42 protein-coding genes are annotated in these 57,671 nt (G+C 61.4%); 26 read left to right on the top strand and 16 right to left on the bottom strand.

Translation table 11 applies throughout. The features are described from left to right. Positions 1–78 precede the first annotated feature (78 nt). From EWE75_RS16200 to EWE75_RS16190, 3 genes are all read left to right on the top strand, one after another. On the top strand, positions 79–1,059 hold the full coding sequence (locus tag EWE75_RS16200; protein WP_130159138.1) for a Rieske 2Fe-2S domain-containing protein: 981 nt from the start codon (positions 79–81) through the stop codon (positions 1,057–1,059). A 93-nt stretch (positions 1,060–1,152) separates the two neighbouring features. Then, entirely contained in the window at positions 1,153–2,187 is a 1,035-nt protein-coding gene (locus EWE75_RS16195; RefSeq protein ID WP_130159137.1) for an oxygenase, read from the top strand. Between the two features lie 167 nt (positions 2,188–2,354). Beyond that, positions 2,355–3,188 carry an SDR family NAD(P)-dependent oxidoreductase gene (locus tag EWE75_RS16190; protein WP_130159136.1) on the top strand — a complete coding sequence of 278 codons (834 nt, stop codon included), beginning with the start codon at positions 2,355–2,357 and terminating at the stop codon, positions 3,186–3,188. Between the two features lie 184 nt (positions 3,189–3,372). Here the strand turns inward: EWE75_RS16190 and EWE75_RS16185 are convergent, their stop codons facing one another. Both EWE75_RS16185 and EWE75_RS16180 read right to left on the bottom strand, forming a co-directional pair. Next, entirely contained in the window at positions 3,373–4,521 is a 1,149-nt protein-coding gene (locus EWE75_RS16185) for a phosphotransferase family protein (protein ID WP_130159135.1), read from the bottom strand. Continuing rightward, positions 4,518–5,450, bottom strand: coding sequence for a quinone oxidoreductase family protein (locus EWE75_RS16180; protein WP_130159134.1), 933 nt, complete (start codon positions 5,448–5,450; stop codon positions 4,518–4,520). Before EWE75_RS16180 ends, EWE75_RS16185 begins: the two co-directional genes overlap by 4 nt. A gap of 337 nt (positions 5,451–5,787) precedes the next feature. Between EWE75_RS16180 and EWE75_RS16175 the strand changes: the two genes are divergently transcribed. The 3 genes from EWE75_RS16175 to EWE75_RS16165 all read left to right on the top strand — a co-directional run bounded on the left by EWE75_RS16175 (position 5,788) and on the right by EWE75_RS16165 (position 8,198). Next, on the top strand, positions 5,788–6,588 hold the full coding sequence (locus EWE75_RS16175; RefSeq protein WP_231708399.1) for an SDR family NAD(P)-dependent oxidoreductase: 801 nt from the start codon (positions 5,788–5,790) through the stop codon (positions 6,586–6,588). Between the two features lie 168 nt (positions 6,589–6,756). Further along, positions 6,757–7,509 (top strand): SDR family oxidoreductase, encoded by a 753-nt coding sequence (locus EWE75_RS16170; RefSeq protein ID WP_130159133.1) that lies wholly within the window; start codon positions 6,757–6,759, stop codon positions 7,507–7,509. 128 nt (positions 7,510–7,637) lie between these two features. Continuing rightward, positions 7,638–8,198 carry a VOC family protein gene (locus EWE75_RS16165; RefSeq protein ID WP_130159132.1) on the top strand — a complete coding sequence of 187 codons (561 nt, stop codon included), beginning with the start codon at positions 7,638–7,640 and terminating at the stop codon, positions 8,196–8,198. 483 nt (positions 8,199–8,681) lie between these two features. Here EWE75_RS16165 and EWE75_RS16160 read toward each other — a convergent pair whose 3' ends face one another. From EWE75_RS16160 to EWE75_RS16135, 6 genes are all read right to left on the bottom strand, one after another. Continuing rightward, the gene (locus tag EWE75_RS16160; protein ID WP_231708398.1) at positions 8,682–11,096 is read right to left on the bottom strand and encodes a TonB-dependent receptor; all 2,415 of its coding nucleotides are present in this window, start codon (positions 11,094–11,096) and stop codon (positions 8,682–8,684) included. A 251-nt stretch (positions 11,097–11,347) separates the two neighbouring features. Further along, on the bottom strand, positions 11,348–12,064 hold the full coding sequence (locus tag EWE75_RS16155) for a TetR/AcrR family transcriptional regulator (RefSeq protein ID WP_130159131.1): 717 nt from the start codon (positions 12,062–12,064) through the stop codon (positions 11,348–11,350). Positions 12,065–12,075: 11 nt separating this feature from the next. Beyond that, entirely contained in the window at positions 12,076–13,272 is a 1,197-nt protein-coding gene (locus tag EWE75_RS16150; protein ID WP_165388416.1) for an acyl-CoA dehydrogenase family protein, read from the bottom strand. 105 nt (positions 13,273–13,377) lie between these two features. Next, positions 13,378–14,763, bottom strand: coding sequence for an aromatic ring-hydroxylating dioxygenase subunit alpha (locus EWE75_RS16145; RefSeq protein WP_130159159.1), 1,386 nt, complete (start codon positions 14,761–14,763; stop codon positions 13,378–13,380). Between the two features lie 5 nt (positions 14,764–14,768). Next, positions 14,769–16,316: an AMP-binding protein gene (locus tag EWE75_RS16140; RefSeq protein WP_130159129.1), complete on the bottom strand. Its 1,548-nt coding sequence runs from the start codon at positions 16,314–16,316 to the stop codon at positions 14,769–14,771. Beyond that, positions 16,313–17,554 (bottom strand): thiolase family protein, encoded by a 1,242-nt coding sequence (locus EWE75_RS16135; RefSeq protein WP_130159128.1) that lies wholly within the window; start codon positions 17,552–17,554, stop codon positions 16,313–16,315. Before EWE75_RS16135 ends, EWE75_RS16140 begins: the two co-directional genes overlap by 4 nt. Positions 17,555–17,705: 151 nt before the next feature. Between EWE75_RS16135 and EWE75_RS16130 the strand changes: the two genes are divergently transcribed. From EWE75_RS16130 to EWE75_RS16115, 4 genes are all read left to right on the top strand, one after another. Further along, positions 17,706–18,665: a VOC family protein gene (locus EWE75_RS16130; RefSeq protein ID WP_130159127.1), complete on the top strand. Its 960-nt coding sequence runs from the start codon at positions 17,706–17,708 to the stop codon at positions 18,663–18,665. Between the two features lie 14 nt (positions 18,666–18,679). Further along, the gene (locus EWE75_RS16125; RefSeq protein ID WP_130159126.1) at positions 18,680–19,387 is read left to right on the top strand and encodes a TetR/AcrR family transcriptional regulator; all 708 of its coding nucleotides are present in this window, start codon (positions 18,680–18,682) and stop codon (positions 19,385–19,387) included. An 11-nt stretch (positions 19,388–19,398) separates the two neighbouring features. Beyond that, positions 19,399–20,223 carry an SDR family NAD(P)-dependent oxidoreductase gene (locus EWE75_RS16120; RefSeq protein WP_130159125.1) on the top strand — a complete coding sequence of 275 codons (825 nt, stop codon included), beginning with the start codon at positions 19,399–19,401 and terminating at the stop codon, positions 20,221–20,223. Between the two features lie 281 nt (positions 20,224–20,504). Further along, the gene (locus EWE75_RS16115) at positions 20,505–21,527 is read left to right on the top strand and encodes a LacI family DNA-binding transcriptional regulator (protein ID WP_130159124.1); all 1,023 of its coding nucleotides are present in this window, start codon (positions 20,505–20,507) and stop codon (positions 21,525–21,527) included. Positions 21,528–21,644: 117 nt separating this feature from the next. Here EWE75_RS16115 and EWE75_RS16110 read toward each other — a convergent pair whose 3' ends face one another. Further along, entirely contained in the window at positions 21,645–22,694 is a 1,050-nt protein-coding gene (locus EWE75_RS16110; RefSeq protein WP_130159123.1) for a 2OG-Fe(II) oxygenase, read from the bottom strand. A gap of 422 nt (positions 22,695–23,116) precedes the next feature. Here EWE75_RS16110 and EWE75_RS16105 point away from each other — a divergent pair, with 422 nt between their 5' ends. The 5 genes from EWE75_RS16105 (at position 23,117) to EWE75_RS16085 (ending at position 30,049) form a co-directional block, all read left to right on the top strand. Next, complete coding sequence (locus EWE75_RS16105; RefSeq protein WP_130159158.1) at positions 23,117–26,326, top strand: TonB-dependent receptor; 3,210 nt, start codon at positions 23,117–23,119, stop codon at positions 26,324–26,326. A gap of 134 nt (positions 26,327–26,460) precedes the next feature. Continuing rightward, positions 26,461–27,177 carry a SapC family protein gene (locus tag EWE75_RS16100; RefSeq protein ID WP_130159122.1) on the top strand — a complete coding sequence of 239 codons (717 nt, stop codon included), beginning with the start codon at positions 26,461–26,463 and terminating at the stop codon, positions 27,175–27,177. Further along, positions 27,164–28,216 (top strand): cupin-like domain-containing protein, encoded by a 1,053-nt coding sequence (locus EWE75_RS16095; protein WP_427915791.1) that lies wholly within the window; start codon positions 27,164–27,166, stop codon positions 28,214–28,216. Before EWE75_RS16100 ends, EWE75_RS16095 begins: the two co-directional genes overlap by 14 nt. Positions 28,217–28,298: 82 nt before the next feature. Continuing rightward, on the top strand, positions 28,299–28,547 hold the full coding sequence (locus EWE75_RS26165) for a family 1 glycosylhydrolase (RefSeq protein WP_130159121.1): 249 nt from the start codon (positions 28,299–28,301) through the stop codon (positions 28,545–28,547). Continuing rightward, positions 28,544–30,049, top strand: coding sequence for a tryptophan halogenase family protein (locus EWE75_RS16085; RefSeq protein ID WP_130159120.1), 1,506 nt, complete (start codon positions 28,544–28,546; stop codon positions 30,047–30,049). The genes EWE75_RS26165 and EWE75_RS16085 overlap by 4 nt, the downstream gene beginning before the upstream one ends. A 92-nt stretch (positions 30,050–30,141) precedes the next feature. Here EWE75_RS16085 and EWE75_RS16080 read toward each other — a convergent pair whose 3' ends face one another. The 6 genes from EWE75_RS16080 to EWE75_RS16055 all read right to left on the bottom strand — a co-directional run bounded on the left by EWE75_RS16080 (position 30,142) and on the right by EWE75_RS16055 (position 38,484). Next, positions 30,142–31,200 (bottom strand): LacI family DNA-binding transcriptional regulator, encoded by a 1,059-nt coding sequence (locus EWE75_RS16080; protein ID WP_130159119.1) that lies wholly within the window; start codon positions 31,198–31,200, stop codon positions 30,142–30,144. Between the two features lie 171 nt (positions 31,201–31,371). Further along, entirely contained in the window at positions 31,372–32,814 is a 1,443-nt protein-coding gene (locus tag EWE75_RS16075; protein ID WP_165388415.1) for a sulfatase family protein, read from the bottom strand. Between the two features lie 260 nt (positions 32,815–33,074). Then, positions 33,075–33,995, bottom strand: a complete 921-nt coding sequence (locus EWE75_RS16070) for a formylglycine-generating enzyme family protein (protein WP_130159156.1) — start codon at positions 33,993–33,995, stop codon at positions 33,075–33,077. Between the two features lie 121 nt (positions 33,996–34,116). Continuing rightward, complete coding sequence (locus EWE75_RS16065) at positions 34,117–35,619, bottom strand: sulfatase family protein (protein WP_130159117.1); 1,503 nt, start codon at positions 35,617–35,619, stop codon at positions 34,117–34,119. 52 nt (positions 35,620–35,671) lie between these two features. Then, the gene (locus tag EWE75_RS16060; RefSeq protein WP_231708397.1) at positions 35,672–37,369 is read right to left on the bottom strand and encodes a glycoside hydrolase family 3 protein; all 1,698 of its coding nucleotides are present in this window, start codon (positions 37,367–37,369) and stop codon (positions 35,672–35,674) included. A gap of 119 nt (positions 37,370–37,488) precedes the next feature. Then, the gene (locus EWE75_RS16055) at positions 37,489–38,484 is read right to left on the bottom strand and encodes a LacI family DNA-binding transcriptional regulator (protein WP_206364791.1); all 996 of its coding nucleotides are present in this window, start codon (positions 38,482–38,484) and stop codon (positions 37,489–37,491) included. Between EWE75_RS16055 and EWE75_RS16050 the strand changes: the two genes are divergently transcribed. From EWE75_RS16050 to EWE75_RS16030, 5 genes are all read left to right on the top strand, one after another. Beyond that, on the top strand, positions 38,465–40,165 hold the full coding sequence (locus tag EWE75_RS16050; RefSeq protein ID WP_231708396.1) for a sulfatase family protein: 1,701 nt from the start codon (positions 38,465–38,467) through the stop codon (positions 40,163–40,165). The two genes, EWE75_RS16055 and EWE75_RS16050, sit on opposite strands and share 20 nt — an antisense overlap. Positions 40,166–40,170: 5 nt before the next feature. Beyond that, positions 40,171–41,508 carry a spinster family MFS transporter gene (locus EWE75_RS16045; protein WP_231708395.1) on the top strand — a complete coding sequence of 446 codons (1,338 nt, stop codon included), beginning with the start codon at positions 40,171–40,173 and terminating at the stop codon, positions 41,506–41,508. Positions 41,509–41,614: 106 nt separating this feature from the next. Next, positions 41,615–44,074, top strand: coding sequence for a TonB-dependent receptor (locus EWE75_RS16040; RefSeq protein WP_231708394.1), 2,460 nt, complete (start codon positions 41,615–41,617; stop codon positions 44,072–44,074). Between the two features lie 157 nt (positions 44,075–44,231). Continuing rightward, on the top strand, positions 44,232–45,107 hold the full coding sequence (locus tag EWE75_RS16035) for a gallate dioxygenase (RefSeq protein ID WP_130159115.1): 876 nt from the start codon (positions 44,232–44,234) through the stop codon (positions 45,105–45,107). Beyond that, complete coding sequence (locus EWE75_RS16030; RefSeq protein WP_130159114.1) at positions 45,107–45,475, top strand: protocatechuate 3,4-dioxygenase; 369 nt, start codon at positions 45,107–45,109, stop codon at positions 45,473–45,475. Before EWE75_RS16035 ends, EWE75_RS16030 begins: the two co-directional genes overlap by 1 nt. 166 nt (positions 45,476–45,641) lie before the next feature. Here the strand turns inward: EWE75_RS16030 and EWE75_RS16025 are convergent, their stop codons facing one another. After that, on the bottom strand, positions 45,642–48,509 hold the full coding sequence (locus EWE75_RS16025; protein WP_130159113.1) for a TonB-dependent receptor domain-containing protein: 2,868 nt from the start codon (positions 48,507–48,509) through the stop codon (positions 45,642–45,644). A gap of 571 nt (positions 48,510–49,080) precedes the next feature. Between EWE75_RS16025 and EWE75_RS16020 the strand changes: the two genes are divergently transcribed. The 6 genes from EWE75_RS16020 to EWE75_RS16000 all read left to right on the top strand — a co-directional run bounded on the left by EWE75_RS16020 (position 49,081) and on the right by EWE75_RS16000 (position 57,445). Then, complete coding sequence (locus EWE75_RS16020; RefSeq protein WP_130159112.1) at positions 49,081–51,750, top strand: glycoside hydrolase family 2 TIM barrel-domain containing protein; 2,670 nt, start codon at positions 49,081–49,083, stop codon at positions 51,748–51,750. Beyond that, on the top strand, positions 51,747–52,946 hold the full coding sequence (uxuA, locus tag EWE75_RS16015) for a mannonate dehydratase (protein ID WP_130159111.1): 1,200 nt from the start codon (positions 51,747–51,749) through the stop codon (positions 52,944–52,946). Before EWE75_RS16020 ends, uxuA begins: the two co-directional genes overlap by 4 nt. 40 nt (positions 52,947–52,986) lie before the next feature. Next, on the top strand, positions 52,987–54,618 hold the full coding sequence (locus tag EWE75_RS16010) for a carboxylesterase/lipase family protein (protein ID WP_231708393.1): 1,632 nt from the start codon (positions 52,987–52,989) through the stop codon (positions 54,616–54,618). A gap of 37 nt (positions 54,619–54,655) precedes the next feature. Then, on the top strand, positions 54,656–54,829 hold the full coding sequence (locus tag EWE75_RS25100) for a hypothetical protein (protein ID WP_165388414.1): 174 nt from the start codon (positions 54,656–54,658) through the stop codon (positions 54,827–54,829). A 227-nt stretch (positions 54,830–55,056) separates the two neighbouring features. Further along, on the top strand, positions 55,057–55,674 hold the full coding sequence (locus tag EWE75_RS16005) for an OB-fold-containig protein (protein ID WP_130159110.1): 618 nt from the start codon (positions 55,057–55,059) through the stop codon (positions 55,672–55,674). Positions 55,675–55,708: 34 nt separating this feature from the next. Continuing rightward, positions 55,709–57,445, top strand: a complete 1,737-nt coding sequence (locus EWE75_RS16000) for a flotillin family protein (protein ID WP_130159150.1) — start codon at positions 55,709–55,711, stop codon at positions 57,443–57,445. The last annotated feature ends 226 nt before the right edge of the window (positions 57,446–57,671 follow it).

Raw genomic sequence — 57,671 nt, 5'->3', positions numbered from 1 at the left:
GCGTGTTAAACGACGACAGCATCCAGAACGCAAGGCTGCATAATATTGTGGATCGGCAACATCCGAAAGGCTTAAGGAATGGCGCCAACCTCCTATCCAGACGCTCAGGATGCAGGCTGGCTGGAGGCACTGGCGGAGCAGGCAGATCAGCCGCCGCAGCCGACCGAACCCAGCGACGGCACTCTGTTATGGTGGCCGCTTGCCCTTAGCGAGGCTCTGAAGTCAGACAAGCCGCTCGGAGTCAGCCTGGGGGGCCGGCCGATCGTTCTCTGGCGGGATGCGCAGGGAGAACCCCGGGCGATGATCGACCAATGCCCGCATCGGCGTGTCCCCCTTTCCCTCGGGCGCGTGACGTCGGACGGGTTGCTTCAGTGCGGTTACCACGGCTGGTGCTACGAGGGTAGGACAGGCCGCGTCACGCGCATTCCCAACCTGCTGGAAAAGCAGCGTTTCCCCCTGATCTATCGCGGCGAGAGTTACGGGGTTTATGAGGCGGACGGGTTTATCCGGGTGTGCCTGAATAAGGACGCGCCTCCGCCTCAGGCGGATGCCGACCGCCTTCCCCTTCACGGGACCACTCCGGTCGCGCTTGGACATGCGCATTATGTCGCAATGCTCTTCGACGATCCTTCGCTGCTTTTGGACATCCCCGGCGTGGATATTACCGAATATTTTGATTCTGAACTGACATGGGCGGACGGTGTCGCGCAGATCGACCGGCATTGCGTGCGCCGGTGGCACCTCAAGTCCAGCCGATTGGGAAGCCACTTTCCTTTCCGCCTGCGAGTCCAGACCGCCTTGGCCACGGGAGAGACGAACGTTCAGTTGTTGAGTGATTCCTTGGACGAGCTGTCGAGGATTCACCTGGCGCCCACGCCGGGCGCCCGCGGCACGACGACCGTAAACTGGCGCGCCAAAGCGGGAGGTCGGCCATTCGCCGGCCTGCGACGTTCTGCGCCAGAAATCCGTGTGCGCGGCGATCTCGACGTGGGTCGCATCGCAGCGACCCGCCCGACGGTCTCGGTTCAATTCAGAGGGGAGATGCAGCAGGCGTCCTGAACCCTCCTGCTCAGGTGCCGCTCGACGATGCATCCCGTACGAACGTCGAAGTGATCATAATAAAAAGCAGCCGTAAGGCCCTAGGAGAGTGTCATGATCGGCAATGTAGCTGTAGATGTCGCCGCCAGCGAAGCCGGATCTGGCGTGTCGCAGCCGAAAAATTCGGTCCTGCTCAACACTTGGGTGTGTATTTCGCATCTCCATCTTATAACCAGGAAGCCGATCTCACGACCGGTTAACGCGGCGCGATGCTATCTATGGCGCGACAATTCTGGCTCGATCCACGCGACCGAATATCATCCAGAGGTCGCCGCCGCCGCATCCTTCAGCAACAGTCCCATGACTCACGGCACGGGCCGGTACACCACCATGGAAGCATTCGGTTTTCTCTGGCTGTGGTACGGCTACCCGGAATCCGCCGATGCGGGCCTGTTGCCGGATATTCCTTATATTCCCTTCAAGGGAGGGTTGCCGCGCTACATGCACTCGACCCAGTTGTTTCGCTGCTCGGTGGGCCTGGCCGTGGAAAATCTGCTGGATCTGACGCACGCCGATTTCCTGCACACATATGTCACCGGGGATGATGAGTGCGAAAGCGATGAGGTCCGCGTCGAGTTTACCTCGGAGACCGTGACGATGATCCGGGACCAGAAGCGGAAGAAGACACCCAAGTTCCTGCGACTGATGGGAATAAAGGAAAGCCATATTTCCTTCCAGGGGATCGTGCACGTAATCCTGCGGAGCGGTGTCGCCCACGGCTTTGGCCGGTTCACCCCTGGCTTTGTAAATCCAATATTCGCCGGGCATGTTGGCGAGAACAAAATGCAGACCCGCTTCAACGTCACCATCAATCCATGGGACAGCCCGGCCCTGTACAAGGCAATTTTTCCGCGCACCGCAGCCACGATTGGCGCACAGGATGACGTCATGTTCGGCCCCCAGAATCCGCGCTATCTGGACCCTGCCGCCAAGAAGGATCTTCATTCGCCGTTCGACGGTGCCGGCAACCGCTATCGCGAGCTGTTTGACAAGATCGCGGTGAGGCAACAGGCGGGTGACCTGTCCTATGGGGCAGACGCCAATGTCGGCGGCAGCCTGGCCGAACTTTTCCAGATGAAGCCGCTTTGAACAGAACGGTACAGGGTATGGGAGACTGCAATCCCAGCGGGGCAGATCGCTCGGGGATGGCTTTCCAGCCTCATGAACAGATGGCGTACTGAACCATTCGCGCTGCTGCCAGCATCTCTGGGCGCGTGGCAAAATTTCACAAAAATATCTCAATCAAGGAGAGAATAATGCAGGATTTTTATCGCATGGACGGCAAGGTCGCCCTCGTCATCGGCGGCAGCACCGGGATCGGCGCCAAGACGGCGCAACTTCTTGCCCACCGTGGTGCCAAAGTTGTCGTGGCCGGACTTGGCCAGAGTGATATCGACAAGACCGTGAGCGAGATCGAGGCAGAGGGCGGCACCGCGCTCGGCGTGCTGGTCGATCTTGCGGACGAAAGCGCGGTCGCGGATTGCGTGCAGCGCACGGTCGACACCTTTGGCGCGCTCCACGCTCTGCATGCTAATGCCGCAGCGACCGGCAAGGAGGCCCTCGCCAACGATGTGGTGCTGGCCGATATGGACTTCGCCGCATGGGATTATGTGATGACAATCAACCTGCGAGGCCTCGCGCTGGCAGCGAAGTACAGTATTCCTCCCATGATCAAGGCGGGCGGCGGCTCGATCGTCTTCAGCGGGTCCGGTCGCGGAAGGCAGGGGCATCTCGAATATACCGCCTATGGCGTATCGAAGTCCGGCGTTGAGGGACTTTCACGCTATGTCGCGACCCAATATGGCAAGGACGGCATCCGGTCGAACGTGCTTGAGATCGGTCTTATCATGACCGACGCGGTAAGAGGTAACGTCCCGGAGCAGCTTCGCGACCTGTTCCTGCAACATCATCTGACGCGTGAGTTCGGGCGGCCTGAAGATGTGGCCAGCGCCGCCGCTTTCCTCCTCTCGGACGAGGCGCGGTTTATCACCGGCGTCACCCTCCCCGTCGATGGTGGAATGGGATCCCATGCCTCGGTCTACGCCGATCAACGACGGATGATGAGCGACCTAGCGACAATGGGGGCCTGACCGGCGGGAGACCTTCGCCGGGCTCCCGCCCGGCGGAGCTATCTCGGTAGTTCCTGAAGAATTCTGCACGTCGGATCAGACCGAGTGGGTGCGGGATTCTCCTGGTCGAAGAGCTTCCGCTCGGAATACGCCTCGGTCCGCCGCCCCGATGACCGGGTCATCGTGCAAATTGAGCCGCCGAGATTTACCGTCCGTCGAACAGGGCGGCAGTGAACTCACCAAAATCGGGTCCAATCGCTACAGGGTCCAGTCCCAATTGACGCGCGACCCACGCGCATGATGGACTGTTGAGCCATGAGGTATTTGCGCGAGAAAGCCGTCCCGCTCCGACCAGCCGATCGACGGAACGCATCGTTGCGATCACCATGCGCAAACCACACAGAATCTCGTAATAGGGAAGATCCGAGACCGGACGTCCAAGCGCCTCTTCATAGGTTCGGATCGTCGTGTCGCGATCCGGTAAGCCTTCCAGGCGCGGGACATTGAAGTCTTCACTGAACAAGCGGTCGAAATAGAGCCACCAGGCGAGGTCAATTTCAGCCGGACCGAGGAACGCCCACTCCCAATCGATAATCCCTGAAACGTTATTGTCCGCATCGAACAGCAAGTTCGCAGGGATTGCATCGCCCCACACCAGGTTGACCGGCGGCGCAACGGGTGCATTCGCTCTAAGATAGGCAACAGCGGCCTCCGCCACTGGATGGGACCGCTCGCCAAGAGCCCAATGCAACCATTCCTCGACCCAGGAAAGATATTGCTGCAGACCCGTCGTTCCACGGTTTGGATTATCAAGGAATTCAAGGCCGTTTCGCCAGTCGACGCGATTGACGGCGGCAACCGCGCGGATTGCGCGCTCCCAAACGGCTGCCCGCTCGGGCAAATCGAGCGACGCTACCCAGCCTTCGCGATGATAGTTCGGAAGCTGTGGTACGATGCGACCTGGTAGCTGCTCCATGATGAGAAAGGGTGCGCCAAAGCGATTTTCCTCTTCATCCATGCCGAAAACGCGTGGAACCGGGAGCGACGTTCGCGTCTGCAAGGCGTCCATGATCCGCGCTTGCGTGATCAGGCTGGCGTCGAAATTAACTTCTTGTCCAGGAATCTGGCGCCGAAAAACAAGCCGTTCTTCGACCAGCTTTTGGTCAAGACGGTACGATGCCTTGAACAATATGGTTTCCGCCGAAAAGCCCGCCTTCATCGCCTCTTCCGAGAGGTTCACGGTCATATCCGAGGAGCCAGGGATCAATTCGAGAAGATATTGCTGAAGACTCAGCCGTACATCGTCGCGAGAGGCTGATGCCCGTTCGCTGGTTGCGGTATTCGACAGGCTCATTTCTTCACTCTCACGATGATCTTCCCCGCCACGCCGCCAGCCTCCAACGCCGCCCACGCGCCGCCGACATCTTCAAGATCGAACACCGTTGATTCCACGGTCAAGGGAATGGAGCGCGCAAAGTCGAGCAGGCGTTCGTAAGCCGCCCTGCGCTCATCGACGCTTCGGTGGCTGGTCCCCACGCCAAAATGCGTGCGCTGAAACAGGTCCTTGAGCGAGACGGTCATGGTCTCACCCGCCTGGATACCGATACTCATCATCCGCGCACCCAGGGCGGTGGCGCGCAATGCGGCTTCGGCGGGCGGGCCGTAAAGACAATCCAGCACGACATCGAAGCCGTTGCCGGAGGCATGCTTCAGGGCTGCCGCATCATCGCCCTGCCCCAGTTGAACGATGTCATCGGCGATGCCGCGCTGTTTGAGGCGCTCCAGCGCCGCCAATCCCCGTGCCGCGCCAACCACGCGACCCGCTCCCATCGCGCGGCTCAACTGAAGCGCGATCTGGCCGAGCGGCCCGGAGGCTCCAAGGATCAGGACATTTTCCCCCGGTTGAATGCGCGCCAGCTCGAGTGGCACCAGCGCGCCGGTTCCGGCGATCGCCAAAGCGATCGCGGTGCTATCGTCGATCTCGTCGGGGATCGGCCAGACTTCCTCCTCGGGAACGATCGTGAATTCGCAGACCGCTCCCGACTCGGGTATGGAGTGGCCAAAATAGACCCTTCTGCCATCGGGCAGCCGTCCCACCCCTTCGCCGCCGATCGTATAGGGAACCTCCGGGACCTTATACCGTCCCTGCGCCCGCATCAGATCGCCGTTCTGCAGCCCTGCGGCCAGCACTTCGATGCGACAGGTCCCTTCGGGGACTCCGAATTCCGGCACATCTTGCAAAACCGGCGTCCCGTTTCTTTCCAGCATTCTTGCTGCGCGCATGGGCTCTCGATCCTATTGCGTACCATCGGCGCGAAAAAGTTTGCCGACAGCCGAACGATCCGACCATGGCTGACACGTGCCGACATATTCTGGGCACGACGGATACAGGGCCTGTCTCCACAATGCACCCGCACAGGGTGGACACGACGTAAAGATGGTTTGCTTTACGACGGAACCGCCCGCCTGTTATTCTGAGCATGCATGGCGGAAATCTACGCTTCCACTCGCCAACTCCCGTTCCGACAGGAAGGGGATATCCTCGCATGGGGCGCTTCACCTTGACGCCTCCCAGATCCCAGATCGCTGGCATTCAACCATCCATCGGAAAGCATCGGAAATGAAACGACTTGAAGGAAAAGTGGCGATCGTCACCGGCGGCGCCGGAGGCATTGGCGCCGCAGCCACCGCCAGGTTCGTTTCCGAAGGTGCACATGTTGTCGTGGCCGATATCGACGAAGCGCGCGCCAAGGAGGTTGCGGACCGGCACGGCGACAAGGCCTTTGCCTGCGCGTTCGACGCGGCGGACAATGAATCCGTGCGCGCGCTGATGGATGGCACTGCCGCACGGTTCGGGCGGATCGACGTTCTTTACAACAATCTCGCCCAGCTAAGCGAAGTGGCTGTAACGCAGGACACCACCGTCGTGGACACACCTTTTGAGGTTTGGAACGACTTAATGGCGATAAACGCAGGGAGCTACTTCGCCGCCTGCAAGTTTGCCATTCCCCACATGCTGGCAAATGGCGGCGGTGCAATCATCAACACGGCCACCGGCTGCGCCCTCGCGGGGGACGTGCGGCGGACCAGCTACGGCGCGTCAAAGGCTGCGGTGGTGGCGCTTACGAAATATGTCGCCACGCAATATGGCAAGCAAGGCATCCGCTGCAACACGATTGCCCCGGGCCTGATACTGACCGAAACGCTCAAACGCGCTTCTCCCGAATTGCTCAACCTTATGAGCCGGCATATCCTGACGCCGAGGCTGGGCCAACCTGAAGACATAGCGGCCCTGGCCGCGTTTCTCGCTTCCGACGAGTCCGGCTATATCAATGGCGAACTCATAGCCTGCGACGGTGGCCTGCTTGCCCACCTTCCCCAAACGGCCGAAATCGAGGATCTGATGAACGCGCAGTCTTGAAGATGTGCCGCTTGCGCATTTGAGCGAGCGCTCGCCGCCGCAAGCGTTCGCACACGTATCGACAGGCTGGTGAGCTGGTCCACCCATTCGGCGTGCGCCGTCAAACTGCCCACCAAATTCTGATGCCGGAAGCGCATCAATTCACACCACGACCGCAGGAGACCTCACATGAAGACCGTTCTGATTACCGGCTGCTCAACCGGGTTCGGCTTGGAGATCGCGAAGTATTTCCTCGACCGTGACTGGAGAGTCATCGCCACCATGCGCACGCCGAAGGCCGATATCCTGCCTGCCTCGGACCGCCTGCAGATCCTGGCGCTGGATATCACGGATGCGGAAAGCATCAAGCGCGCCATAGAGGCAGCCGGGCCGATCGACGTCTTGGTGAACAATGCTGGCATGGGGGTCACGAACGCGGTCGAAGCGGTCTCGATGGACATGGCGCGCACCGTCATGGAAACCAATACGCTCGGGACCATCGCGATGGCGCAGGCGGTGATACCGCAGATGCGGGAGCGAATGGCCGGGACCATTATCAATCTCTCTTCCAGCACAACGCTTGAGACGTATCCCCTGATTTCAGTTTATGTGGCCAGCAAGGCCGCAGTGAACGCCTTCACCGAGTGTCTTGCCGTGGAACTCGAGCCGTTCAATATCGCGGTCCGCTTAGTGTTGCCGGGCTATTCAACGGACACGCCCTTCCATTCGCGACAGCAGTTGGTGAACGGCGGCCTGCCGGAAGCCTACCACGAAATCGCGCAGAAGATGTTCGGCGCCGCGCAGTACGTTACAGAATTCACCCGGCCGCTCGATGTCGCCGAAGCGGTGTGGCGTGCGGCAACCGATCCTAGCTGTCCGCCTCGGATCGCGGCTGGTGCCGACGCGGAGACGCTGCTGAAACGCGAACAGCAGGCCCACTGAGGCCAGGACGTTATGCTCAGCGGGGCCGACTTGGGCAATCCCCTTACGGTACGTCAGGATCGTAAGGTTTACCCATTGTCGTTCCCCGATAGGATCGGGTGAAAATGTCAATTGGGAGCGAACGGCCAATGTCGACCCTGTTTGAAGGCATGACGAAAATTTGCTTCGTCACACATGACGTTGATAAGGCGGTCCAGCATTGGGCCGAGGGCGTAAAGGCTGGGCCTTTCTACGTCATGGCCAGCGCCGCCGATTTCTTCGGTGAACGAAGCTTTCGTGGAGCTCCTGCCAGGGACGACTTCAAGGCGGCGCTGGGCTTCTCTGGCAACACTTTGATCGAATTCGTCGAACCGACCAACGACGAACCCTCTGTTTTCCAGGAAATACTAAAAACCAGGGGGGACATGGCATTTCATCACATATATCCCAATCTCCGCCCGCTGAGCGACGCCGAGTATGACGCGATGCACAAGCGCTACCTGGAACTAGGCTACGTCGCGGCGCTCGAAAGCACTTTGCCGGGTGGCGGTCGCTGTACCCATTTCGATGCTTGCGAACACATTGGCGTGTATGTCGAGTTGATGCAGTGCTCGCCTGAGGTCTATGTCGGCTTCGAAAAAATGCGCGCGGCGCATGCCAACTGGGACGGTGACCGGCCCCGCCGTGAGCCCGCCGAGCTGTTCCAATGATCGAGTAAAGCAGTTGGTGGGCATGACGACGTCCACTTTGCTTATCAAAATGAAGAATCTCGGCGGATTCAACAGTTTGCCCAGAGACCCGTATCGGATTTAGGTTCTTACGGGCAATCGCAAGCCCCGCCGGACGTCTACTTTGACGCCAATGTACGGCCGGTAGGGGCGCACATAGCGGTCTCTGTGCTATGCTGCGCAGGCGTTTCCAACGCTATCGACCCGACCGCGCGCTCTTGAATCGGCGGCACCGTTTCCCACGATCTCTGAGAGCCCGCCAGCCATCCGGCTCACGTCTGCTCGATCATGCCCCCGTCACCCGCGCGTGTGATATTGCCGGAAGTGCGCTCGTTCCAAGCGCAAGAAACGGACCTTCAGCGTTGCCCATCATTTCCCGCCTTCCGGCTCTTGTCCAATTTTCTGCCTTTTGAATTGGCTGGAGCATACGCTGCTCCAGCCAATTCAGGCATGTTTATCGAACGATCAGAAATGATAGCGACCGGTCACCCCCCATGTCCTGGGAGGGCCCAGATACACCGACGAAGTTGGGAAGAACTTCAAAAGCACCAACGTACCGGAGGCATAAAACTCGTTGGTCAGGTTTTTGACGAAGACACCCACATCGAGCCCGCTACCGCTAATGTTTTTCCAATCGAGCCTCGCATTGGCGAGGTTATAGCCCGGCATCTTTTCGCCCCCCTGCCCGCCGAAGTCGGCGGTCATGAACACATCCCCGTTCAGAACGAGGTCGCCATTGAGGGGATGAACGGGCAGCGTCCAGCTACTCGAAAACGTCCCGGAGAATGACGGCGCAAACCTGTTCACATCCTGCGCGCTGAAAATAGCCGCAGGGAAATTCGCAGGAAGGGTGACACCATCAACCGATACGTGGGTGTAGGCTCCGTTGAACGAAACGTTGAAATTCGGAGTCGGCGATATCGAGAATTCCGCCTCAACCCCCCAGATCGTTTCGTCAGCGGCATTGATGCCCACCGAGCCCTTGTTTGGAGCGTCGGGTACACCCAGCCCCGGAGGGGCGGAAAGCAGTGTCTGCGTATTCAGGAACTGGAGAGCGTTCTTATATTTTGTGTAGAAGGCCGCCATATTCCAACGGCCTCGCGCGCCGCCAAGTTCGAACGTCAACTTCGAGCCCAGCTCAAAGTCCTGAAGCTTCTCCACTCCGGTTTTCTGGAACGGCCGCAGATCGAAACATGTACCTCCGGGCACAGGTGTGCCGGCGCAGGTTGTGTACCATGTCTCAAAACGCGGTGTGTTCACATTTGCAGCGCGAAATCCGCGGCGATGTTGGGCATATAGCAACCAATCAGGCGTGACCTTATAATCAAGACCAACCGTATAAGACGGCTGATGGCTATTATTATCGATGGTTCCGACGCCATCATTTGGATCGTTGCGTGCGGCCACCGCACGGCATTCTTCATCGGTTGCCCAACGGACAACTCCCGGTACATTGCCACCACATGCCGAGGATTTGTCCCAACTGTAACGGCCACCGACGTTCAGGGTCAATTTATCTGTGATCTTGAATCCGACCTGACCATATACTGCCGTATTCTTATTTTGAACTTGCGACGTAACTGCTGGCGCTGGGACGCCTCCGATAGAGAAGGCGGTGAACAGCGCACCACCCCGACCATGCGGCTTGTCGTTGTTGTAGTAAAAACCCGCAATGAAGTTGAAACGGTCAAAGGTACCGAGGATCTGTGTTTCATTTGTGAGATATTGACGATCAGAACCGGAAATACCATTAAACAGTGTGAAAGGAATAGACGCACCGCCCGGACCAGCCGGGACGGTTAGACCTCCAACGGCTCCCGTATTTCCGCCTTCAAGAGATTGAATCTCTCTATATCCGAAGATGTTGCGAAGGGTAAATTTGCCCATATTATAAGACGTGTCGTTGATGATCGACTTCGACTGGGTGTATGACGTCGAACCATTGAGGCCATCGTCATAGGAGCCGCGCGGATTCCTGCGCTGGTTTGCAAGCTGCAATTGAACCTGCGTGTCGAGGGCACCCCCAAGTCCGGGACCAAAAATCGCGGCAAACGGAAAGTTCTGACGCAACAGGTAAGGCCCGGAAGCAAGCTGATCAGTCTTGTGATACTCAGCGATCGTCGTGCTTTTCAGATTGTCGATCGGCTGCAGCAGAAGCGTAACCCGTGCGCTATTCTGGTGGATATTGTCGTAACCAGGCCCGGAATCGAAGGTAAAGTTGCGCGGATCCTGCCGGCGGATCTGACCGGCAACGCGCAGCGCCACCTTGCCGTCCACGATCGGGATGTTGATCGCTCCCTCAAATTCGCGATAATCGAAGCGCCCATAGGTAGCTTGTGCGTAACCGCCAAACTTGTAGTCGGGTGCCTTGGAACTGACCAGAACAGCGCCGCCTAGGGTGTTCTTCCCGAACAACGTGCCCTGCGGACCCTTCAGAACCTGAATCGACGCAATGTCGTAGGTCGGGAGGTTCGAGCCGTCTGGCGGCAAGGCCATGTTATTGACATAGATCACGACGCCGGGCGTTCCTTCGCCCAGCGGAATCTGGCCGATTCCGCGCAGCGACAGGGTCGCGTTGCCCGCGCCGCCTTCGTTGCTGAAGGTCAAGCCAGGCGTAAGCACATTGATGCTGCGAAGGTCTTGCACGGTGCTGCGCTCAAGCGCCCCGGCCGACAAAGCCGTCACCGAAACGGGGACATCCTGAAGGCGTTCGTCCCGGCGACGGGCCGTAACGATAATGTCTTCAGTCTTGGCGGTATCCACCTTCAGCTCGGTTCGACTGGCTTGCGCGTTGGCGGGATTTTCCTGCGCCATTGCGGGGCACGCGAGGGACATCGCGGTTCCGCACAACATAACCGTCCGGGTGACATTCATCTTCATGTTTTCCTCCCCTTCGTCAGCCTTTTCATTGGTGGGCAGCTGACGTAGTGATTTTAGTCCACCGGGGGAGATAAGCTTGCCTGGCAGGCCGGCGAACCTACCGCTCGGCAGGGCTCTATAACCCAACGAATTTGCGCGTGCGGGAGGTTAGGCGATCGGCGTTGGCGGGCAATCCCGTGCAAGCCGTGCAAAGGCAGCCCGCTGCATCTGTGCAGCCTTCCCCCCATCCCGGTTTTAATGATTTTGGTCGTTCACGGCCGATCCGCCGACGTCTCACTTCCTGACCCGATCGGAGGCTGCACCGCATTTCGTTTGGCAATATCCGACAGTCGCTCGATGCCTCCGAGCATGAACGCTGTGAAATGCGCAACGATAGGGCTTTCCGCCAGGTCGCCGGCCCTAAGCGACGGAAACGCCCTTTGGATGGCTTGGTGATCGGCCATGTGCAACATGACACTTACGGAAAGATAGGCCAGGCAGGCGTCCGTGGCGGCGGGATCGTTCTCCGGTAGCTCCATGAATTCGGCAACCAAGCCGCGAATGACGCGGAGCTTGGGGACGAGGTCGGCTTCGCGCAGCAGATCCAGGTGATCGGATTTCCCGAGCGCCTCACGCATCAAGACCTTCATCGGCCAGGCGGTCAGCCCCGCGCTGTCCAGCGCAGTTTCCAGGAGGAGCTGGAACAATCTTATCAACCGCGATTCCGCTGTACCGGTGCTGCTGACCAGTTCGAGGACAGGGTCGAGGCCGACCATGCGGGCATGGGCTTCCTCGACGACCGCCGCGTGCAACCCTTCGATGCCGCCGAAATAATAGTTGATTGCGGCGGCGTTCACTCCCGCCCGTTCGCAGATGTCGCGCCCACTCGCGCCCTCAAAGCCCAAAGCCGCAAAGACCTCTCCGGCCGTCTCGAGAAGCAATTGTCGGGCTGGGTTGTCTTTTTTTGGGCGGTCGCGGGCTTTTGACACCAGTTGGCTTCTCAATACAGGCCGGGCGGAATGACGTTCGGCGTGATGCCCAGCAGAGAGCGTCCGTACACCTCGTATCCTAGCTGGGGCAAGAACGCGATGTGCCGCGACCCGACACCGATGTCGCGCCAGAAACGCTGCAGGTCATTCTTGGTCATAAAAGCCGCGCTGCCGGCGATATGCATCATCTTCTCGACCGAAGCACTGATCAACTCGAACGCCGCCGCATGCTCGCCCTTTAGCCTGGCCCGTTCCTCGAGGCTCAATGCGGCGCGGTCGATAGCCGTAGCGTCCAGAAGCGCGGTTGCGCCAAGGATAGTTTGGCGCGCGACGGAAATCTTAGCCGCAGCCGCACCAATCTCCATTTGGACAACCTGCGAACTCGCCGCCGGATTATGCGTCGTGGTCACGACAGGCTTGACCGCCACCTGCGCTTTCAGCAACTCCAGCATAGCCTCGGCGGCGCCGACAAACATTCCTGCCGACGTGGTACGGATCAGCGTCGTAACGGGCCAGTAATCCGATGGAGCGCCGAAATGGCGACGGTCGGGATCCTTATACTCGAACGATTTTTCGACCGGCACGAATCGGTGCTTGGGCACGAAAACGTCTTTGGCCACCGACGTATCGGATCCCGTTCCCTGCAGGCCCGCCGTATACCAGGTGTTCTCGATCTCGAAATCGGAACGCTTGAGGTAAACCATGTTGCCGTGCTTCAGACTTCCGTCTTCGCATCGAAGCGCGACGCCATACTGACCCCAATTTGCCTGCCGGCTGCCCGAACTGTAAGGCCAGGCCCCGTTGACGATGTACCCGCCATCGACTGGAACGGCGACACCTGGCGGGGTCGCGCCGCTTGAAATCCGGGGGATGCCTGGCCCAAAAAGCTCCTCTTGAATTTCATCGGATGTGAGGCTGGCAATCCAGCCGGTGCCGTTGAGAATTTGCACAACCCAAGCAGCAGACATATCCGCACGGCCAATTTCGCGCATAATCTCGAACATTGCCGTCGTGGACATCCCCAATCCACGCCAACGGCGGGGGACCATGATCCCCCAAAGTTTGAGGTCGTCAATGATCGCAACCACCTTCTCCGTGGGCGTTCGGCCGCGCTCACCAAGCGGCGCTTGCTCTCGAATGATGGGCGCTGCCTCGCGCAAGCGCTGCAGGATGTGGGGGAGCTGCTCATCGCCGAACCCGTAATCCATATCGGTCTCCGACCGCTTTAACATCGTAACCATCTCAATCGCTCCTGTAGGAAGGCAACCGGCCAGCGGCCCTCCATTCTTCACGCGCATGCAAACGTCCGCCCATCAGGAAGCGAGCGCATTCTTGTAGGCGACCCACCAGTTCCATTGCGTGTCGTCCTTGGTGAAACCGTCATAGACATGGCCGGGACCAGGCCAGTCCGCCGGCTTGGTGTGCTCACCGGTAATGGCCTGGTACTTCAGCGTGCCGCGGGACCCCATGACGCCTTTCGAAGACTGCGTTATCACGGACCATGTTTCGGTATCATCCTGCTCGATGACGCCTGAGGAGCCGACAGCCTGAACACCAACAGCGCGCATCCGGCGCTTCATGTCTTCCGGCGCATCCTTTTCCGCAAAAAGCCAGGTGTAGAGTTCCATCTCGTCGGGACCGAGAGGCTGGAACAGATGCATGCCGAGCAATCCGACAAATTCGCCGTTCACATCGGGAGCAAAGAGAAAGACGAAGCTTGCGTTGGGAAACAACCCCCCTGCCTGCAACGGCGATCGCGCAAGCACTTCGATCTGCCCCTCGTCCAGGTGGCGGTAAATTTGGGGAATCATTTCCCGCGTCAAGCCCGGCGGGGGCAGCCGATCGAGGCGCTCTTCGACGGAACATTTGTCGATATCGGTGCCCATAACCGCAGAAAATGTCATTTCTGGCGGGATGCAGCGTCCACCGTGCCCCTGATCGGTACTGATATTCTGGCCATACATCGCGGGCGCATTGTCGTAGATGGAATCCCCCGACCCACCCATTTGACCGGCCTCCATGAGCGAACGGTGAAGCGTCAGCGTGTGGAATCCATCGCCGGTGGACTGCTCCCCGGCGGTTTTCCAGTTGCCCCGGATCCGCACCCGTTGCGGTGGCCCGAGCACTTCCAGGCCGTTGTCCGTTCGGGCGACCAGCGTATCCATGTAATACTTCATATCGCCCAGGAAGTCGTCAAACGGCTCAGGATTTTCGTTCCATGTGGCGAAGATGAAGCCGTTATAGATGTGGACCTTGGCATTTTTCAGACCAAGCTCAGATTTCGGGGTCATCTTACCGTGCATTTGCTCTCGCTCGACGGGGGCGCCGAAGAAGCTTCCGTCCGACCTGAATGCCCAGCCATGATAGATGCAGCGGTGCAGCGCGGAATTTCCCGAATCGACGCCGCACACACGCATGCCACGGTGCGGGCAGACGTTGAGAAATACGTGAACATCGCCCGATGCAGCGCGCGAAACAATCACGGCATCGTTGCCGATTTTGCGCGTGACGAAATCGCCCGCTTTCGGGATTTCGGTGTCATGCCCAAGAAAGATCCACGTCTTCTGGAAGATCGTTTCCATCTCCATTTCATAGACTTGCGGATCGCTCATTACGCGCATAGAAACTTCTCTAGTCTCTTCGCGAACGAGCTCATTCGCAATTTGCTTTGCCGAATCCGGTGTTTTTTGAAAAATCATCGTGCTCATCCTGCGAAGTTATTATGCGTTTCTGACAACAACAAAGATACTACTTCCCTTTTTAATATCTTCCCATACGCGCTTTTTGGCAGTTCATTTAAAAAGAAATATTTCTTTGGCCTTTTGAACCGCGCGATACTTTCGAGACAAAGGGCGTCCAATTCCTTGAGCTTGATGGTCAGGCCATCCCTCGGAACCACCGCCGCAGCGATAATCTCTCCCCATTCGGCGTCCGGCAGGCCGACCACCGAGACTTCCCCGACATCGGGATGGGAAAGAAGCACTTCTTCCACTTCGCGCGGATAGACGTTCAACCCGCCGCTGATGATGACTTCCTTGGCGCGGTCGATCAGCGACAGCAGCCCATTTTCATCGAAAACGCCGATATCACCGGTGTGCAGCCATCCGCCCACTAGCGTGCTGGCGGTAGCTTCCGGCATGTTCCAATAGCTGCTCATCACCACGTCGCCGCGCACGACGACCATGCCCGGTTTTCCGGCGAGCGCTCTTTCCCCGTTGTCGTCCAGAATTGCGACTTCGACGCCGGAACGCACCCAGCCGGCACTTGCCATCAATCTGCCCAGCGCCTCTCCGCTCGCGGAGCCGTAGGCATGCGCCGGAACACCGCTGATCGTCATCGGAGACTCGCCCTGGCCATATATCTGCGCCAGACGCGGGCCGAGCACGGCAAGCGCCCGCGCCAGATCTTCGACATACATCGGAGCGCCACCGAAGAAGATCGTCTCGATTCCGCTTGCGACGGCAAGGCTGGCGGAAGCGCAGGCAACCAGGCGGTTGAGGAACGTGGGCGCCGAAAACAGATAGGCGTTGCGCCAATGGCTCGTCAGCCCAAGCACCCCTTCGGCGCTACGATCATCCGGTCCCGGGATGACATGGAGCGCGCCGCCAGCGGTAAAGGGAATCGCAAGCAATCCAGACGCGTGCGAGAGCGGCGCATGGTGGACGATACAAGCGCCATCTGATGGCGTGCCATAGTCACACAGTTGCGCCGTAGCCATTGCCCGCAACGCGCCGTGGCTCAACGTCGCGCCCTTGGGCTTCCCGGTCGTCCCGCTCGTATAGAAGATCCAGGCCGGATCCTGAGACTGCTTCTCCGCCGGCATCTGGTCGGTCGGCTCCACGTAGAGAGCCTGGAATCCCGCGCTCTCGACGTCGATGACCGCCCTGAGCGTATCGACCTTACCGAGCAACGTTGCCAGCCCGCCAACGTGATCGGCATCGCTGAAGCAGATGACCGCTCCGCTATCGGCGACGCAATGCTCGACCTCGCGAACCTGAAGGGCCGAGTTCACCGGCACGATGATCAGCCCGCGGTGCAGAGCCGCAAAGATCAACACGAGATAATCGGGAAGGTTCTTCATCGCCACGACGATGCGATCGCCGGGCTCGGCAATCTGGCCGAGGCCCTCCGAAAGCATCGTCACGCGGCGCCACAGACCGGAATAGTCCAGCAGTAGCTCCCGCCCGTGCGCCAACGCCGGAGCCGATGGCGTGATCGACGCGCTTCGCGACAGCAGCAGCGCGACGTTCACGATTGCGGCCTTTCGAGCACGGTGATGCAGACCGCCGCCTCTTCGACCGCCCGGAAGCCGCCGCCATTTTCGGCGATCGCGAGTCTTGCGCCTTCGACCTGGCGGCTGCCCGCTTCACCGCGAAGGTGCGTTACCAGTTCGAAAATCTGCGCGGCCCCCGTTGCGCCGATCGGGTGCCCCTTCGACACCAGACCGCCCGAGGGGTTCACGGGAATACGCCCCCCGATCCGCGTAGCGCCGCTTTCCGCCAGTTGCCCGCCTTCCCCGAAATCGCAGAACATGAGGTTCTCGGTCTGGAGGATCTCGGCAAACGACGTTGCGTCGTGAACTTCGGCGAGCGAAATATCCTTGGGATCGACGCCGGCCTGCTCATAGGCTGCAACAGCCGCGAGGTGGGAGACGTGCTGGCGATAGTCGCCAACCGGGCGATCGCGGCCGCTGCGCACGACGCTGGCAAGGACTCGCACCGCTCGGTTGGCGCCGAAACGCCGAAGCGCGCGCGGCGAACACACCAGAAGCGCCGCCGCGCCATCACTCACCGGAGAGCACATCGGAACGGTGAGCGGCCATGCGACCGGCCGACCGCCAAGAACCTCGTCCAGGCTGAATGCGTCGCGAAACTGCGACAGCGGGTTGAACACCGAATGCCCATGATTCTTGGAGGCGGCAGTGGCGATCTGCTCCACCGTCGTGCCGAACGTCTCCATGTGCCAGCGGGCGATGCCAGCATAGATTTCCATGAAAATGCTCTGCGCCTTCGGCAACCCACGCGCCGACTCGGGGATGACGCCGCGCCCCATCCCCGACATTAGCGCGCCGTTTTTCTCCGCGTTTGCCACATCCCAGCAGCCATCGAAGACCGCCGCGATCCGCTCCCGCTCCGGCACGAACATCTTTTCAGCGCCGACCACGAGCGCGACGTCGACTGCCCCATGCGCTACTTGTGACACGGCCAGCGACAGCGCGGTGGAGGAAGACGCGCACGCATTCTCGACGTTGATGATCGGCATTCCCTCGATCCCCGCGGCGGCAAGCGCGGTCTGTCCGCGCACGGCATGCTGGCCTTCGATCGCGCCCTGCCCGACATTCCCGAAAAAAACGACCTCGATATCAGACCGAGAGGCACCGGCATCGGCAAGCGCTGCCGCCACGGCCTCCGCCGTAAGCGATCGCAGCGTTCGGTCGGTATGACGGCCGAACGGCGTCATACCTACGCCAGCGACAAATGCCTCTCCCATCCGGGTCTCCCGTTCTCAAATTTGCCGGCACACGACCGTATCAAACAAATGTTTCGAACAGGGGTTTACACCAACGGTTTGGAACGGCAACATACTCGGCATTACAACGTGTCAGTACAGATGACGCGGCCATAGGATGAGGATAGGGCAGATGCTCGAACGAAGCTCCGATGGGGCGAGTGCGCTGGCGGCTTCACGCGTCGTCGCCGGGATCCATTCCCTGGACCATTTCGCGTACGATGTGCCCGACTTGAATGAGGCAGCCCAGTTTTACACGGATTTCGGTCTCGACGTGAAGCGGGTCGGCGACCACGGCCTGGAACTCTACACGTTCGGCAATCCGCATTGCTGGGCCAAGTTGACCCAGGGCCCTCACAAAAAGCTGCGCTATCTCTCCTTCGGCGCCTTCGAACGAGACCTCCCCCATTTCGAGAAGCGTGTTGACGAGGCGAACGTCGAACGCTGCGCGCCGCTGACACAGGATGGCGGCATATGGTTTCTTTCGCCCGACGGGCTCCCGCTGCAAATCAAGGCCTGCGAAAAGTCCTCACCGGCTGCAAAGACCGAGTTCAGCGCCACCAGTTCACCCCCTGGCAAAGCCGGTGCCGTTAGGAAGGCGATAGCGCCCGTGGCGAAACCGCGGCGTCTTGCGCACATCATGCTCTTCACCGCCAATATATCTGGCGCGATTGATTTCTACAGCCAGATCCTTGGCTTGCGCCTGTCCGATCGGTCAGGCGACATCGTCGCTTTCATGCACGGTATCCACGGCTCGGACCATCATCTTATCGCGCTCGCCGCGTCCGATCGTTCCGGGCTGCATCATTCGAGTTGGGACATGCCGACGTTCCACGACGTTGGGCTGGCCTCCCAACTGATGATCGAAAAGGGCCATTCGGCAGGTTGGGGATTGGGCCGCCACCTCCTCGGGGCGAATTATTTCTACTATGTGCGCGACCCCTGGATGAGTTTCGCGGAATATTCCGCCGATATCGATTTCATCCCTGCAGGCGCCGAGTGGCCGGCCGCCGATTATACGCCAGACGACGCCTTCTCGTTCTGGGGACCGCCACCGCCGCCGCAGTTCGCAGCGAATTTTGAACCGTTCTAAGGCCGGAGTGAGCCATGCTCGATGCAACCATCACAGCGCCGCTTCCTAATTCCGCTGAGCGACCGCCCAAGAGACCGAAATCGCTCGCCACCGGCGCGTCGAAACGGGCGCAATGCAGTCAGGCCTTGGAGAGAATCATCGAGGCATCTCGCCTTGAGTTCATAGCCATTGGCCCGGCAGCGGCAAAAATCGACACGATCGCCGCGCGTGCGAACTTAACACGGCAATCAGTCTATTATTATTACAAGAACAAAGAAGAAATATTCTACGACATCGTTATTCGTGAAACCGAGATGTTGGTAGAACAATTTGACCATTTGGATCTTGAAGGCGAAAAGCCGGACGCAGCAATCTATAAACTCCTTCTCGGCCTGGGAGAAAATGCAGATCAGGCACCAATCTTGTCCGCATTCATGGTCAGCCAGGCTTGCTTGCCTGGCTCTGACAAGAAGGCCAAGGCAATTTTCACGAAAATGATCCATAAAATTGTAGGCAGAGTGCAAATCCTGCTCGACCTCGGTGCCGAACAAGGCACGATACGGCAGGGAGTAGATGCCGCGAATTTCTTCGCTGCCGCCTGCATGATTACGTCTGGAGCGAAAAACAACAGACAGTCCTTGCAGATGATCTGTGATATTGACGTGAATGACGAGGACAGGATGACCTCGTGGCAGTTTTTTGCCGTTGATATTCTGATGCGGTCGATCAGAACGAATAATTAGGAGACTGGCTGATGGGACTTTTGGAAGGCAAGGTCGCCATCGTGACCGGCGCCGGCTCCGGCGTTGGCCGGGGCATCGCCCGACGCTTCTCGCGGGAGGGGGCATCGGTCATCATCAACGATATTGACGGCCCGGCTGCGGAACTGTGTGCGGATCAAATCCGGTCTGAATGGGGAGGCATGGCCCACCCCATCCTTGCCGATGTTTCCGATCAAGCAGCGGTCCAGCGTCTGATGGCGGAAACCGAAGCCACATTTGGCGGCGTCGACATCATCGTCAACAACGCATACCGTTCATCGGCCTATGTCAGGTTCGAGGACAAATCTTTGGAGGAACTGCAACAGGTCCTCGACGTCAATCTGAAGGGCACCTGGTTGATGATGCGGGAGGCGCTGCCCTATCTCCGCCGTCGCGACGGGGGCCGCGTCATCAACTTCTATTCGATCGATGCCGATGCAGGCGCATGGCTGCGGTCCGACTATATCGCGAGCAAGGCTGCGATCCAGGCACTGACGCGCGCTGTCGCGATCGAATGGGCGCGTTATAACATTCTGGTCAACTGCGTGGCACCCGTGGCCAAGGGCGCGGGCTTTCATCAGATGGTCGACCAGATACCGGACTTCGAAACTGCTGCGGCTGAAATGAACCCAAGTGGTCGCGTAGGAGATCCTGAAGAGGATATCGCGCCGGTAGCGGTGTTCCTCGCGTCGGACATGGCAAAATATGTCACCGGAGAAACCATCCACGTCGACGGCGGACTCCACATCACGCGATATAGGTCCGAACCAGCCGTGCTGCCGACACAAGATACTGCGTTTCGTCCCGGCGCCGCCTGAACCCGGAGCGTTTGAGCGCACATGCAAACCCGTTCGCCGGACCACGCCTATGAGGCAACGGAGGGGTGTGCCGATCGGAATATGTCAGCATCAATTTCGCGTTTTACAGCGGCGACTGTTGATTTCCTCCGAGGGCCGACCCGGGAGGCGCACAATTTTCACTGAGAAGTGGCCCATGTTCTGACCTCCCCCATTCGACTCTGCGTTGTCAACGTTATCAGGGACCCTAGCGCGCTTCTGCGCTTTCTGGTCTAGTTGGCAGAACTCAGGTCGGGACGGTGATGAAGCGAACAACGATTGTGGACGTCGGTCGCCTCGCTGGGGTGTCGACCAAGACGGTTTCTCGCGTTCTCAACGGCGGCCCCAATGTCAGCGTCGACGTCCAGCGGCGCGTGCGCGCAGCCGCCGAAGAGCTCGATTATCATCCAAATGTCTTCGCCCAAGCGCTGGTGCGGCGGCGTTCGCATATGATCGGGCTCGTCTATGAAAATCCAAGTCCCAGCTATGTAGTGGAGCTGCAGAGAGGCGTGCTTGAGCGCCTTACAGGCGAACGTTACCGACTGGTGGTCATCCCGGTCCGTTCGGTTCAGGAAAATGCTGCGGAGGTCGTTCGATTGCTGCGATCGGCTGCGCTCGATGGTGTGGTATTGGCGCCCCCGGCATCGGACAACCCCGTGATCCTGCGCCAGTTGAAGGAAGCGGGGATCTTCTGTGCGCGCATCGCGCCGACCCGGATGATTGATTCTGCACCGAGCAACCTCGTCGATGACGTCACTGCCGCGCGGGAGATTGCCGCTTACGTGATCGCGATGGGGCATTGTGAGATTGCGATAATTCGTGGCGATGCGACCCATCCGTCAAGCGAAGCGCGGATGTTGGGCTATACTCAAGCCTTCCATCAGGCAGGGATTGCGTTGAAATTCGATCAGATCGAACCCGGCTTATTCACTTATGAGAGTGGCCTCGCCGCAGGACGCGCAATTCTGAACCGGCCCAATCGCCCGACCGCCATTCTTGCCCAGAACGACGACATGGCGGTTGGCGCGATGATGGCGGCTCGGGAGCTTGGCATGCAGATACCCGAGCAGCTTTCCGTCGTCGGGTTTGACGATTCCGAGGTTTCGAGAATCATTTGGCCCCGCCTTACGACGGTGCGCCAGCCGGTGTTCGCAATGGCCGTAGCTGCCACTGATATGGTGATAGCCCAGCTTGAAGGGCGCGATCCGCTCGGCGAGGTTGTGCATTCTCATGAGCTGATGATCCGTGAGTCCGCCGCGCCGCCGCCCGGCCTGCGGGGCACCTGAAGCGACTGCCGACGAACGCTCACGCTATGCGGCGCGGACGCACCCGAACGTCTACCGTCTCGTGATCTTCCGGGAGGCTGCGACAGAGCGGCGTTTCGCCGCAAGTGTCACAGCCATTCAATCACAGCGAGGCGCGGAGCCATAGAGGAACGGCAGCGTGGCATACCGCCGTCCAGCGGTCATGCGGGTTACTTCGTGTAGCAGCGAGCAGGAGAAAGCGATCGCACCGCCAAGCGGAGCACGATACCGACGTGCCCCAAATTCAGGGAAGCGGAGCTCGCCGCCATCATAGTCGTCCGTGAGGTTGATCGTCACCGCGATCCGCCGATGCGCCGTGGCGCGAGTGGTATTGTCCCGGTGAGGCGCGAAATGCGCACTGTCCTCAGTATCATAGCAAGAAACGATGTAGCGCTCGATCTCCGTCGGTCGGTACTGGAAGCAGCGCTCGATCATCGGGACCAGCCGCGACATCACGGATTCCCGAAGCCGTGCCTGCACCGCTGCTGCTTGGATCATGTGATCGCGTCGACGCTTGATGTCGTGGTGGTGCACCTCCACCGTTCGATCGCCGACCTGCCGCATGACGCCGGTCTCTTGGCCGCCGTGACGTTTGTGGAGATCGACGAGTTCGGCGGCGAACTGGAGATCGAGGACGTTCGGCAGGATCAGCACCGGGGCGCTTATCTCGATCGCTGGGGCGTCGAGCTGTCGACGCAAGGCGGCCATCGCGTCCGTGCCAAATCGCAGCGAAAAAAGGCCGGTGACCCGCAGCGTCGGGTCGAGCAGAAGCCAGTACGGGTTGAACGTCACGCGTTGGGCATCTGGCTGAATTGCGCCGTAGAGTGCGCTGACCCGCCGGTCTGCGTCGATGAAGATCTGCATGCCGGAGCGTTGCAAGGCGGCGATCCGCCCGGAGACCAAGTCGTGCGGGTCGATCGTGACACCGAGGACTACGGCGCGGCGATCCTTCAAAAGGTCAGCGTTCGCTTCCACCAATCGCAAAGCAGCATCGGCAGCGGGATTTGCTGCGGAGCCGAAAAACAGCAGTAGCACATGCCGCCCGCCCGCCTTGTCGAAATCAGCGCCGGTCGCCTGCCCGAGCATGGGCGCGGTAAACCACGGCGCGGGTTCGCCGAGCGACAGCGGAGGTGAAAATGCATCGGACATTGCGGAGGCGACCCTGGAGCAAAGCCCGAGCCTAGACGAAATGATCCTCAGGTCCAGCCAGCGGGGCCACAGCCAGACGGACCGCCCAGATGCGAACTCGTAGCTGTGCCCGCGATGATTCCGGGTCGTGATGCAATTCTTCGCCGTGGCTCAAAAACCGGACACGGCGTCTTCGGGCCTCCGCGCCCCGCGCGACCTTTGGACTGTCAGGCTGTGTATCGCCGATGACGATAGCGGGTCCGATGTGGCAAATTAACAGCACAATGCTCCCAATCGTTTTTTATCACCGCGAAAGCATCAGCGACCCTGAAAGTCCGGTTGACAACGTAAGCCAATTTGATATCGCTACCAAGTCGACGAGCGGTCAAAAAGGGACGGCAGTCGCACAGCGACGCAGGGGTCGCGATCAGGAGGGGTATGTCATGAAGGATTCTGTCCGTTCGAGTTCGCTCGCGCGCACCACATCGACCATCGCACTCGCTATCGGGCTGATGCTGCCTGCAGGCGCCCTAGCGCAGACCGCGCCGACCGGCCCAGGCGCCGAGGCGACCAACGCTCAACCCGCTGCGACGGATATGGCCAGCACGCAGGCTCAGGCCAGCCCACCGTCTGCGGCGACGGCTGATGACATCGTTGTCACCGGCATTCGCGCCTCGCTTGAGCGATCGATCTCGATCAAGCGCAATTCCACGGGCATCGTCGATGCGATCTCGTCCGAAGATATCGGCAAATTCCCCGATACCAATCTTGCCGAATCCCTCCAGCGCGTCACCGGCGTTTCCATCAACCGTCGTAACGGTGAAGGCGCTCAGGTCACTGTTCGAGGATTTGGCCCGGACTATAACATGGTCACCCTGAATGGTCGGCAGCTTGCTGCGTCGGATCAAACCTCGGTCGGCGGAGAGAATGACTTCACGCGCAGCACCGGCCGCTCGTTCGACTTCTCCAACCTGGCCTCGGAAGGCGTGCGTACGCTGGAGGTCTATAAGACCGGTCGCGCCGCCATACCCTCGGGCGGTATTGGCGCTGCCATCAATGTCGTCACGCGCCGCCCGCTCGACGCGCGCGAAAGCGGGTTCAACGGTTCGATCGGCGGCAAGGTCGATTACGACACGAGCGCAGATGATTGCATCAAGTGCGGCAGCCATGCGACGCCGAATCTTTCCGGGCTGTTGAGCTGGTCCAACCCCGCGCAGACCTTCGGTGTGTCGCTGTTCGGCAGCTATCAAGTGCGTCATTTCTCTGCGATGAGCGCGTCGGTCAACGGATGGAACATCAGTTCGCTCGCCGACCTGCTTTCACCATCGGGCAGCCACGTCAGCGCCTCGACCAAGGTGCAGAACGCGCCGAGCGATCTTAACGCGCTGGTCGCGCGCCCAGACGACGCGCGCTACCATTTTGCCGAGGATAGCAACCAGCGGATCAATTTAAATGGTACGCTGCAATTCAAGCCCACCGATACGCTGACGCTGACCGCCGATGGCCTGTTCGCCCAAAACCGCGCCTCCGAACGCCGGTCCGATGAGGCCAACTGGTTCCAGGCGGCGCCGTTCGACGTGATCGGCTTCGATAAGGGCTACCAGGGCGTCTATACCGCGACGTACCTGCACGAAACCAATGGTGGCCAGAAGGACTCGGGTGCCGAGCAGCAATATCGCGCTCAGAAGAACGTGCTGAAAGATTTCGGCGGCAACATAAAGTGGGACGTGACTGATCACTTCACCCTGACGGCCGACGGTCATATCGGGTCATCCGACAGCACGCCCGACAATCCGAATGGCATGAGTTCGACGCTCGCGTCGATTAGCATCCCGACCCTCAATCAGCATAGCTGGGACTATTCCGGCAACGGTTTCCCCGTCCAGACCGTGCAGTTCCTCGATCCTCCGGGCGGCAAGGGCAATGGCAACGGCATTCTCGACGTGGGCGATCTCGGCAGCCAGGTCGGCCGCCAGATCGCGACCTCGTTGCGCCAGCGCATCAAGGAAGGTCGACTCGACGCCGGCTGGGATCTTGGTGGCGGCAGCCGCTTCGACTTCGGTGGCGATTACCGCGCCACCGATACGCGCTCGCAACAGACGGTCTATAACCAGACGCTCGGCGACTGGGGGAATTCCTTTCCTCGTGACGTTCAGGCGATCGCACCAGGTCAGGTGAATCAGTTCTGCCTCGTCTGCCAGTTCACCCATTTCGATCCGAAGGCCAGCGGCGACGATCTCGTCGCCTTCCGCACCGAAGATGCGACAAAACTGTATAACGCGCTCAGTAGCTATTACGCGGCGCATGGCCAGCCGGTCGCGATTAACGGATATAGTAACGACCGCATCAAGGAAGACATTTGGGCAATTTACGGTCAGTTCACCTGGAAGGGCGAGATTGCCGGACACAATGCAAGCATGGTCGCCGGTGCGCGTTACGAACATACGACGGTCAATTCGAGCGGAATCACCTATGCGCCGGCGGATATCCGGTGGCAGTCGGACAATGATTTCACGCAGGACCTGATTTTCGATACGAAGTATCTGCAAACGACGTCCGGTACGGGTAAGTACAGCAACCTACTTCCATCGCTGGATTTTCAGCTTGAGATCAAGCAGAACTTGATCGGTCGTTTTTCGTTCAGCAAGACGATTGCCCGGCCGACGTACAACAACCTGTTTACCTCGGCGAGCGTAACGAACCCGAACGATGCCACATTCGTGGGGGGGCAGGCCGGTGGCAGCCAGGGCAACCCTGGCTTGCTGCCACTTTCCTCGGACAATTTCGACGTTTCGCTGGAATGGTATTTCAAGCCTGACAGCTACATCTCGGTCGGCTTCTTCGATAAGCGCGTGCAGAATTTCATCGGCACGTCGGTGGTGAAGAAGTCGCTTTATGGTCTCCGCGATCCAACATCGGGCACGGGCGGCCGTTCGGGAACCGCGAATACGCAGTTGCAATCCATCGGTGCGGACGTCAACGACACCAATTTGTTCGTCTACACCGCTTTGCTCGACAAGTATCAGGGCAGCACGGCAGCCGCGACGCAGGAGTTTCAACAGAATTACAACGTTGCTAATCGCCAGTTGAATTTGGATTACGTTAACCTGGTCAACAACACCTATGATGTCGTCGCCAATTCCAACGATCCGTTCTTCCAATTCAACGTCAGCCAACCGACGAACAACAAGTCCGCGGAAATTTATGGCGTCGAACTTGCTGGACAGTATTTCTTTGGCGGTACGGGTATCGGCGTCGCAGCCCAGTACACGTTAGTCCGGGGAAATATCGCGGTCGATGTCGCTGCGCCGATCAATGCCGATCAGTTCGCGCTCGTCGGTTTGTCGGATACCGCCAACGCAACGCTAATCTATAATAAATACGGCATTTCGGCCCGGTTGTCTTACAATTGGCGCGACAAGTTCCTTTCGGCGGTGAATGCCGACGGGTTCCACAGTCCGCGGTTTACAGCGCCGCACAGCCAGGTCGATTTCAACGTCAGCTATGACATCACACCGCACATCGCGGTATCGGTCGAGGGTATCAACATCTTCGAGGACGGGCTGAAGGTCTACGGCCGTTCACCGAACGAGATCTTCTTCATGCAGGAGGGGACGGCGCGGTATCTCGCGGGCGCCCGCTTCAAGTTCTGACGGATCGCATCGGGCGATAAAGGGGGAGAGAGGAGCCGTCCGGTAGGCCGGCTCTTCTCTTTACCCGTTTTCGCCGCCACGATATCAACCTCGGGTCGAGTCGACCAAACTTTGAAACACGCGTGGATAGCAGAATGACCAATCGTGTTTTGCTTAACAATGTCGATCATGCAGCGCTGACGATCATGCCGCAGTTCGGCGACGCATTCGGCCATCGGACGAATTCGGTCCGCGTCTTCCCGACCGAATATACCGAAGTGGCGCGCGAATATCCGATCCTTTTCCGCAGGGATGAAGAGACCAATCAGATGTTCGCGCTCGTGCTGCTCGGGCTCGATCGCGATGAGAACCTGTTTCTCAGCGGGGAAGGCTGGAATGCGCGCTACATCCCGGCGGTTTATGCACGCGGACCGTTCTCGATTGGCGTCCAGCCCGAGAGCGACGGACGGCCAGCCGATGCCTTGATCCATGTCGATCTGGATGATCCGCGCGTTGGCAGCGGCGGGTATCCGGTGTTCCTGCCTAAGGGTGGTAACGCGCCTATCCTTGAGCGCGTCTCGGACGTACTCCGCACCATCACGACGGGGATCGAAATCGAGCCCGCTATGTTTGCGGCGTTCACGGCCGAGAACCTCATCCAACCGGTGCAGTTGAAGATCGAAATTGACGCCACGCGCCGATACGATCTCGTCGGTTTCCTGACGATCGACGCCACGGCACTCGCTTCGCTCGATGGCGAAGCGCTGGGTCGTCTCCACCGCGCGGGTTTCCTTGGCCCGGCGTTCGCCGTTGCCGCGTCGCTCGGCAATATCAACGCGCTGATCGAGATGAAGAACCGTGCGGGCGCCTGATGCTGACGCCGCAGTAACGCTGGACCGCGTACCCGAGATCACTGGCATCGACTCGGACGCGATCCCGTTTGAACACATCGTGGCGGAAAACCGGCCCGTCGTGCTGAAAGGCGTCGTGCGAGACTGGCCGTTGACCCGAGCAGGCGCGCGTGGACCCGGCGCGGCGATTACGTATCTGCTTGGCTTCTATGCCGGCGCGCCGGTCGCGGGGTACACTGCTGCGCCGGAACTCGGAGGTCGGTATTTTTATGACGACAGCGCCACGCATCTGAACTTCGCACGAGAGCGCGTACAACTGGATGAATATTTGAACCGCGTGCTCGCGCACCTCGATGATCCGGGCGCGCCGAGCTTCTATGTCGGCTCGACCGACCTCGACACCTATCTGCCTGGGTTCCGCGGCGAGAACGATTTGGCCCTCGACCCTTTGACCCGTGCCGGGCAATACCCGTTGGTCAGCATCTGGCTCGGCAACCGAACGGTTGCCACGGCGCATTACGACCAATCGAACAACATCGCCTGCTGCCTCGTCGGGCGGCGGCGCTTCACGCTGTTCCCGCCCTCGCAAGTGAGCAACCTCTACCCCGGCCCCCTCGAGCCGACCCCGGGCGGTCAGGTGCTGAGCATGGTCGATTTCCGTGCGCCCGATCTGGCGCGCTTCCCCCGTTTCGCCGATGCGCTCGCGGTTGCGCAGGTTGCCGAATTGGAGCCCGGCGACGCGCTGTTCTATCCGGCGTTGTGGTGGCACCATGTCGAAGCGCTCGATGCGTTCAACGCCATGGTCAACTATTGGTGGAACGATGCGCCAGCGCATGCGGATTCACCGATGACGACACTGCTTCACGCCATGCTGTCGCTCCGCGAACGCCCGCTCGTCGAGAAGCAGGCCTGGCGTGAGATTTTCGATCATTACATATTTGGTCCCGCAGACCGACCGATCGCACACTTGCCCGAGCCGGCTCGCGGCGCACTTGCGCCTCTGGATGAGACGGCGGCGCGCCGGCTTCGCGCGCAGGTGCTGCAACGCCTGAACCGTTAAAGACAGATCGCGACCCGTTCGGCTGCGTTGGATTGACAAGGTTGTCATAGACATCGCGTCATCGAGGTTGGGGAGAGATACTATGGATCGCCGTAAAGTCATCGCGTCCGGGTGTGTTACGGGTGGCAGGTTTTCGCACACGCCCAATCGCGTCGCCAATGGCGATACCGGCGACATCGCTTACGACAGCTATCACCGCTATCGCGAGGACGTCGGGATGCGGCAGCAACCGGGCGTGAACGGGCCGATGGCGACACCAGGCGCTTCGGGCTGCACCATGTCGATGTCGCAACGCGCTGGTTTAAAGCTGAAATGGAAAATGGTGGCATGAGCGATATTCCCCATAATCACCGCGTGAAGCGGGTCGTCGTCGCCGGCGGCGGCACTGCTGGCTGGGTGACGGCGACCGCCCTCGTGCGTCACCTCGGCGCGTTGATCGATGTGACCTTGGTCGAATCCGACGAGATCTCGACCGTCGGCGTCGGCGAATCCACCGTACCGACCTTTCGTAGCTTCCACGAATTTATGGGCATCAACGAGCCGCGCTTCATGGCCGCGACGCAGGCTACGTTCAAACTCGGTATCGAGTTCAAAAATTGGGCCCGGATCGGAGACCGTTACATCCATCCGTTCGGTACGGTCGGCAAGACGGTGAGCTGGATGGCGGATTTTCACCACTTCTGGCTACATGCCCGCGCCAACGGCTATGGCGGCGAACTCGGTGAATATTGCTTGGAGTGGGTCGCGGGCGAGGCCAATCGCATGTCGCACAAGGTCGCGCCGGGGATTGGTTATGCCTATCATGTCGATGCGACGCGATATGCGCGGTTTTTACGCGGTCTTGCCGAACCCGCAGGGGTCAAGCGGATCGAGGGAAAGATCCGCAACGTCGAGATCGATCCGTCGACTGGCGATATCGCGGCACTCGTGCTCGAATCGGAAGAGCGGATAGAAGGTGACCTCTTCATCGACTGCACCGGCTTCCGCTCGCTGCTGTTGGGCCAGGCGCTCGGCGTGGAGTTCGAAGACTGGAGCCAGTGGGTCACTACCAACAGCGCGGTCGCGGTCCAATCGGTCTCTGCGCCAACGTCCCAACCTTATACGTCGGCGATCGCGCACGAGGCGGGGTGGCGCTGGAAGATTCCGCTACAACATCGCGACGGTAACGGCTTGGTGTTCTGCAGCGAATTCATGTCCGACGACGAAGCGCGCGCGAAATTGCTTGCCGAAATCGAGGGCGAGCCGACGGTCGAGCCGTGGTTGCTGCGTTTCAAGACGGGGATGCGGGTGAAAACCTGGCACCGCAATTGCGTCGGCCTGGGGCTCGCCAACGGCTTTATTGAGCCGCTGGAATCGACCAGTATTCATCTGATGATGGCGGGCGTGACGCGGCTTATCCAGGATTTTCCGTTCATGGGGTGCCACGACGGGCTGACCAACCATTTCAACGAAAAGTCGCGACGCGAATTCGAGTGTATCCGTGACTTCATCATCCTGCATTATCATGTCACCGAACGCGACGATTCACCGTTCTGGCGGCGGTGCAGAGATATGGATATTCCCGATTCGCTTGCCGAACGCCTCCGGCTGTGGCGCGAGGACGCGCGCGCGTATCAGCTTCCCTACGACCTCTTCCGTGTCGACAGTTGGACGACCGTGCTGACAGGGCAGCGGCTTTGGCCGGCGGGCTATCATGCGATCGCGGAAAGCATGGCGCCGGGCGAACTCCGCAAGGCACTCGACCGCATGCGCAGTGAAGTGGCCGCCAAAGCGCTCACGATGCCGACGCATCCCGAATTTCTCAGGAGCTACTGCCCGGCCGATTTGCTCTAGCGCCCGGGCGCGGCCGGTGGAGCTCAGCCCTGCGCGGGTGTCGCTCGGCATGGTCGCCGACGATGTGCTGGCATGCCGGGCATGAGCGCGGTTCAGCAGTTGCGCGGCGGCGCGTCAGATTGGCGGCGGATCAGCGCATAGCCAATCTGGACGTGCGGTTCGGCAATGTCGCCGCGGGTTGCGCTCTTGTCGAGGCGGAGTGCCTCGACGAGCAGCTCGACCGCCCTTCGTGCCATGTCGGTGACGGGCTGGCGGATCGTGGTTAGCTCGGGCCAGATCGTCGCCGCGAGCGCCGAATCGTCGAAGCCGACCACGGTGAGATCGCGCGGCACGTCGAGATCGCGGCGGTGCGCGACCGCGATCGCGGCCGCCGCCATATCGTCGTTCGCCGCGAAGATCGCGCTCGGCGGTTCGGGCAGATCGAGCAGCCGCTCGGTCGCGTCGAGTCCCGAGCGATAGGTGAACAGCCCGTCGGCAATCAGCGCTTCGCTGGCGGGCAAACCCAGATCGGCGAGTGCGGCGCGATACCCTTCGAGCCGGTCGGCGCTCGCGGTCTGGTTGGGCGCGCCAGTGATGAAGCCGATCCGGCGATGCCCGAGGTCGCCGAGATGCCGCGTCATGTCATAAGCTGCATGGCGATCGTCGATGCTGACCGACAGCGCCCAGCCCGGCGCACGCCCGGTCGAGATTGCCATCACCGGAATGCCGCGCTCATGCAGCGCCTCGAGCATCAGCGCAGAATCGCATAAGGGCGGTGGCAGGATGATCCCGTCGATCCGCCCGCGCGTAAGATGCTCGATCGCCGCGATCTCGGTGCCGGGCTCGCATTTTTCGATGACGATCTGGACCGCCTGGCGGCTTGCCTGGTCGAGGCAGCCGACGAGGAATTCGCTGAAATAGAAGAAGCTCGGATTGGTGTGGAGCACGCCGATCCGCATGTCCTCGCCCCCCGCCAGCATCCGTGCTGCGGTATTGGGGGCGTAGTTGAGAGCGGCGATTGCCGCCTCGACGCGGTCGCGCGTCCCCGGGCGGATGCCGCCCTTGTCGTTGATGACGCGCGATACCGTCATGGGGGAGACCCCCGCGTGTGCCGCCACGTCTTTGATGGTGGGGACATTGTGCTGGCGGCGTGAACTACGGGATTCCTTCATTCGGGTCCTTTCGGCATCGAAACTCCTCAATTCGGCATAAGGATCGCCGGATGTTCCTCTCAGGATGTTTGGGGCCGATCGCCCACACCCCGTTCAACACCATAATTCCGAGGGATCGCAACCGAACCGATCTACGGCTCGAAACGCTGGCCCTTTACGGCATCCAGACCCCTATTCGTTGCCGCCCGGATGATAATCACACCCGGCGATGATGGACGATTGCGCAGGCTTTATGGAAGGGTGGCCGGCGCACCAGGGGAAGCGTGTTGGATCTAGCGCACCGTCGTGAATTGATGCCAGCACGTTCTGGAATTGCTTTTTCCGTCTCGCGGCTTCGGCTTTTAGCGTGACGCCCTTAACCTCGGTCTCGACGCCCGAGAGAGGATTCATCGAAACAAATTTTCCATCGCCGTAAAGTTTCCAGTGCGCGTCAAAGACGAAGCGCGCCGGTTCGAACAGCCAGGCAGGAGAGTAATGTTCGAAAATCCAGTCGCGCCCAGTTGTTCTCTGACCCAACATAACCGGCAACTGGCTAACGCCATCCGTTGACTTCGGATCGAGAGGAGCGCCCGCGATCTCCGCAAAGGTGGGGAGTATGTCTTCAAACCCGACAAGAGCCTGTGAAACAGTATCTGCGGGTATCCGTCCTGGCGCCCAGGCGACCATCGGAACGTGAGTGCCATTGATTGTCGGCGACCCTTTGCCGCCGTGTATCGAATAGCCATTTCGCGTCGTAGTGATTTGGCGGTTCGTACCGTTATCACCGGTGAAAATCACAACTGTGTTCTTGTCGAGGCCGTCTTTATGCAACGCCTCCATGACGGCGCCGACTTCCTTATCCATATAGCTGACCATGCCAGCGAAGCGCGCTTTGGGCCCCTGTGCTGTCATGCTGTCGGGCGTTGGCACGAAAGGACTGTGCACAAGCACCATCGAATAATACAGAAAGAACGGGCGATCTTTGTTTTTGTGAATGAAGTCGATTGCGTAATCGACATCTCGGTCGGGGCCAAATCCCTCTTCGCTGATTGTCGTCATGTTCGGCGAAACGCGCGTCGGTCCCCAATACCGCGATCCTTTGGCATCGAGCGCCTTGAGTTGCCAAAGAGAGTAATCATCGAAGCCAGCCTGCTCGGGCGTAATACCAACACGCCCGTCGAAGCCATTGCCCATTAATTGCCATTTGCCCACCATGCCGGTGGCATAGCCTGCATTGTGCAATACGTTTGCGAAAGTCCGTTGACCCGGAGCGAGGTAGCCGAAAGCCTGATAATTGTGCCGGTTGTCTAACCCAGTCATCAGTCTCACACGAGAGGGCGAGCAGAGCGGCATCGCATGTGCATTTTCGAACCGCATTCCCTCGCGGGCCAACCGATCGACGTTGGGCGTAAAATACTCCCCGCCGTAAGCGTTGATACCCTCGACGCCGAAATCATCGGCGAGGATCATGATGATATTGGGAGGCCGCTGCGACGGCGCTGCCGGGACGGGCGGCGCGATTGTCTGCCGTGCCGTTGCGGGCAGCGGCACCGCGACGTTCAGCAGGGCTGCCGCTCCCATAAGTAAAGAACGGCAGAATATTCGCAACCGTCGAGGCGATGTTGGCGCAAGCATAGACATCCTCTATAGTGTAGTTTAGCGCAATTAATTCTGGAGTTCGTAAATATCGCGCCAGAACGCCCTTGTTTAAACATCACGTCTATCGGAGTTGCCCTCCGCTGAAATCCGTTACCCCAGATATCTAATGTAAAACTTGCGACGTCAGTTTCTTGAAGTGATTGCATATGCGACAGCGTCTCTGCGCGTTGCAGAAGCCGGTCCCCAGCATGGCGCAAGACGCAATGCCGAGATCGTCGCGTTGTCCGACCGTTCCATTACCCATTTGGCACGCGAACGATGCACCGGAACCCGACATGGCTGGTGCTGGTGTCAATCGGTTCGGGGTGCCGCGCCGCCGGGCGATAGCGCTGGCAATAATTGGGCGCGCAAAGATGCGACCCACCCTTGAGCACCTTGCGCGGGATGCGTGCGGGCGAGCCGGCCTCGAAGCTGTCGTGCTTGCGCGCGCCGCGCGGATTGGCGGGGATGCAGCAACTGCCCTTCGCCTTGCGCTCGCTCTTGTGCGGGGCATACCAGTCGCTCGTCCATTCCCAGACGTTGCCGATCATGTCGTACAGCCCAAAGCCGTTCGGGTCGAAGCTACGCACCGGCGAGGTACGTTCCCAGCCATCGGGCAGCAGGTTCTGGAACGGGAACAGTCCGTGCCAGGTATTGGCCATCAGCTTGCCGCCGGGCGACAGTTCGTCACCCCAGGCGAATTCCACGCCCGCCAGCCCGCCGCGCGCCGCGCATTCCCACTCGGCTTCGGTTGGCAGCGCCTTGCCGAGCCAGGCCGCGTAAGCCTCTGCGTCGCTGTAGGCGATATGGACGACCGGGTGATCCTCGAGTCCGTCGATCGAACTGTCGGGGCCGGCGGGGTGGCGCCAGTCGGCGCCGAATTCGAAGCGCCACCATTGCGACGGATCGCTGGTATCGACCGGGTGCGGCGTCTTGTGGAACACCGCCGATCCGGCGCGTGCCATCTCGATCGGCATTCCGGGATAGTCGCGGGGATCGGGCGCGATCTCGGCAAAGGTCACATGCCCGGTCGCCGCGACGAAGCGCGCGAACTGCGCGTTCGTAACCGGCGTCTCGTCGATCAGATAGGGATCGACACGAACGCGCCGCGCGGGGGCCTCCTCGGGATAGAAGTGATCGGATCCCATGACGAACACGCCCCCGGCGATCGCCCGCATGCCGGCGGTATCCACCGCGCGGTCGCGTGCTTCGCTACGGGTCCTGGCGAAACGGCTGTGCTGCAACGGTGCGATCCTCTCGAGCGACGCCGCGCTGCGGCGACCGGCTTATGCATAAGCGTCAGTAGACGCTGGCGTCCTTTAAATTGGTCGGCGCCGGGTCATAGACGGCTTTCTGATGCGCCGGCCGGCTCGCGCTCCAGCGATACGAATCCCGCGTTTCGCGGCGCAGCGCGACGAGACGCGCCTGCAACTGCTTGGTCAGCGCCTCCTGCCCCGGTTTGCCATAGAGATTGTGGTCCTCGCTCGGATCGGCCTGCAAATCGTACAGCTCATATTCCTCGGGCTCGAGGAAATAATGGATGTATTTGTAACGCTCGGTGCGGACGCCGCGATGCGGGCGAACGTCCTCGAACCCCGGATATTCGAAATATTCGTACAGCCAGTCCTTGCGCCAATCGGCGACTTTGCGGCCTTGCGCCAGTGGCATCATGCTGCGCCCCTGCATCGTCGCCGGCGCGCGGAGCCCGGCGATCTCGAGCAGGGTCTGCGCGGCATCGACGTTGAGCACCATCTCCTCGCGCACGGTTCCGGCGCGGATCATCCGCGGGTAGCGGATCATCATCGGAATGCGGATCGACGGCTCGTACATCAGCCGCTTGTCGTAGAAGGTGTGCTCGCCGAGGAAAAATCCGTGATCGGAACTGAGCATGATCGCGGTGTCGTCGAGCGCGTTGCGCTTTTCGAGCGCGCCCATCACCCGCCCGACATCCTCGTCGTTCGACTGGACCCCGGCATAGTGGTTTTTGACCAGCTCCTCGAGCGTGCGCGGATCGTCGGTGAATACGGCGGTGGTGCCGATCCGGTTCTGCGCCTGCGCCACTGCGCGCGGCTTGCCGGCGTAGCCGGTCAGATCCTCGTCGAAATTGTGCGGGATGGGTATCGGCACGCCGTTGAAATCGTTGAGCATCCGGCGCGGCCGATAGAAAGGCGCATGCGGCGCGTAGAACCACAAGAGCAGGCAGAACGGCTTGTCGCCGCTACGCTCGTTGACCCATTCGACCGCCTTGTCGGTCAGCAGATCATCGACATAGCCGTCATAGGTCTTTTCAGGCGCATAGCTGCCGTTGCGCCCCTCGACGATGCGGGGGTGGAGATAGTCCGCCTGGCCCTTGAAGCCGAAATAATAATCCCAGTCATGGTCCATCAACGCGCCACCGACATGGCTCTTGCCGATGAACGCGGTTTCATAGCCTGCCGCGCGCAATTCGTCGGTGAACAGGCGGTAGTCGCCGGGAATGCGATTGGCGTCGTTGGTGACCGCTCCTGTGGTGTGCGAATAGGCACCCGAGAGGAACGTCGCGCGCGATGGCAGGCACAGTGCGTTGGTGCAGAAGGCGTTGCGGAACCACGCCCCCTCGCGCGCGATCCGGTCCATGTTGGGGGTCTTGAGCAGCGGATGACCGGCAAATCCGAATTCATCGTATCGAAGCCCCTCGCCCAGGAACATGACGATGTTCGGCTTGCGGTTCGCGCCCGTGCGACCGGCCGCCATCGCGCCGCCCGCCACCGCCGTTGCCAATCCGCCGAGCACTGCCCGTCGCGTCGCCGAAAAGTCTTTCATCGCCGCCCCGCTCGTTTCGCTTCGGTATCGCTGTTGCGGGAAACCCGTTGCGTCACCACCGCAACTGTTCCTGCCCGCAGAACGGATCGACCGGACTTCGACCGGTGAACGGAGCCTCGCCAACAAGGCGTTTGACCAGTTCACGCTGGTTGATGGCTAGCGAGCAATAGGCGTTGACATAGGTTTCCATGTTCGGCGCGTCGTAAAGATAATATGGCTGGCCAAACGAGACGAGGAGCGTTGGAATCTCTCGATTGAACTGCATCATCGCCTTGCGCGACCCGCCGTGGAGCTTCGAGAAATCGAGATGGATCTGGCCAAGACTGGGCGTGGCTTCCTGCCCAACCGCGTAGATGAGCAGGTCGGTGTCGTCCCGCGTTGGCGGCGCATCGGCGTCGAAGGCGCGGACTTCGAAACCGCGCGCGCGCAGTTCCTGTTCTAAGGGTTCGAAACTGCGCGGTGGCGCGCCGGAGACGAAGCTCCAACCCGGGTCTGCAAGGATCACTACGCGGCGGTGACGACCCAGGTCGAGCGGCAGCAGCGCGGCCGTGTCCTTGACGAGGGTAAGTCCCTCTCCTGCCGCCCGGGTCGCTACGCCGGTTGCGGTATCGGTCTGCAGCATCGCGCGCACTTCGTCGGTTGGTCGCACCCGCTCGGAAGGCGAACGCCGGTGCAGGCCGAGCCGTGCCTTGAGCGACAACATCCGTGTCACCGCTTCGTCGAGCCGGGTTTCGGACAGCCGCCCCTCGCGTACGCCCTTCAGCATCAACGCCATGTCGCTGGCCGGATCACGGCTGAACAAGAACACGTCGCAGCCATTCTGGATCACTGCGGGCACCGCCTCCGCACGGTCCATCCAACTCGTCAGCCCGCCCATCACCGTAGCATCGGAGACGATCAAGCCGCGAAATCCGAGCTGATCGCGCAGCAAACGCTGATTGAGCAAATGGGACACCGAAGCCGGCGCGAACGCCTCGCGTCCCGCGTCGGGGAGCAGGGATCGCACGAACCCCGGCAACGCGATGTGCGCTGACATGATCGTCATCACACCGTCATCGATCAGCGTGCGAAAGATCCGCCCAAAGCTCTGCTCCCACTCGATCGGGCCGAGTGGATTGACCGAGGTGACCAGATGCTGGTCACGGTCATCGATCCCATCGCCAGGCCAGTGTTTAGCCGTCGCCGCAATGCCGTGCTGCTGCAGGGTACGAACGTAGGCGCGCGCGTGACTGAGCACTCGGTCAGCGTCAGCGCCGAAGGAGCGGGTGCCTACAATCGCGCTGCGGAACGCCCGATTAAGATCAACCACCGGGGCGAAGGACCAATTATAGCCAAGCGCAACGCTTTCCCGCGCAATGACCGCCGCGACCGCTTCGGTAAGGGCCAGATCGTCGCACGCGGCGAGACCAAGCTGGTTTGGGACGGGCGTCGTGAATTGATAGCTGATCGCGCCGCCTTCGATGTCGCCGGTGATGATCGGGGGCACCTCAGAGCTTTCCAACGCTATCCGCGTTTGGGTGAGCGCTGCATCGAGGTCGCCCGTTGGAAAACGATGGATGCCGCCCGGTCGCACGGCAAGCAATTCGGCGGTCTCGGCCGCGCTGTCTTCCCGGCTCGACAAGACGAAAAGCTGCGCGATGCGTGCCTCGGTGTCGAGCGAATTGCGGGTACGCTCAACCCAGTCGCGGTCTTCTGGCGCAAGGGCGAGCGGATCGGCAGATCCGTGCAACAGGTCCGTCATTGCGGTCATTTTCCTCCCCGACGCAAGGCTCAGGAAGACGCTTACACGCTCATGCGTCGCCATCGCCGTGTAGCGCTATACCGCACTAAACGGCGCTGGCAATACCCGCCTTCCGTCAAATCCAGGGTTCATCGGACCGGGGCGATACGCCGCGAACGTGCCGCGCTCGGTGCGGCCACCGAACCGCGGTGAACCAGTTGATGCGGAAGGTAGATAGGGTCAAGCGACCGGATCGATGGCGCGCGCAGACGTTCGATCAGTTCGATCGTCGCGCGTTCGGCGATCGCTGATCCCGACTGGCGCACCGTGGTGAGTGTGGGCCAGATTTTGATGGCGATCGGGCTATCGTCGAAACCCACCACGGACAGATCCTCCGGGACACGGAACCCCATGCGGTGCGCGACTGACACCACGGCGGCAGCCATGTCGTCCGTACTGGCGAAAATCGCTGATGGGCGGTCGGTTCGGTTCAGCAAGATCGCCGCTGCAGCCAATCCCGACTCGAACGTCATTGTGCCATCGACGACCAGGGTCGGGTCGATCACGATACCGGCGGCGGCCAGTGCATCACTATAGCCTTCATAACGGCTTGCACGCACAAGGTGCTCGGGCGACGCGCGAATGAAGGCAATGCGCCGATGACCCATCGCAAGCAGATGGTCCGTCATCTCGCGCGCTGCGGCAACGTTGTCGATCATCACCGACGGTACTCCGACAACCTCGGCGCCGGGCGCCATCGCCATCAGCGGGACGTCAAAAGCGTCCCGGCCCAGCTCGTCGAGCATTTCGCAAACAGGCGCACCGAGGAGGATGCCGTTCGCACCGCTGCGGATCAGCGCTTTTAGCTCATTCCTGATGATGTCGAGGTCCAATGTCTCGTACGGACGGATCAGTAACTGTGCGCCCTTGCGCGTCGTACCCGACAAGGCTCCGACCAGGAGCGCGCTGAGAAAAGCGTTTTCGATATTATGGTATAGAAAACCCACGCGGATCGACGCGGCGCTGGCGAGTGCCTGCGCAGCGAAATTGGGAACGTAACCCAGTTCGTCGATCGCCTTCATCACCGCGGCTCGCGTGGATTCGAGGACCCGCTTGCGATTGTTGATGATGTTCGAAACCGTCATTGGAGACACCCCGGCGCGTTCGGCCACCATTCCCATGGTAATTGCCTGGCTGGACCGGCGGGACGATCGCCCCTCACTCATAATACTTTCTCTCCCACCACCATACCGTGCGGCGTCGCCGAACGCTTTACAAGCCGCTAAAACGTTCGAGAAAAGATGCACGCTGCTGTGTGTCGATCGCGAACGCAGCCGACAACCGCAACCGCGTCCGTTCGTAAAGGCCAGGCGAATATTGACACGACTGGCACATTGCGAGAATAGCGCTACACCGACGATCGATCGGAAAGGGAGCGGCATGTCTGAAGCAAAGTTTTCGCGAGGTTGGCTGCGCCGCGACGTTGTGAGCGCCGCGCTTGGCACTGCCGCCTTGGGGATCTCGTCGGCTGCGGCGTCCAAGCCTCGTCGCCCTTCCAATATTGTTCTCATTGTCTGCGATGACCTGGGCTACGGCGACATCGGCGCGACGGGTGGCCGCACCATACGGACACCGAATATCGATCGGCTGGCTGGCGAAGGAACCGTTTTCACGGATTATTATGCTGCAGCGAACCTCTGCACACCGTCCCGCGCGGGGCTCTTAACTGGCCGCTACCCAGTGCGCACCGGCCTTGGCTACCAAGTCATTCTGGTCGATGACGATCGTGGGCTGCCGCAATCGGAAGTGACGATCGCCGAGGCACTGAAGCCCGCAGGCTATGTTTCGGGGTTGTTCGGCAAATGGCATCTCGGGCATCGCGGCCCTGCCTGGCCCCCAACCAATCATGGCTTCGACCGGTTTTTCGGAATTCCGTACAGCCACGATATGACGCCGCTCAGTCTCTTCTCGGTCGATGCCGGCGGGCCGATACGCTCTGAACCAGCCGACCTGCCGCAGCTTCAGCAGCGCTTTTATGCGGAGGCAGAGCGGTTTATCACTGCCAACGCCGCCAAGCCCTTTTTCGTTGAACTCGCGCTGAGCGCCCCGCATCTTCCCGAGCATCCCCATGCCCCGTTCAGCGGCACGTCCCCGGCGGGCGATTATGGCGATGTGGTCGGTGAGATCGACTCTATCGTTGGCCGCCTGCTCGATCGCCTGAAACAGCTCGGTCTCGACCGCGACACGATGGTGCTGTTCACGTCGGACAATGGCCCATGGTTCGAGGGCTCCGCCGGCGGGCTCCGCCAGCGCAAGGGCGGCGGCGGCTATGACGGTGGCTACCGCGTTCCGCTGATCGTCCGCCAGCCTGGGGTCGTGCCAGCCAATCACCGTAGCAACACCATGACGATGGCAATCGACTTCCTGCCAACCTTCTGCGCGATGGCGGGCGTGGCGCCGCCAGCGGGCGTCACTCTGGACGGCCGCGACATTATGCCCGTGTTGCGCGGCGCGACGATGGTGTCGCCACACGACGAGCTGGTCCTGTTCGACAACGAGGAACCTGTGGCGATCCGTACCCAGCGCTGGAAATTCGTAGCTTCTGATTATTATCGAGGGCGGCGCTTTCCGACCGACCCGCTGTACCCGCAGCTCTACGATGTCGCCGCCGATCCGAGCGAGAGCTACAGCCTAGCCTCACGCTATCCCGAGGTGCTCGCTGACATGCGCTCGCGGCTGCAACGGGCGAAGGCAACCTTTGCGCCGTTTAAGTCCAAGACGATCCCGCCGGTGTTTGCCCGCTCCGCCGCTATGCATCAGGATTAAGCGACGTGGAACAGAGCCAGCCTGGGCCATCGATCGAACCCACCGCATGGCCCTCTGCCCGGGCGGCCTGGAGCGTCGCTGGATTATTGTTTTTGGCCAATACGATGGCGTTCGTCGACCGCCAGGCGCTGGCCTTGCTCGTGCAGCCGATCAAACGCGACCTGCACGTCAGCGACACCGCGATGAGCATGCTTTACGGTCTGAGTTTCACGCTGTTCTACGTGCTGGTCGGTATTCCCATCGCGCGCCTCGCGGATCGCTCCAATCGCCGCACGATCATCGCCGCCTCCGTGTTCGTTTGGAGCATCGCCACCGCAACCTGTGGCATGGCGCGCTCCTATGGGGCCTTGTTCGCGGCGCGCGTCGGCGTTGGTGCGGGCGAGGCAGGTCTGTCGCCTGCCGCCTATTCGCTGCTTGCCGATTATTTTCCGCGCGAAAAGCTCCCCACGGCGATGGGCGTCTATGTGATGGGCACATATGTCGGCGGAGCGTTGGCGTTGATCATCGGGGGGCTGCTCTCAACCGTTGTCCCGCCTAGCGCGATGGTCGTCGTGCCGCTCGTGGGCGCCGTGAAGGGATGGCAGTTGGTGTTTTTGGCGCTCGGCGTTCCAGGCGTGCTTCTTGCCGCAGCCATGCGCCTGATCAAGGAACCTGCGCGGCGCGGCAGCCCATTGGAAACCCGCGTGGCACCGCTATCGGCGTTCTTCGCACATGTCGGCCTGCGGAAGCGCGCGTATCTTGGCATCGGCCTCGGCTTCGCGCTGATGATATTCGTCGGTAACGGCACGGGCGCTTGGATCCCGGCATTCTTCGAGCGTCGCTTCGGCTGGAGTACGGCAGACATCGGGCATCGCTATGGGCTGATCGTCTTCTTCTGCGGCACTGCCGGCGCGCTGGCTGGCGGCGTGGCGGCAAGCTGGTTGCAGCGCCGCAGCGTCAAGCATGGAAATCTGGTGGCGGCGATATTTGGCTTCTCCGCGCTGATACCGGTGACCATCGCCTTCCCGCTCGTCGGCAATCCGTATGTAGCGCTCGCGCTGATCGGAGCGATGAACTTCTTCGCAGGCTTCAATTTCGGGGGCGGCCTCGCCAGTTTGCAGGATCTGACGCCGAACCGGATGCGCGCATTGTTGTCGGCGGGCTACATGCTGACGGTGAACCTCATCGGGGGCGTGCTTGGTCCGATGGCCGTCGCGCTGATAACCGACCACGTCTTCCATGATCCAGCCAAGCTACATCTCGCGATCGCGATGTCTTGCGCTGTGGCCTCGCCACTCGCGCTGATCTGCCTGCTGATTGGCGTTCGTGGTGTGCGTGCGACTGAGACACTCGGGGACGCGTAAGGTCTCGATACAAATAAACGAATTGCAGTTGACAATATAAACACGAGCTTGCAGGTCTAGTGCAGCGCTAAACCGGCATAGTTCGGGGCTTTTGGAGGAGGATACCGTGAAGGGTTACAAGTCGATCTGGCTCGCCGGAGCTGCCGCAGGTACGTTCGTCATGACGGCGGGAATCGCTCAGGCGCAGGTCGCCGGGCAAGCGGCCACGACCAGCAATCCCGCGCCCGAGTCGAGCGATCCGTCGATGCAATCCGCGTCGCCCGGCCGAGCAAATGTCGCCCAAGCCGACGGCATCGCTGATATCGTCGTCACGGCACAGAAGCGCACCGAGCGTCTGCAGGACGTGCCGCTTGCGGTGACCGCCGTCGGCGGCGACGCACTTGCCGCGCGCCAGATCAATAGCACGAGCACTCTCACCCAGGCGGTGCCCTCGTTGACGTTCAATCAGGGCGCCACCCCGACCAACACGAGCATCCGTATCCGCGGCGTCGGCACCCAGTTGTTTGGCCTCGGCACCCAATCGTCGGTGGCGACGGTGATCGATGGTGTTCCGCAGGCGCGTCAGGCGCAGGGTTTCACCAGCTTCGCTGACATCGAACGGATCGAGGTGCTACGCGGCCCCCAGGGCACGTTGTTCGGCGCAAACGCGAGCGCCGGTGTCGTCAGCGTCGTTACCGCTCGACCGAGCGGGACGCTCGAGGGGCGCGGCGACGTCACGATCGCCGAGCATAACGAATATCGCGCGAAGGGCACGGTCTCCGGGCCGTTGACTGAGACTTTGCGTGCGCGTCTCACCGGCTTTTACAACGACGCTCAAGGAACGACATACAACGTTACGACGGGTCGCTTCGTTAACGGTGAGAAGAACTGGGGTGTGCGCGGAAAGCTCGAATGGCAGCCGACGTCCAATCTGACGCTGTTGGGAACCGTGGACTATCGGCGCGACACGTCGCTCTGCTGCGCCTCGACGCTGCTGTCGGCGGTGACCCCCGCAGTGATCCAGCTTTCCGCTCCGGTGGTTGCCTCCTATCACAATCGCCAGATAACCGAGAATGAGGAGACAACCGTCCGCGGGAGTCAACAGAGCTATACGCTACAAGGAGACCTTGATCTGGGTGGGGCGACGATAACCTCAATTTCTGCATATCAGCGGTATACGCTGGACGTGAACCAGCCGATCGACCGTATAAATTCCAATCCCGTCCCCTTCGTCGGCCGGGGCGCGCCATATTCGGCATACGATCTCAATGAGGGAATCGTTAAACTTGGCCAATTCTCACAGGAATTGCGGGTTGGCTCGAACGGCAATCGCAATCTCACCTATGTCGCAGGTGTCTTTTACGCGCATCTCAACCTTGAGCGACCGTTCGAACGCCGCCGCGCGATGTGCCCCGCGACCGCCGGCATCATCGGGCAACCCTGCCCCGTAACTCCGATATTCCAGTCGTCGCAGAGCGACTCGACTCTTATAACAGATAGCATTGCCGCTTTCGGGCAGCTCGAATATCGCGTTGCGGGTGGGTTTAAGCTGATCGGCGGCCTGCGCGTGCAGAACGAACGCGGCACCAACACCGGATACCAGCGGACTCCATCCGCGAACTTCCCCGGCACCGCCACGCTTCCCGGCCAGTTCAACGCAAGCGGCTCGAAGAGCGCCAACGATACCGCCGTAACGGGGAAGGCCGGCGCGCAATATGAGTTCAGCCGCAACCTGCAGACCTATGCGACCTATACCCGGGGCTACAAAGGCGTCGGCTATAACACGGAGACCACTACCGACTTCGCGAACCAGACCATTCTGGCGCCCGAGCATGTCAACGCCTATGAAGTCGGTTTGAAAGCGCGCACCGCTGACGGCAAGTTCACCCTGAACGCGGCGGCGTTTCTGGCCGATTACACCAATTTGCAAGTGCAAGCCAATCGATCTGACCCCGTTACGGGAACGAGCAGTTTCATCACCACCAATGCCGGTTCATCCCGCACCAAGGGTATCGAGCTGGAAGCCAATATCCGTCCGAGCCGCAGTTTCTCGGTCGCAGCCGCCTTCACCCTCGCCGATTCGCGGATCAACATCGATGGCCTGAATTGCCCGCTGCAGTTTCAGGCCGCCGCGGCTGTCATGACCGGGAAACCGATAAATATGTGCTATCGCACCGCGGCGGGTGCGACGCCGATCCAGAACCTGCGCAACGCCCAGTTGCCGTCCTCGCCCGAATATCGCGTGGTCGTCTCCCCTCGCCTCGACCAGAACATCGGATCGACCGGCTATGCCGCGTTCGCGCAAGTCGATATGAGCTTCCAGAGCAAGCAGCAGATGGCGCTGGAACAGGATCCGTTACTGATCCAGAAAGCCTATGCGCTGGTCAACGCCAGCATCGGCTTCCATCCGATCGATAACCGCTTCACCGCAACGCTGTTCGTCAAAAACGTGTTCAACACACATTACTTCACCTCGCTCGGTCACAATTCGCTGCTGGCGACGGCGGCCAACCCCAACGACGTTGTCGGCACATATAACAAGGATGCCGACCGCTACATTGGCGGATCGATCGGCTTCCGGTTCTGAGACGGTGGCGCGAACGCGTGTGCCGCGTTCGCGCCACCTACGTCGAATCGAGGGCTGCGACGGACGTTGGCGAACTGAGGGTTTCGCCGCAGTGCGGCGGTCAAACGGACCGAGCGCGGCGCGCCCTCGCCTCCCTTAACCGCAAAAGGAGTGGATCATGGCACGCATCATCGGCGGAATCGGCACCTCGCACGTCCCGACGATCGGGGTCGCCTATGATAAGGGGCGGCAGGCGGACCCAGCCTGGGCGCCCTTGTTCGACGGCTACAAGCCCGTCGCGAAGTGGCTCGCGGAAAAGCAGCCCCACGTGCTGCTGTTCTTCTACAACGACCATGCGACGACGATGTTCTTCGATCTCTACCCGACCTTCGCGCTCGGCGTGGGCGAACGCTTCCCCGTCGCCGATGAGGGCGCCGGACTGCGCGGCCTCCCCGACATTCGCGGCGACGTCGATTTTCAGGCGCATATCGGCGAGGCGCTGGTCAATGACGAGTTCGACATGGCGTTCTTCCAGAACAAGCCGATCGACCACGGCATTGCTTCGCCGCTGCCGTTGCTCTGGCCGCATGTCCCCGACTGGCCCGGCACGGTCGTGCCGATCGCGATCAACGTGCTGCAATATCCGCTGCCGACCGCGCGCCGCTGCTTCCGGCTCGGCCAAGCGGTGCGCCGCGCGGTCGAGAGCTACCCGCTCGATCTCAAGGTTGTCGTGGTAGGCACCGGCGGGCTCTCGCACCAGATCCACGGCGAGCGCACCGGCTTCAACAATACCGAGTGGGATCACCAATTCCTCGAGACCTTTCGCGACGATCCCGAAGCGCTGACCGGTCTGCGCCACGCCGACTGGGTCCGCCTGGGCGGCGCCGAGAGCGTCGAGCAGATCATGTGGCTGGCGATGCGCGGCGCGCTCGCACCCAGGCTGACCGAGATCCACCGCAACTATTACCTCGCCACCACCACCGCGATGACCGTCGTCGCGTACGAGGAAAGCGTTGCCGAGGCCGTCGCCACGCCCGAAGACGCGCTCGTCTGATGTTCACGCAGAACCCCCAGACCGTCGGCATCGCCGAACTGACCGGCACCTATGTGTTCGATTTGCGGACGTGCAACCGCACGCTCGCCTTCAACCGCTTCTTCTGGAACATGATCCGTCCCGAGGCGCGTGAGGCGTTCTGGACCGACGAGGAAGCCGCGATGCAGGCGGCGGGCCTCAATCCCGATGAAAAGGCATTGGTCCGCGCGCGCGACTGGCTCGGCATCGTCCAATACGGCGTCAATTTCTTCGTGCTCGAGAAATGGGCGCGCGTCGTCAAGACCACCAATCTCGAAGTCTACGCGATCATGCGCGGCGAGAGCTTCGAGGACTTCATGAACACGCGGCAGGTGCCCTGTTCGCGCTGAGTCGAACACTGCCCCAAGGGCAGGACTTGCCCTGAAGCGACCCCGGATTTGAATATTTTATGTAATCATTCCAAAAGATTATCTGCAATAAAACAGCCTCCTGCATTCAAATCGATCCATAGTTCGGTCGGATGTCCGCCATCCGACCGAAATAGGCTGCGTATCGTTAAAAGCCGAACCGTACCCCGATGCGATAGGCGCGACCGAGCAGATCGTAATAGGCGTTGTTGTTGATCGCGGGCAGCGGCGGGGCCTTGTCGAACGCGTTGTTGAGGACGAAATACACTTCGCTGCGCACTTTCTCGGAGCCGATGTTGAGGCTGGCGCCGAAGTTGACATACGTCACCGCCGGAATCACGTTGTTGCTGATGCTGTTGAACAGCGCCGGGCTGTAGCCGCTCTGGTCCGGGCCGATCAGCGCGTTGTTCTGGTGACTTTTGCTGATGTGGCGGATCTGCGCGTTCAGATCGAGCCGGCCAACCTTGTAATCGATGTTGCCGTTGACCTGCCAACTCGGCAACCCAGCCGAGCCACCGAACAGCGCACCGGTCTGCCCGGCGCGATTGACCCCGTTCGGATACAGCAACGACACGTCGAGCGACGAGCGGTATTCGATGACGTGCGTGGCCTGCGCCGTCAGTGCCAGCCGACCGGGCAGCTTGGCGCTGATCTCATCGAGCGGCTGCACATAGGAGGCGGCGATATCGAGGCCCTTGGTGCGGAACTCCGCGAAGTTCGCATTGGCGCCGTTCACGCTCAGGATGGCGCCGTTCACCAGATCGGCGTTCGCGAAGCTGATGAGCTGGCAATAGGGATTGCTCGCCGATGCGGCGCCGGTGCCGATGCAATTCTGGATGATCGTCGCCGGCGAGGTCGCGCCGATCGCGTTCGAGACCCTGATCCGGTAGAAATCGACCGATGCCTGGAAGCGGCTCAGGAAGCGCGGCTGGAAAACCACGCCAGCGGTGAAGGTATGCCCGATTTCAGGCGTCAGCTTCGCAGAGCCGCCGGTGATCGCGCTGTACGCATAGGCGGCCTGGTTGGCGAAAGCCGGACGAACGTCGGTCGCGGCGCCGTTGGTGAGCGGTGACGGCACTGATGCGACCGACGGAGTGAACAGTTCCGGCAGGGAGGGCGCGCGGATGTCACGCGACAGCGTCGAGCGGAACAGGATATCCTGAATCGGCTTCCAGGTAAGGCCGACCTTCCAGGTGCCGACCGACCCCGACGTGGTGTAGTTGGTATAACGCGCGGCACCGTTGAATTCGAGCGACTTGGTGAAGGATGCGTCCTTCAGGAGAGGGATGATGACCTCACCGTACACTTCCTTGACGGTCTGGCCGACGTGGGGCGAGTTCCGCGCCACGCGCGCGGCGAACAGCCCGGCCTGGCTGGTCGCATCGACGCTCGTCTCGAGCGTTTCGCGGCGGATCTCGACGCCCGCGCCGACCGTGACCGGGCCGGCCCAGAGCGATACCGGCTCGCCGCTGATGTTCGCCGATCCTTCGAGCAGCGTGCTGACCGTCTGTGCGCGGGAAGTACCGAACGCATAAGCATATGCCGCAGGCGAATAGCTCGCCTGGCCGAGGATGTTGATCGGCACGCAGCCATTGGCTGGCGTCGCCAGCGTCGAGCGGCAGGCGATCGACCCGATCGGCAGCCCGGAGGCGCCGACATTGGCGGCGGTGACGCGAACCGCATCGACCGCGTTGTTGAAATTGCCGGTGATGGCGGAGTTGGAGGTGAGCTGAACGCTCTTGTTGCGGCCGTAATTGCCGCTCACGTCCCATCGCCAACCGCTGCCGAAGGAGCCTTTCAGGCCTCCCGCGAAGCGCGTCGTCTCATTGGTGGTATCGAGGTTGGGCGGACCGAAATCATTGCCGAGATAGCCGATGCTCAACCCGCCCGCCGGCACCAGCGCGAGCTGCCCCGGCGTCAGCGCCTGTTGGAGATAGGCGTTGTCGCGGCGAATTGTGATGAAGGGTCCGGTGCCGCCGGTCGCGGCACGGATCTGCGCGCTGACATTGTGCGTGTAGACGTTCGAGTACAGGCCTTGCGCCCACACCGACACATGATCGCTGAAGTCATAGGTTACGTGACCGAGCAGATTGTAGCGCTCGGACGGCCCACGCAGCACCTGATATGGGCTGACGTTGCTACCACCGATCATCTGCGTCGCGATCTGGCCCTGATACGCGCCGGCGTCGAACGGCGCTGTGGTGGTCGCGCCATTCGGCCCGACCACGAATTGCAGATTGCGCAAAGCGACCGGATTGGTCGCGACCGTCGGGGTGATGAGTCCGCCAGTGGTGAGCGTGCCGAACGTCACGTTGTTCGCCACCAGATTGGCCGGAAGCCCGGCGGCACGGTTGGCCGGGAGCGACACCAGCGCAGCGTTCTGCCGGCCCCATGCGCGCTTGTCATTGAACAGGTCGGTGCCGTCGTTGTGCTGATACTCGCCGCCGACGACGATATGCCCCCTGCCGTCCGCGAAGCCGGTGCCGGCGGCGATCGAATCGTAAAATTCGCGCGCATCGTTGTAGCGGGTCGCGCCATATTGCGCGTTCGCCTTGATCCCTTGCAGCTTCGTGTTGAGCTGGAGGTTGACCACGCCAGCGACCGCGTCCGACCCGTAAGCGGCCGAGGCGCCGCCGGTAACGACATCGACCTGCTTGATCAACGCGGTGGGGATGATGTTGAGATCGGGAACGCCGGCGACCGTCTGGCCCGGCACGGTGACGCCGGGCAAGCGGAGACGATCGAGCAGCACGAGCGTGCGGACCGGCGTCAGGCCGCGCAGATCGACGTTGTTGGCGCCGACGTTGCCGATGCCACCCGATTCCGGCGCGGCGGTGCGGCGGAAGGACGGCACTTCATTGAGCACGTCGGCGACGTTGACGGCAGCGCGCTGTTCGAGCGTGGCGGCACCGACCACAACCGTCGGCGTTGGTGCGTTGAACCCCGCCCTGCCGATGCGGGAGGCGGTGACCACGATGTCAGCGACGTTCGCGTCATCGGGCGCGGCGGTTTGCATGACCGGACCGTCAGGGCCCCGAGGCGCTTGCGCCGCATCCGTGGGGGCCTGGCCGTCGGCGTTTGGAACGGGTGCGGCGGTTCCGCCAGCGGTCTGCGCCAGCGCAGGACTGACCAGACCGATGCCGGCCACGGAACACAACAGAAACAATCCTCGCTTCACACACCGTCTCCCTCATTACTGGTTTGACCAGCTTTATTGAATTGGACACTCTCAGAGGTGATTAGTCAAATCACTCTCACGAGTGTCTTATCATTTGTTTTTTGTATGGCTTGATAGCCGATCCGGGCGTTCAAGCCCGGCCACCTGCCCCGCCCTCCGTGTCATCCTCGCCTTTATCTGTACAGTTACGACGCCGTGCGACGCGCTTCGGGTGTCTTTTTATCTTTTCCCTAGGAATATTTTGCGCTTACTCGTATGCAGATGCATCGGTGACAGGCTGCGAGCGGATTCCCGTGCGCCACGACGGCAAAATCGGCACGTCAGAAAAATATTGAACTGGCCAATTATTTGCTATTGGCCTAATCAATCTCAGAACGTGCTGCGAAAGCATGGACAAGAGGAGAGCTGCGTGAGGCTATTATGGGCGTCTGCATCATGTGCCGCGTTATGTTGGAGTGTCGCCGCAACCGGCCAGACGCCCGACGCGCGACCGACCGTTCAGCTCAGCGATGGCTGGCGCTTCAAACAGGATGACGGGCTGCGTGGCGTCGAATCGCAAAGCTTTCGCGATGCCGACTGGGCCGTCGTCAGCGTGCCGCACACCTGGAACCGGGTCGGCTATTATCTTCCCGATCCGGCAACGCACCTCAACCAGCGCGAGACGATCAACAAGGCTCTGGGGATCGGCTGGTATCGTCTCGCCTTCACACCCTCGGCGGACCTGCGCGGCAAGCGCACCTGGCTGGAGTTCGACGCGGCCAGCCGCGTTGCGACGGTCTGGCTCAACGGCACGTTGCTCGGCACGCATCAGGGCGGGTTCTCACGATTTCGGTTGGACGCCACCGATGCGCTCCGCCCCGGCGAGCGCAATCTTCTGGTCGTCAAGACCGACAACACCAAGCCCGCCCCCGGCACCACCACCGCCGACACGCTACCGCTGAACGGCGACTTCTTCGTTCATGGCGGACTGTACCGCCCGGTGCGGCTCATCGCCACGGACCCGGTTCATGTCGACATGCTCGATGCCGGTGGCCCCGGCGTGTACGCGACGACGCAGGCGATCGACGGCGCGCACGCCACCGTCGGCGTCGAGGTCAAGCTGCGCAACGACGGCAGCGCCAAGGCGCCGGTACGGATCGTCACGCGGTTGATCGACGCCGCCGGCAACGTTGCCGCAGACGCCACGCAAACGCTCTCGCTCGCCGCGAAAGACGGGGGCAATGCGCGGCAGTCGCTCGCCGTGCCCAACGCGCATCTGTGGCAGGGCACCGCTGATCCGTATTTGTATCGTCTGTTGGTGGAAGTGCTCTCGGCGGACGGCCGGGTGCTCGACCGGGTCGATCAGGCCTTTGGTATCCGGCAAATGCGCTTCGACCCGGCGCGCGGGCTGTTCCTGAACGGCAAGCCCTACCCGTTGCATGGTGTCGGCTATCATCAGGACCGCGAGGGCAAAGGCTGGGCGATCGACGCGGCGGACACCGAACAGGACGTCGCGATCCTGCGGGAAATGGGCGCCAACACGATCCGCCTGACGCATTATCAGCATGGTCAACCGATCCACGATCTCGCCGATCGCTACGGCCTGATCGTGTGGGACGAAATCCCGCTCGTTTCGCAATGGACGCTGGGCGGTGCCAAGCAGGCATCGCCCGGCTTGCTCGCCAATGCGCGCCAGCAACTCACCGAGGAAATTCGCCAGAACGGCAATCACGCTTCGGTGGCGAACTGGGGAATCGCCAATGAGGTGGATTTCGGCAATTCGCTTCCGGCTTTCCTTGCCGGCGCGACCGGAACGCCGCCTGACCCCATGCCGCTCCTGCGCGATCTCAACACGCTGGAGCATCAGCTCGACCCGAGCCGGCCGAGCAGCCTTGCGACATGCTGCGAAGGCCGGCTGTTCGCAGCCGGCGTCGACGTACCTGTCACCGCCCCCGCCGCCGATCTGGGCGGCGCGAACCGCTATTTCGGCTGGTATTACGGCAGCCCGAGCGATCTCGGCCCGGCGCTGGACGCGCTTCATGCCAAACGGCCGGATCAGCCGCTCGCCGTGACGGAGTTCGGCGGCGGCGGCGCGACGACCGTTCACACCGACAACGTGCTGGGCGGCCCGGTCGATTCGCGTGGACGGATGCAGCCCGAGGAGGTCGAGAGCTGGATTCACGAAGGCAATTGGGCGGTGCTGGCGAGCAAACCCTATCTGTGGGCAAGCTGGCTGTGGGCCGGTTTCGATTTCGCCAGCACCGTCCGGCAGGAAGGCGACGCGACGGACATCAATACCAAGGGTCTGGTGACGTTCGACCGCAAGGTCCGCAAGGACGCCTATTATTTCTACAAGGCGAACTGGTCGGCAACGCCAACGGTCCATGTGACGGGCCGCCGCTATGTCGATCGCGCTTACGCGACCACCGAGGTGCGCGTGTACAGCAACGCGCCGAGCACCGAATTGCGCGTCAACGGCAGGTCGATCGGCACGCTGGCGGCATGTCCGCAGAAGATCTGCATATGGCCGGCAGTGCGGCTGGCGAGCGGTGCAAACCAGGTGGTCGCGCGCGGCGCGTTCCCGCAAGGGCCGATCGAGGACACGATCGCGTGGCACGTCGGCGACGATGTCGCGCGCGCCGTTCGGATCGACAGCGGCGCGCTGGTCGCGGGGGCCAGTGCCACCGGGCATTTCGGCTCCGACACGTTCTTCACCGGCGGCGCGGCGGCGACGGTCGACAAGCCAGCCGATTATGGCAAACCGACCGTCGCCACCCCGATCGCGGGCACAGCCGACGGCGCGATCGCAGCGACCTATCGCAAGGGCGACTTCGCGTATCGGGTGCCGCTCGACGACGGGCGCTACACGGTGACGCTCACCTTCGTGGAGCCATCCGCGAACCCCGGCGAGCGGATTTTCGACGTCCTCGCCAATGGCGTTCCCACGCTGCGCGCGCTCGACGTGGCGAAAGCCGCCGGTGCGCCGTTGACCGCGCTTCGCCGCAGTTTTCCGGTCACGGTGCGCGGCGGACTGCTCACCCTGGCGTTCCGGCCGAGCAAGGGCGAAGCGATCGTCTCAGCAGTCGAGGTTGCACGATGACATTCCATCCGATGACGCAAACGATGCGCTGGTTCGGCCCCGCCGACCCGGTGGCGTTGCGGGATATCCGGCAAGCCGGTGCTACCGAGGTGGTCACCGCGCTCCACGACGTCCCCAATGGCGCGTTATGGACTGACGAGGCGATCGGAGCGCGCAAGGCCATGATCGAGGCCGCCGGACTCGGCTGGACGGTGGTCGAAAGCCTGCCAGTCCACGAGACCATCAAGACCGGCGGTGATGGTTACGATCACCTGATCGAAACCTATCAGGCCAGCCTGCGCAACCTTGCCGCGAACGGCATCACCGTCGTCACCTACAATTTCATGCCGCTGCTGGACTGGACGCGGACCGACCTCGCCTGGGAATTACCCGACGGTGCGCGTGCGCTGCGCTTCGAGCTGGAGGCGGTTGCCGCCTACGATGTTCACATCCTGCGCCGGCCCAATGCGGAGCGGGATTATACCGCGCCGATCCTCGCCGCCGCCGAGCGACGTTTCCACGCGATGAGCGCGGATGATCGTACCCGCCTGGAACGCACGATCATCGCCGGGCTGCCGGGCAGCGAGGAGCATTTCACCTCCGCCCAATTCCTGCGCGCGATCGAAACCTATGCCGATATCGATGCGCGAAGCCTGCGTGATCGTCACGTCGCGTTCCTGGAGGCGGTGTGCCCGGTGGCCGAGGAGGTCGGCATTCGACTGGTCGTTCACCCGGACGATCCCCCTTTTCCGATGTTCGGACTGCCGCGCGTAGTGAGCACCGAGGACGACGTCGCGCAGCTCTTCGCGCGGGTGCCGAGCCAGGCCAACGGGCTGTGCTTTTGCGCGGGCTCGTTCGGGGTGCGCCCCGACAACGACCTGCCGGGAATGGTCGAGCGGCTCGGGAGCCGGATCGGCTTCCTCCACCTCCGTTCGGTCCAGCGCGAGCCCAATGGCGCTTTCCACGAGGCCGCGCATCTCGAAGGCGATGCGAACATGCCGGCCGTGGTCGCTGCGGCGGTCGCGCTGTCGGCGCGCGAGCGGCGCTCGATCCCGATGCGGCCCGACCACGGGCATCAGATGCTCGACGATCTCGCGCGCACGACCAACCCCGGCTACTCGCTGATCGGCCGGATGCGTGGGCTTGCCGAGTTGCGTGGGCTGGAGCGCGGGATCGCGTCGGCGCGGCGCGCGGCAACGGCTGCCACCGCATCGTAAGAGATATCGTAAAACCATAAAATCCCGAGGAGAGTTGCCCTTGAAGAGTTCATTCCGCGCCGCGCCGCTTGGCCTTCTCGCGCTCGCGCTCGCCCTTGCCGCGTTGCCGGCGCCAGTCTTGTCTCAGGGCCAGCCCGCCGCACCCGTCGTCGCGATCGACGCGGGGCGGCTCGATGGTATCAAGACGGCGTCGGGGGTGGATGCGTATCTCGGCGTGCCTTATGCGGCGCCGCCGGTGCGCGATCTGCGCTGGCGCGATCCGCAGCCGGTACGGGCGTGGCCCGGCACCTATCATGCGGACCGGTACGGCCCGCAATGCATGCAGCCGCAGCGGAACCTCAACACCAACCAATATTCGGGCGCCGAAGTCACCAGCGAAGACTGCCTGTACCTCAACGTCTGGGCGAAACCCGGCACCAAAAAGGCGCCCGTGATCGTCTTCCTCCACGGCGGCGGCTTCTTCATCGGGTCCGGCGGGATGCCGCTTTATGGTGGAGAGGCGGTGGCGCAGCGCGGCGCGGTGTTCGTCAATCTGAACTACCGGCTCGGCGTGCTCGGCTTCCTGGCCGACGCCGATCTGTCTCGCGAATCGCCGCACAAGACATCGGGAGATTACGGATTTCTCGATCAGATCGCCGCGCTCAAGTGGGTCAAGCGCAACATCGCCAGATTCGGCGGCGACCCGGACAACGTGACCGTCGCCGGCCAGTCGGCGGGGTCGATGTCGGTGCTGGCCTTGCAGGCGAGCCCGCTCGCGCGCGGGCTGTTCCAGCGCGCGGTCGGCATGAGCGGGGCGTTGATCGGCGGTGCCGGCCCGGCGGCGATGCGCTCGCTGACCGAGGGCGAGCGGGACGGCGAACGCTATCGTCAGGTCATGAAGTTCGGCAGCATCGCCGACATGCGACGCCTCTCCGCAGATCGGCTGATCGTGCCGCGCACGCCCGGCTCGCCCGGGGTCGGCCCAGTCCAGGACGGCTATGTGCTACCCGCCCCGATCGATTCGATCTTCGCGCGCGGCGAGCAGAACGATGTTCCGCTCCTGCTCGGCTTCGCCAAGGACGAAGCGCTCGGCGGTTTCGGCCCCATCAAGGATCTCGCCGATTACCGCGCCCGCGCGGCCGCACGATTCGGGGATCGCGCCGACGCCTTCCTGAAACTGTACCCAGCCTCGAGCGATGCGGAGGCGCGCGCGCAGGCGCATCTCGCCGACCGCGACGCGACGATGGTCGCGGCGATGAAGGCGTGGGCGACGGCGCAGGGCGCGCGCGGCCGCGCGCCGGTCTATTCCTACATGTTCGCGCACCCGCATTCCTATGCGGCGGGCGTGACCTTCCCGGACCTCGATCCGGCGACAGCGGGTTCGTACCATACGTCGGAAGTGCCGTTCTGGCTGGGTACGCTGGACAGCTTCAACCTGTACCGCAAGACACGCGACTGGTCGGCTGCGGACCGGGCGTTCAGCCGCGAGATGCTCGATTCGCTGGTGGCTTTCGCTCGTACCGGCAAGCCGGACACCAAGGCGCTGCGCTGGCCGATCTTCCAAGCGCAGCAGCCGCGCTTGCTGGAACTCGGAACGCCGGTGCGGACTGCCGACTGGCCGAGCGCGGATAAGCTCGCGTTCTTCACGAGCCTGCCGCCGCGCCCAACGGCGCCGGGCGCGCTGCGGGACTGAGGTGGGCCACCTCGCCTAGCGCTCCCGCATAGCCGACATGAGGATCGAGCAGGAGGAACTGGCCTTCGACCAGCGCTGCTACAGCACCGACGATCTCGTCCATGCCAACAGCGCCCAGACCATGCGCTTCCCTCTTTCGCAAAAATCCGCACCGTCGACATCGAGATTGCGGTTCTCGATGTCACGCCACAACCTCTGCGATTCCGCGTAAGCGAAAACGCCAGGGGAGGCCGATGACATGCCCTTCGTCTGCAACGATCCGGCCTGCCCCTGCGATGAACGCGATGAAGCCCGTACCCTTCACAAAATCGTCGATGTACTGTCACTCCTTCGTGAAAATCGGGCGCTGAAATCGCGGCGGAACTGGCAATGGGGGATTAAAGATATCTGCCACGGTTCGGCCTGACATGGCGCGGGCCGCATGATAGTCACCAAAGTATGTTCGAGCAGTTCCTCACTCCCGCTTATCTGCCCTTTGCGATCACCTTCGTTGTCATGATCGGCATCGGCTTGATTGAGGCGGTCGGCTTGGGACTCGGGCATCTCAATATCGACGGAAACTCCGGCATCGAGGGACATCAAGGCGTGCTCGACTGGCTGGGACTCGGCAGCGAATTGCCTATCCTGATCTGGCTGACCTCACTGCTCGGCTGTTTCACGATCGTCGGCATCGCCATACAACAGGGCGCGACGGCAATGTCGGGGGGGCCATTGCCGTGGGGTGCGGCATCGGGCTGCGCGTTGATTGCGGGCGGTTTGCTGAACACGCTCGCCGCCAGCGGTCTCGCGCGAATCATGCCGGGGTTCGAGACGACGGTGATCTCGACGGATGACCTGCTCCGCCGCCGTGGCACAATTTTGGAGGGCACGGCTCGTCGCGGCGCACCGGCGCGCGCAAAGGTGCTCGATCACCATGGCCAAGCCCATTTCATCATGGTCGAGCCCCATGATGATGCCGACGCGATCCCGGCTGGCGAAACCGCGCTGATCGTTCGACGCGAAGGCAAAGTGTTCTTTGTGGTGCCCGACGAAAACAGACTTCTTCAATCCATCTGAGACATATCGATTTCGGCTTCCCGAGGAGGGTATCATGCCTGCAGCACTTGTGAACGTACTGATTTATGCGGGAATCGTTCTGTTTTCGCTCGTCGTGATCGGTATCATCCTGACACGTCTTTATCGCCGCGCGACCAAGGACGTGGCGCTCATCCGCACCGGCTTTGGTGGCGAGAAAGTCGTGCTGAACGGCGGCATCATGGTCATACCCGTTCTTCACGAGTTGATGCAGGTTCGCCTGACAACGGTGAAGCTCGAGGTATCACGCCTCAACAAGGATGCGCTGATCACGCTCGACAAGTTGCGCGTCGATGTCGTGGGGCTGTTTCATATCAAGGTGAAGCCCGACGCTGAATCGATCGCCGCCGCAGCGCAGACGCTGGGCGATTCGGTCAACAGCCCCGACGCTGTCAAATCGCTGCTCGACGGCAAGCTCGTCTCCGCGCTGCGCTCGGTAGCCGCCACGATGACGATGGAGCATCTTCACGCCAACCGCGCCGACTTCATCCAGAAAGTCCAGGAGGCGCTGATGACCGATCTGGACATGAACGGCTTTCAGCTCGAGTCCGTCAGCATCACCCACTTCGACCAGACCGCGTTCGAGCATTTCAACGAGAACAATGCCTTCGATGCCGAGGGATTGACCGTTCTCACGCGCACGATCGAGGAGCGCAAGAAGATCAGAAACGACATCGTCGCGACCAACCGCGTAGAGATCGAGCAACGCAACCTGGAAGCGAACAACCAATCGCTCGAGATCGCGCAGGCCGCAGAGCAAGCGCGCCTCACGCAGGAACAGACTTTGTCTGCGCGCCGTGCGGAACAGGCCACGGCCATCGCAACTGCGGAAGCCGAGCAGACGCGCCTCGCGGAGATTGCGCGGATCACCGCCAGCCAGGCCCAGACCGTCGCCCAGACCGAGGCCGACAAGATCATTCAGACGGCAACCATCGCGCGAGATGGCGCAATTCAGACCGCGACGATCGAGCGGGACCGTACCATCGAGATCGCGCGGATCACGACGGCGGTACAAACGGCCCAGAAATCCGAAGAGGAATCGACTGCAACCGCCGCTGCCAACGAGGCGCGCGCGCTGGCTGTTCGCGCCGAGGAGAGCGTCGCCACCGCCAAGGCGACTGAGATCGCCAACCGCAACAAGAATGTCGCGGTCATCGCCGCTACCCAGCGCGCGCAGGAAGAAGCCGTCCAGATCACCGTCGCTGCTACCGCTGAGAAAGAAGCGGCGGAAGCCCGCGCCATTGCGCTGCGCACGGAGGCGACCGCAGAGGCAGATGCCGAAAAGGCGCGTGCCGAGGGTCGCGATGCTGCGTTCAAGGTCGATGCCGCCGGTCAGGCCCTTCTCAATGAAGCGACAAACCTTCTCAGCGACGCGCAGACCGCGCTGCTAATTCGTAAGGCAATGTTGGATGCGCTTCCTGCGATCATCGCCGCAGCAAGCAAGCCGATGGAAAATATCGACAGGATCAGCATCCTCGATGCCCGCGGGTTACACGGTGAAGCAGCAGGCGCCGATGCGGCTGGAAGCGCAGGCCAGACCAACCTCGCCGATGCCGCCGTCGCAGCGGCGATGCGCTACCGCGTCGGTGGCCCGTTGATCGATGGTCTGATGGCCGAACTGGGCATGACCGGCGGGTCACTTAACGGCATGCTGGCGGGCAGCTTACCAGATGGCGCGCCCGTCGACTCGGCGCGCAAGCCGTCCACCGCGCTAAACGGCGGGACGGCTGCGAGCGACGTCACCCCAGCCTGAGGCCGTTCCCCAACCTGTCATCCATCATGCGCCTCGGTCCGCTATACGAATGCGGAGGCGACGATCGCGTGCGATCGCGGCTTGAAAGCCGCCGCGACACCTAGTGCACTGATTCAGAGGGAAGATGCAGGCAGTCTGGCGAGCTTGTCGAGGATTTGAGCGGCGGACTTGGTCCAGACGAAGGGCTTTGGGTCGGCGTTGTGTTCCTTGAGGTAGCGATTGATGG

Source organism: Sphingomonas populi, assembly GCF_004208535.1.
Classification (GTDB): Bacteria; Pseudomonadota; Alphaproteobacteria; order Sphingomonadales; family Sphingomonadaceae; genus Sphingomonas; species Sphingomonas populi.
The sequence above is the reverse complement of the archived record's forward strand: the minus strand, read 5'-3'. Positions and strand labels throughout refer to the sequence as shown.

Bases quoted from the DNA above. Each gene is read 5' to 3' on its own strand.
- EWE75_RS16075 (WP_165388415.1), bottom strand. From the start codon at position 32,814: ATGCTTGCGCCAACATCGCCTCGACGGTTGCGAATATTCTGCCGTTCT.
- EWE75_RS16180 (WP_130159134.1), bottom strand. From the start codon at position 5,450: ATGCGCGCAGCAAGAATGCTGGAAAGAAACGGGACGCCGGTTTTGCAA.
- EWE75_RS16130 (WP_130159127.1), top strand. From the start codon at position 17,706: ATGCTCGAACGAAGCTCCGATGGGGCGAGTGCGCTGGCGGCTTCACGC.
- EWE75_RS16070 (WP_130159156.1), bottom strand. From the start codon at position 33,995: ATGCGGGCGATCGCCGGGGGCGTGTTCGTCATGGGATCCGATCACTTC.
- EWE75_RS16175 (WP_231708399.1), top strand. From the start codon at position 5,788: ATGAAACGACTTGAAGGAAAAGTGGCGATCGTCACCGGCGGCGCCGGA.
- EWE75_RS16100 (WP_130159122.1), top strand. From the start codon at position 26,461: ATGACCAATCGTGTTTTGCTTAACAATGTCGATCATGCAGCGCTGACG.
- EWE75_RS16105 (WP_130159158.1), top strand. From the start codon at position 23,117: ATGAAGGATTCTGTCCGTTCGAGTTCGCTCGCGCGCACCACATCGACC.
- EWE75_RS16055 (WP_206364791.1), bottom strand. From the start codon at position 38,484: ATGACGGTTTCGAACATCATCAACAATCGCAAGCGGGTCCTCGAATCC.
- EWE75_RS16050 (WP_231708396.1), top strand. From the start codon at position 38,465: ATGATGTTCGAAACCGTCATTGGAGACACCCCGGCGCGTTCGGCCACC.
- EWE75_RS16065 (WP_130159117.1), bottom strand. From the start codon at position 35,619: ATGAAAGACTTTTCGGCGACGCGACGGGCAGTGCTCGGCGGATTGGCA.
- EWE75_RS16115 (WP_130159124.1), top strand. From the start codon at position 20,505: ATGAAGCGAACAACGATTGTGGACGTCGGTCGCCTCGCTGGGGTGTCG.
- EWE75_RS16120 (WP_130159125.1), top strand. From the start codon at position 19,399: ATGGGACTTTTGGAAGGCAAGGTCGCCATCGTGACCGGCGCCGGCTCC.
- EWE75_RS25100 (WP_165388414.1), top strand. From the start codon at position 54,656: ATGAGGATCGAGCAGGAGGAACTGGCCTTCGACCAGCGCTGCTACAGC.
- EWE75_RS16080 (WP_130159119.1), bottom strand. From the start codon at position 31,200: ATGAAGGAATCCCGTAGTTCACGCCGCCAGCACAATGTCCCCACCATC.
- EWE75_RS16000 (WP_130159150.1), top strand. From the start codon at position 55,709: ATGCCTGCAGCACTTGTGAACGTACTGATTTATGCGGGAATCGTTCTG.
- EWE75_RS16195 (WP_130159137.1), top strand. From the start codon at position 1,153: ATGATCGGCAATGTAGCTGTAGATGTCGCCGCCAGCGAAGCCGGATCT.
- EWE75_RS16150 (WP_165388416.1), bottom strand. From the start codon at position 13,272: ATGGATTACGGGTTCGGCGATGAGCAGCTCCCCCACATCCTGCAGCGC.
- EWE75_RS16085 (WP_130159120.1), top strand. From the start codon at position 28,544: ATGAGCGATATTCCCCATAATCACCGCGTGAAGCGGGTCGTCGTCGCC.
- EWE75_RS16190 (WP_130159136.1), top strand. From the start codon at position 2,355: ATGCAGGATTTTTATCGCATGGACGGCAAGGTCGCCCTCGTCATCGGC.
- EWE75_RS16160 (WP_231708398.1), bottom strand. From the start codon at position 11,096: ATGAAGATGAATGTCACCCGGACGGTTATGTTGTGCGGAACCGCGATG.
- EWE75_RS16135 (WP_130159128.1), bottom strand. From the start codon at position 17,554: ATGGGAGAGGCATTTGTCGCTGGCGTAGGTATGACGCCGTTCGGCCGT.
- uxuA (WP_130159111.1), top strand. From the start codon at position 51,747: ATGACATTCCATCCGATGACGCAAACGATGCGCTGGTTCGGCCCCGCC.
- EWE75_RS16125 (WP_130159126.1), top strand. From the start codon at position 18,680: ATGCTCGATGCAACCATCACAGCGCCGCTTCCTAATTCCGCTGAGCGA.
- EWE75_RS16035 (WP_130159115.1), top strand. From the start codon at position 44,232: ATGGCACGCATCATCGGCGGAATCGGCACCTCGCACGTCCCGACGATC.
- EWE75_RS16170 (WP_130159133.1), top strand. From the start codon at position 6,757: ATGAAGACCGTTCTGATTACCGGCTGCTCAACCGGGTTCGGCTTGGAG.
- EWE75_RS16005 (WP_130159110.1), top strand. From the start codon at position 55,057: ATGTTCGAGCAGTTCCTCACTCCCGCTTATCTGCCCTTTGCGATCACC.
- EWE75_RS16200 (WP_130159138.1), top strand. From the start codon at position 79: ATGGCGCCAACCTCCTATCCAGACGCTCAGGATGCAGGCTGGCTGGAG.
- EWE75_RS16145 (WP_130159159.1), bottom strand. From the start codon at position 14,763: ATGATTTTTCAAAAAACACCGGATTCGGCAAAGCAAATTGCGAATGAG.
- EWE75_RS16185 (WP_130159135.1), bottom strand. From the start codon at position 4,521: ATGAGCCTGTCGAATACCGCAACCAGCGAACGGGCATCAGCCTCTCGC.
- EWE75_RS16060 (WP_231708397.1), bottom strand. From the start codon at position 37,369: ATGACCGCAATGACGGACCTGTTGCACGGATCTGCCGATCCGCTCGCC.
- EWE75_RS26165 (WP_130159121.1), top strand. From the start codon at position 28,299: ATGGATCGCCGTAAAGTCATCGCGTCCGGGTGTGTTACGGGTGGCAGG.
- EWE75_RS16110 (WP_130159123.1), bottom strand. From the start codon at position 22,694: ATGTCCGATGCATTTTCACCTCCGCTGTCGCTCGGCGAACCCGCGCCG.
- EWE75_RS16025 (WP_130159113.1), bottom strand. From the start codon at position 48,509: ATGCAAACCGCCGCGCCCGATGACGCGAACGTCGCTGACATCGTGGTC.
- EWE75_RS16030 (WP_130159114.1), top strand. From the start codon at position 45,107: ATGTTCACGCAGAACCCCCAGACCGTCGGCATCGCCGAACTGACCGGC.
- EWE75_RS16165 (WP_130159132.1), top strand. From the start codon at position 7,638: ATGTCGACCCTGTTTGAAGGCATGACGAAAATTTGCTTCGTCACACAT.